The sequence below is a fragment of the Variovorax sp. GW822-FHT04A09 genome (assembly GCF_058801005.1).
In genome coordinates, this window is sequence record NZ_JBXAMV010000007.1 from 280,511 (window position 1) to 336,229 (window position 55,719).

50 protein-coding genes (2 of these 50 only partly in view) are annotated in these 55,719 nt (G+C 68.4%); 18 read left to right on the forward strand and 32 right to left on the reverse strand.

All coding sequences use genetic code 11. The features are described from left to right. Positions 1-1,153, forward strand: partial view of a tetratricopeptide repeat protein gene (locus AC1RLW_RS28635; protein WP_493195939.1) — the 3' portion only. Its footprint begins 932 nt before the window's first position; the window shows 1,153 of its 2,085 coding nt (coding positions 933-2,085); the start codon falls outside the window, past its left edge; its stop codon occupies positions 1,151-1,153. Positions 1,154-1,172: 19 nt separating this feature from the next. On the opposite strand, the gene AC1RLW_RS28640 is transcribed toward AC1RLW_RS28635, so the two are convergent. Continuing rightward, positions 1,173-2,162 (reverse strand): phosphatidate cytidylyltransferase, encoded by a 990-nt coding sequence (locus tag AC1RLW_RS28640; RefSeq protein ID WP_095948182.1) that lies wholly within the window; start codon positions 2,160-2,162, stop codon positions 1,173-1,175. A 4-nt stretch (positions 2,163-2,166) separates the two neighbouring features. Beyond that, positions 2,167-3,036, reverse strand: a complete 870-nt coding sequence (locus AC1RLW_RS28645; protein ID WP_493195940.1) for a lysophospholipid acyltransferase family protein — start codon at positions 3,034-3,036, stop codon at positions 2,167-2,169. A gap of 9 nt (positions 3,037-3,045) precedes the next feature. Between AC1RLW_RS28645 and AC1RLW_RS28650 the strand changes: the two genes are divergently transcribed. Beyond that, complete coding sequence (locus AC1RLW_RS28650) at positions 3,046-3,483, forward strand: ribosomal maturation YjgA family protein (protein ID WP_493195941.1); 438 nt, start codon at positions 3,046-3,048, stop codon at positions 3,481-3,483. On the opposite strand, the gene mtgA is transcribed toward AC1RLW_RS28650, so the two are convergent. Genes mtgA through AC1RLW_RS28675 form a run of 5 tightly spaced genes read right to left on the reverse strand, consistent with a single transcriptional unit; the run spans position 3,428 to position 8,676 of the window. Beyond that, entirely contained in the window at positions 3,428-4,171 is a 744-nt protein-coding gene (gene mtgA / locus AC1RLW_RS28655; RefSeq protein ID WP_070060122.1) for a monofunctional biosynthetic peptidoglycan transglycosylase, read from the reverse strand. The genes AC1RLW_RS28650 and mtgA overlap by 56 nt on opposite strands. After that, positions 4,168-5,025 (reverse strand): shikimate dehydrogenase, encoded by an 858-nt coding sequence (gene aroE, locus AC1RLW_RS28660; protein ID WP_139703010.1) that lies wholly within the window; start codon positions 5,023-5,025, stop codon positions 4,168-4,170. Before aroE ends, mtgA begins: the two co-directional genes overlap by 4 nt. A gap of 34 nt (positions 5,026-5,059) precedes the next feature. Beyond that, positions 5,060-5,911: an energy transducer TonB gene (locus AC1RLW_RS28665; RefSeq protein WP_493195942.1), complete on the reverse strand. Its 852-nt coding sequence runs from the start codon at positions 5,909-5,911 to the stop codon at positions 5,060-5,062. 49 nt (positions 5,912-5,960) lie between these two features. Beyond that, positions 5,961-8,030 carry a ribonuclease catalytic domain-containing protein gene (locus AC1RLW_RS28670; protein ID WP_493195943.1) on the reverse strand — a complete coding sequence of 690 codons (2,070 nt, stop codon included), beginning with the start codon at positions 8,028-8,030 and terminating at the stop codon, positions 5,961-5,963. 52 nt (positions 8,031-8,082) lie between these two features. Beyond that, entirely contained in the window at positions 8,083-8,676 is a 594-nt protein-coding gene (locus AC1RLW_RS28675) for a YqiA/YcfP family alpha/beta fold hydrolase (RefSeq protein ID WP_159273879.1), read from the reverse strand. 290 nt (positions 8,677-8,966) lie between these two features. Between AC1RLW_RS28675 and AC1RLW_RS28680 the strand changes: the two genes are divergently transcribed. The 6 genes from AC1RLW_RS28680 to AC1RLW_RS28705 all read left to right on the forward strand — a co-directional run bounded on the left by AC1RLW_RS28680 (position 8,967) and on the right by AC1RLW_RS28705 (position 16,226). Continuing rightward, a complete protein-coding gene (locus AC1RLW_RS28680) occupies positions 8,967-9,710 on the forward strand; it encodes a response regulator (protein ID WP_493195944.1) in 744 nt (247 codons plus the stop codon). Positions 9,711-9,716: 6 nt separating this feature from the next. After that, on the forward strand, positions 9,717-11,552 hold the full coding sequence (locus tag AC1RLW_RS28685) for a sensor histidine kinase (RefSeq protein ID WP_493195945.1): 1,836 nt from the start codon (positions 9,717-9,719) through the stop codon (positions 11,550-11,552). A gap of 35 nt (positions 11,553-11,587) precedes the next feature. Continuing rightward, on the forward strand, positions 11,588-12,742 hold the full coding sequence (gene rodA, locus AC1RLW_RS28690; RefSeq protein WP_062481224.1) for a rod shape-determining protein RodA: 1,155 nt from the start codon (positions 11,588-11,590) through the stop codon (positions 12,740-12,742). Positions 12,743-12,790: 48 nt separating this feature from the next. After that, positions 12,791-14,251 carry a metalloprotease TldD gene (gene tldD, locus AC1RLW_RS28695; RefSeq protein ID WP_095743620.1) on the forward strand — a complete coding sequence of 487 codons (1,461 nt, stop codon included), beginning with the start codon at positions 12,791-12,793 and terminating at the stop codon, positions 14,249-14,251. A gap of 81 nt (positions 14,252-14,332) precedes the next feature. Continuing rightward, positions 14,333-14,872 carry a hypothetical protein gene (locus tag AC1RLW_RS28700; RefSeq protein ID WP_062481228.1) on the forward strand — a complete coding sequence of 180 codons (540 nt, stop codon included), beginning with the start codon at positions 14,333-14,335 and terminating at the stop codon, positions 14,870-14,872. A gap of 235 nt (positions 14,873-15,107) precedes the next feature. Further along, positions 15,108-16,226 (forward strand): 3-deoxy-7-phosphoheptulonate synthase, encoded by a 1,119-nt coding sequence (locus tag AC1RLW_RS28705; RefSeq protein ID WP_062481230.1) that lies wholly within the window; start codon positions 15,108-15,110, stop codon positions 16,224-16,226. Between the two features lie 14 nt (positions 16,227-16,240). On the opposite strand, the gene AC1RLW_RS28710 is transcribed toward AC1RLW_RS28705, so the two are convergent. Further along, on the reverse strand, positions 16,241-16,750 hold the full coding sequence (locus AC1RLW_RS28710; protein WP_493195947.1) for a cupin domain-containing protein: 510 nt from the start codon (positions 16,748-16,750) through the stop codon (positions 16,241-16,243). Then, positions 16,747-18,159, reverse strand: a complete 1,413-nt coding sequence (mpl, locus tag AC1RLW_RS28715; protein ID WP_493195948.1) for a UDP-N-acetylmuramate:L-alanyl-gamma-D-glutamyl-meso-diaminopimelate ligase — start codon at positions 18,157-18,159, stop codon at positions 16,747-16,749. The genes AC1RLW_RS28710 and mpl overlap by 4 nt, the downstream gene beginning before the upstream one ends. Positions 18,160-18,260: 101 nt before the next feature. Here mpl and AC1RLW_RS28720 point away from each other — a divergent pair, with 101 nt between their 5' ends. From AC1RLW_RS28720 to AC1RLW_RS28750, 7 genes are all read left to right on the forward strand, one after another. Continuing rightward, positions 18,261-18,857, forward strand: coding sequence for a hypothetical protein (locus AC1RLW_RS28720; protein WP_062481235.1), 597 nt, complete (start codon positions 18,261-18,263; stop codon positions 18,855-18,857). After that, positions 18,857-19,417 carry a TlpA family protein disulfide reductase gene (locus AC1RLW_RS28725; RefSeq protein ID WP_062481237.1) on the forward strand — a complete coding sequence of 187 codons (561 nt, stop codon included), beginning with the start codon at positions 18,857-18,859 and terminating at the stop codon, positions 19,415-19,417. The genes AC1RLW_RS28720 and AC1RLW_RS28725 overlap by 1 nt, the downstream gene beginning before the upstream one ends. A gap of 101 nt (positions 19,418-19,518) precedes the next feature. Continuing rightward, positions 19,519-19,980: an acetyl-CoA carboxylase biotin carboxyl carrier protein gene (accB, locus tag AC1RLW_RS28730; protein ID WP_070060113.1), complete on the forward strand. Its 462-nt coding sequence runs from the start codon at positions 19,519-19,521 to the stop codon at positions 19,978-19,980. 2 nt (positions 19,981-19,982) lie between these two features. Beyond that, complete coding sequence (gene accC, locus AC1RLW_RS28735) at positions 19,983-21,332, forward strand: acetyl-CoA carboxylase biotin carboxylase subunit (protein WP_062480332.1); 1,350 nt, start codon at positions 19,983-19,985, stop codon at positions 21,330-21,332. A 20-nt stretch (positions 21,333-21,352) separates the two neighbouring features. Continuing rightward, a complete protein-coding gene (gene prmA, locus AC1RLW_RS28740; protein ID WP_062480334.1) occupies positions 21,353-22,243 on the forward strand; it encodes a 50S ribosomal protein L11 methyltransferase in 891 nt (296 codons plus the stop codon). A gap of 82 nt (positions 22,244-22,325) precedes the next feature. Beyond that, the gene (locus AC1RLW_RS28745; protein ID WP_493195949.1) at positions 22,326-23,714 is read left to right on the forward strand and encodes a zinc-ribbon and DUF3426 domain-containing protein; all 1,389 of its coding nucleotides are present in this window, start codon (positions 22,326-22,328) and stop codon (positions 23,712-23,714) included. Between the two features lie 58 nt (positions 23,715-23,772). Continuing rightward, positions 23,773-24,675, forward strand: a complete 903-nt coding sequence (locus tag AC1RLW_RS28750) for a carbohydrate kinase family protein (protein WP_493195950.1) — start codon at positions 23,773-23,775, stop codon at positions 24,673-24,675. A gap of 117 nt (positions 24,676-24,792) precedes the next feature. Here the strand turns inward: AC1RLW_RS28750 and AC1RLW_RS28755 are convergent, their stop codons facing one another. The 8 genes from AC1RLW_RS28755 to AC1RLW_RS28790 all read right to left on the reverse strand — a co-directional run bounded on the left by AC1RLW_RS28755 (position 24,793) and on the right by AC1RLW_RS28790 (position 35,138). Continuing rightward, positions 24,793-25,353, reverse strand: a complete 561-nt coding sequence (locus tag AC1RLW_RS28755) for a histone H1-like DNA-binding protein (protein ID WP_056575601.1) — start codon at positions 25,351-25,353, stop codon at positions 24,793-24,795. Positions 25,354-25,552: 199 nt separating this feature from the next. Continuing rightward, positions 25,553-26,743 (reverse strand): ribonucleotide-diphosphate reductase subunit beta, encoded by a 1,191-nt coding sequence (locus tag AC1RLW_RS28760; RefSeq protein ID WP_493195951.1) that lies wholly within the window; start codon positions 26,741-26,743, stop codon positions 25,553-25,555. Positions 26,744-26,955: 212 nt separating this feature from the next. After that, entirely contained in the window at positions 26,956-29,868 is a 2,913-nt protein-coding gene (locus tag AC1RLW_RS28765; protein ID WP_062480342.1) for a ribonucleoside-diphosphate reductase subunit alpha, read from the reverse strand. 349 nt (positions 29,869-30,217) lie between these two features. Continuing rightward, positions 30,218-30,835: a 1,6-anhydro-N-acetylmuramyl-L-alanine amidase AmpD gene (gene ampD, locus AC1RLW_RS28770; RefSeq protein WP_493195952.1), complete on the reverse strand. Its 618-nt coding sequence runs from the start codon at positions 30,833-30,835 to the stop codon at positions 30,218-30,220. After that, on the reverse strand, positions 30,822-32,372 hold the full coding sequence (locus AC1RLW_RS28775) for a sigma-54-dependent transcriptional regulator (protein WP_492698036.1): 1,551 nt from the start codon (positions 32,370-32,372) through the stop codon (positions 30,822-30,824). The genes ampD and AC1RLW_RS28775 overlap by 14 nt, the downstream gene beginning before the upstream one ends. A 5-nt stretch (positions 32,373-32,377) precedes the next feature. Beyond that, positions 32,378-34,075 (reverse strand): two-component system sensor histidine kinase NtrB, encoded by a 1,698-nt coding sequence (locus AC1RLW_RS28780; RefSeq protein WP_493195953.1) that lies wholly within the window; start codon positions 34,073-34,075, stop codon positions 32,378-32,380. After that, positions 34,072-34,329: a PP0621 family protein gene (locus tag AC1RLW_RS28785; RefSeq protein WP_307695581.1), complete on the reverse strand. Its 258-nt coding sequence runs from the start codon at positions 34,327-34,329 to the stop codon at positions 34,072-34,074. The genes AC1RLW_RS28780 and AC1RLW_RS28785 overlap by 4 nt, the downstream gene beginning before the upstream one ends. Next, positions 34,326-35,138: a cytochrome C assembly family protein gene (locus AC1RLW_RS28790; protein ID WP_056575582.1), complete on the reverse strand. Its 813-nt coding sequence runs from the start codon at positions 35,136-35,138 to the stop codon at positions 34,326-34,328. The genes AC1RLW_RS28785 and AC1RLW_RS28790 overlap by 4 nt, the downstream gene beginning before the upstream one ends. Before the next feature lie 160 nt (positions 35,139-35,298). On the opposite strand from AC1RLW_RS28790, the gene ffh reads away from it, so the two are divergent. After that, positions 35,299-36,687, forward strand: coding sequence for a signal recognition particle protein (gene ffh / locus AC1RLW_RS28795; protein WP_487848071.1), 1,389 nt, complete (start codon positions 35,299-35,301; stop codon positions 36,685-36,687). Positions 36,688-36,761: 74 nt separating this feature from the next. Here ffh and AC1RLW_RS28800 read toward each other — a convergent pair whose 3' ends face one another. The 9 genes from AC1RLW_RS28800 to AC1RLW_RS28840 form a co-directional block, all read right to left on the reverse strand. After that, positions 36,762-37,901, reverse strand: coding sequence for an AAA family ATPase (locus AC1RLW_RS28800; RefSeq protein ID WP_493195954.1), 1,140 nt, complete (start codon positions 37,899-37,901; stop codon positions 36,762-36,764). After that, positions 37,898-38,803 (reverse strand): RNA ligase family protein, encoded by a 906-nt coding sequence (locus AC1RLW_RS28805; protein WP_493195955.1) that lies wholly within the window; start codon positions 38,801-38,803, stop codon positions 37,898-37,900. Before AC1RLW_RS28805 ends, AC1RLW_RS28800 begins: the two co-directional genes overlap by 4 nt. Positions 38,804-39,107: 304 nt before the next feature. Further along, a complete protein-coding gene (mdoH, locus tag AC1RLW_RS28810; protein ID WP_493195956.1) occupies positions 39,108-41,123 on the reverse strand; it encodes a glucans biosynthesis glucosyltransferase MdoH in 2,016 nt (671 codons plus the stop codon). An 8-nt stretch (positions 41,124-41,131) separates the two neighbouring features. Beyond that, positions 41,132-41,332: a hypothetical protein gene (locus tag AC1RLW_RS28815; protein ID WP_082818265.1), complete on the reverse strand. Its 201-nt coding sequence runs from the start codon at positions 41,330-41,332 to the stop codon at positions 41,132-41,134. 193 nt (positions 41,333-41,525) lie between these two features. Beyond that, the gene (locus tag AC1RLW_RS28820) at positions 41,526-42,914 is read right to left on the reverse strand and encodes a sigma 54-interacting transcriptional regulator (protein WP_159278538.1); all 1,389 of its coding nucleotides are present in this window, start codon (positions 42,912-42,914) and stop codon (positions 41,526-41,528) included. Then, positions 42,911-43,522 carry a hypothetical protein gene (locus AC1RLW_RS28825; RefSeq protein ID WP_493195957.1) on the reverse strand — a complete coding sequence of 204 codons (612 nt, stop codon included), beginning with the start codon at positions 43,520-43,522 and terminating at the stop codon, positions 42,911-42,913. The genes AC1RLW_RS28820 and AC1RLW_RS28825 overlap by 4 nt, the downstream gene beginning before the upstream one ends. A gap of 84 nt (positions 43,523-43,606) precedes the next feature. Next, positions 43,607-45,034 (reverse strand): sensor histidine kinase, encoded by a 1,428-nt coding sequence (locus AC1RLW_RS28830; protein ID WP_307695573.1) that lies wholly within the window; start codon positions 45,032-45,034, stop codon positions 43,607-43,609. Continuing rightward, positions 45,034-46,392: a tRNA (N6-isopentenyl adenosine(37)-C2)-methylthiotransferase MiaB gene (miaB, locus tag AC1RLW_RS28835; RefSeq protein WP_493195958.1), complete on the reverse strand. Its 1,359-nt coding sequence runs from the start codon at positions 46,390-46,392 to the stop codon at positions 45,034-45,036. Before miaB ends, AC1RLW_RS28830 begins: the two co-directional genes overlap by 1 nt. A gap of 89 nt (positions 46,393-46,481) precedes the next feature. Further along, positions 46,482-46,940, reverse strand: a complete 459-nt coding sequence (locus AC1RLW_RS28840) for a hypothetical protein (protein ID WP_493195959.1) — start codon at positions 46,938-46,940, stop codon at positions 46,482-46,484. A gap of 253 nt (positions 46,941-47,193) precedes the next feature. Between AC1RLW_RS28840 and AC1RLW_RS28845 the strand changes: the two genes are divergently transcribed. Together AC1RLW_RS28845 and AC1RLW_RS28850 are read left to right on the forward strand one after the other, a co-directional pair. Then, positions 47,194-48,339, forward strand: coding sequence for an efflux RND transporter periplasmic adaptor subunit (locus tag AC1RLW_RS28845; protein ID WP_493195973.1), 1,146 nt, complete (start codon positions 47,194-47,196; stop codon positions 48,337-48,339). Then, positions 48,336-51,497 carry an efflux RND transporter permease subunit gene (locus AC1RLW_RS28850; protein ID WP_493195961.1) on the forward strand — a complete coding sequence of 1,054 codons (3,162 nt, stop codon included), beginning with the start codon at positions 48,336-48,338 and terminating at the stop codon, positions 51,495-51,497. The genes AC1RLW_RS28845 and AC1RLW_RS28850 overlap by 4 nt, the downstream gene beginning before the upstream one ends. A 264-nt stretch (positions 51,498-51,761) precedes the next feature. Here the strand turns inward: AC1RLW_RS28850 and AC1RLW_RS28855 are convergent, their stop codons facing one another. The 6 genes from AC1RLW_RS28855 to AC1RLW_RS28880 all read right to left on the reverse strand — a co-directional run. Beyond that, complete coding sequence (locus AC1RLW_RS28855) at positions 51,762-52,454, reverse strand: Crp/Fnr family transcriptional regulator (RefSeq protein ID WP_493195962.1); 693 nt, start codon at positions 52,452-52,454, stop codon at positions 51,762-51,764. Positions 52,455-52,499: 45 nt separating this feature from the next. Beyond that, on the reverse strand, positions 52,500-53,150 hold the full coding sequence (locus tag AC1RLW_RS28860) for a histidine phosphatase family protein (protein ID WP_492731874.1): 651 nt from the start codon (positions 53,148-53,150) through the stop codon (positions 52,500-52,502). A gap of 22 nt (positions 53,151-53,172) precedes the next feature. Beyond that, complete coding sequence (locus tag AC1RLW_RS28865) at positions 53,173-53,769, reverse strand: DUF4136 domain-containing protein (protein WP_390346616.1); 597 nt, start codon at positions 53,767-53,769, stop codon at positions 53,173-53,175. Between the two features lie 74 nt (positions 53,770-53,843). Next, positions 53,844-54,773, reverse strand: coding sequence for a tRNA 2-thiocytidine(32) synthetase TtcA (ttcA, locus tag AC1RLW_RS28870; RefSeq protein ID WP_487848062.1), 930 nt, complete (start codon positions 54,771-54,773; stop codon positions 53,844-53,846). A gap of 51 nt (positions 54,774-54,824) precedes the next feature. Continuing rightward, on the reverse strand, positions 54,825-55,202 hold the full coding sequence (locus AC1RLW_RS28875) for a dihydroneopterin aldolase (RefSeq protein ID WP_056576172.1): 378 nt from the start codon (positions 55,200-55,202) through the stop codon (positions 54,825-54,827). A 14-nt stretch (positions 55,203-55,216) separates the two neighbouring features. Next, a protein-coding gene (locus AC1RLW_RS28880; protein ID WP_139703037.1) for an SDR family oxidoreductase crosses the window boundary here: on the reverse strand, positions 55,217-55,719 show its 3' portion. The gene runs 283 nt beyond the window's last position; 503 of the gene's 786 nt are visible here — the last part of the coding sequence; the start codon falls outside the window, past its right edge; it ends in the stop codon at positions 55,217-55,219.

Genomic DNA, 55,719 nt, shown 5'->3' on the forward strand with positions numbered 1-55,719 from the left:
CGCCTGCGAGCGCCTGCTCGGCACCTTCGCCCGCGACGGCGACGCCGTGGTGCAGCGCACCGTGGCCACCACCTTGCTGCACAAGGGCTTCGTGCTGCTCGACCTGCTGGGCCGGCCCGAGGCGGCGCTTGCGGTGTACGAGCCGCTCGTGGCGGCGTCGCGCGAGGGCACCACGCCTGAACTGCGCGAGCTGCGCGTGAAGGCGACGGCCGGGCGCGAGGCTTGCCTGAAGCGCCTGCGCAAGACCGGCGGGCTCGACGCCGGCGAGTTGCCGGCCGAGCTCTTCGATGCGGCATGCGACACCGTCCGCGAAGGCCGCAAGCTCGGCGACGCGGGCGCATCGCGCGAGGCCATTGCGCTGTTCGACGAGGTGCTCGCGGCGCATGCCGCCTCGCCGCACCCGCTGATGCGCCGCCAGTGCGCGCGCGCCTTGTCGCACAAGACCTTCTGCCTGCTGGCGCTCGAGCACTTCGCCGAGGTCGTCGAGGCGGCCGACGCGATGGACGCGCGCTACGGCGCCGATGCCTCCACCGAGATGCAGTCGCAGGTGGCGCTGTGCCTGCAATACAAGAGCACCGCGCTCGATCGCCTCGCGCGGCCCGCGGACGAGATGCGCGTGCACGACGAGATCGTTGCGCGCTGGGGCAACTCCGAGCTGCCCGACCTGCGCGCGCGCGTGGCCGGCGCGCTGTTTCGCAAGGGCGCCGTGTTGCGCCGCGCGGGCCGCTTCGCCGAGGCCGTGGCCAGCTACGACGAGGTGATCGCGCGCACGGCGATGGCACGGGACAGCGCCCTGCAGCTGTGGGCCGCCAAGTCGATGATCAACAAGGCCAAGGCCTTCGACAAGATGGACGACCTGGCCGGCCAGGCCAAGGCCTACCGCGTGCTCATCGCGCGCTTCGGCGAGTCGGGCGACGCGGCCTTGCGCGAGCGCGTCGCCAATGCCTGCGAGTGGCTGGCCGAGGCCGAAGGGCGGCAGGGGCGGGTGGCGGCGCAGCGCGAGGCGCTGGAACAGGCGCTGGGGCGTTTCGGCACGGCGCTGTCGGCCGAGCAGCGCACGCGGCTCAAGCGCGAGCTTCAGGCGCTGAAGACGAGGGCTCTAGGACGGCGCGCGAAGCAGGCCTTCGATCGGGTGGTGCGGCGCAAGGCCTGATCGCCCGCCGTCCGGTGCTTCAGACGTTGAAGTACCAGCGGATCGAATGGAAGAAGATCGGCGCCGCGAAGCACAGCGCATCGACGCGGTCGAGCAGGCCGTTGGCGCCGGTCACGCCCACGCCCTTCTGGCCCCAGTTCGGAATGCCGCGGTCGCGCTTGAGTGCCTTCATCACGAGGTGGCCCATCGAGCCCGCGACGCAGGCAATGATCGATACCGCGAGCGCCTGCCCGAACTTGAACGGCGTGATGAACGAGAACAGCGCGCCCACCAGGCTGGCCACGACGATGCCGACGCCCCAGCTGGTCCAGTTGAAGCTGCGGCTCACGTTCGGCGCGAACGGCGTGCGCTGCATGCGCCGCGAGATCAGGTGCTGCACCAGCACCGAGGTCTGCACCACGAAAACCAGGAAGAACACGAGGAACGCGCTCTTGCCTTCGTAGCCCGGGAAGGTCAGCAGCAGCAGCGCGGGCACGTGGCTCATGCCGTAGACGCAGACCATGATGCCCCACTGCAGCTTGGCGTTGCGCTCGAGGAAATGGCTCGGGTCGTTCGCCAGCGCGCTCGCCACCGGGATGGCGAGGAACACGTAGACCGGGATGAACACCGTGAACAGGTCGAAGCGCGCGGTGGCCACCAGCCAGAACTGGATCGGCAGCACCACGAAGAACGCGAGGATCAGGCTGCGGTGGTCGCCGCGCCGCGTCGGCGAGAGCGTGATGAACTCGCGCAGCGCAAAGAACGCGATCAGCGCGAACAGCACGGTGGCCACCGTTTCGCCCAGCGCCCAGCCGATCCAGAACACGATCACCATGAACCAGGTGGTGCCCAGCAGCGCGCGGAAATGCGCCAGCTCGGCCTGCCACGACTCGTCGTGCACCGGGTTGCGCCGCTCCTTGAAGCTCAGGAAGAAGACGGCGGTGCTCACGATGAAGAGCAGGCCGAAGACGATCAGGAAAAGGGCCGCGACCTGCTGGGTCGGGCTGAGGCTGCGCAGGAACTGGTTCATACCTTCAGACGTCGCGCAATGCGATCACGGCGGCACGCGCACGGTCGAGGAAAGGGCGGCGCTCTTCGCCTGCTTCGACGCGGATCGGCGCGCCGAAGGTGACGGAGCACAGGATGGGCACGGGCACGATCTCGCCCTTGGGCATCACGCGCTGCACGTTGTCGATCCAGGCCGGTACGAGCACCACGTCGGGGAACATCGTCGCCAGCGCGTACAGGCCCGACTTGAATTTCTGCGGCTCGCCGGTGTGGCCGCGCGTGCCTTCGGGAAAGATGATGATCGAGTCGCCGCTGCGCAGCGCGTCGATGAGCGGGGCGAGTGGGTCGGCGGCGGGCGGCTCGGGCGCGGCGGCTGGCACTTCGGGTTCGATGACCGGCGGCGGTGCGACCGGTGGTGGGGGCGGAGGGGGTGCGGGAAGGTCGAGCTGTCCCTGAATCTCCTGCGGACCTTCGGCAGCCGATGCGTGAGACACAGTTTCGATCGGCAGCAGCGGCTCCATCGACGGCTCGATGCGCTCGGCCGGGGCGATGGGCGCCGCGGGTGGCGGTGCCTGAGGCGGTGCTTCCGGTGGCGGGGCCACCGGTGCAGCCCCCGTGGCCGCCCGCTCCACATACACCGCGTTGAACACCTCCGTCGTGATCCAGCGCTTGACCGGCGTGTTGGCCCAGTAGTCGCGTGCCGCGATGGGCCGCGTGATGCTGCGCAACTCTTCGGGCAGCGCGGCCCAGATCATCACGAGGTCCGCGTGGCTCTGGTGATTCGCGAAGTAGATGCGCTGCTCGGCCTTCGGTGGACAGCCGTACCAGCGCGCCTGCGCGCCGGTGAGCAATCGGACGATTCCCAGCAGCAACCAACCTGTGAGCTTTGCCAGCATATGGAGGCGATGATACGGGCCATGCGATGGCGATTCGATCTTCTTTCCCTGGCGTGGGCGGTGGCCCTCTTCGTGTTGCTCGTGCTGCTGGCCACCGTCGGCGCGCGCTGGGGCTGGGTGCGAAGCTTCTTCGGTGACGTGCTGGCCGTGGCGTGGGTGTACGTGGTGTTCAAGACCTTCGTCGCCGCGCGCGTGCTGCCGCTCGCGCTGGCGGCCTTCGGCGTGGGGTTGCTGGTGGAGCTGGGGCAGTTCCTCGCGTCGACCTGGCACCTGCACATTCCGAACCGCGCGCTGCGCATCGTGCTCGGCGCCACCGCCGACTGGTGGGACGTGCTGGCCTACGCGATCGGCTTCGTCGCCGTGCTGGTGGTGGAAGGCGCGGTGCGCAAGCTCAGGGCAGGTCGACCGCCGGCATCCGCGCCACGATCGTCGATGCCCGTCCGTTGATGTACGAGGAGTTGGGCCGCCGCTCGAAGAACTTCGGGCTCGGCAGCATCACGGCCAGGCGCGCGGCCTCGTATGAAGTCAAGCGTGCGGCTGGTTTCCTGAAGTAGTACTGCGCGGCGGCCTCGGCGCCGAACACGCCTTCGCCCCATTCGACGTTGTTCAGGTAGATCTCGAGGATGCGCCGCTTGTCGAGCAGCACCTCGAGCAGCGTGGCGAGCACCAGCTCCTGGCCCTTGCGCAACATGGTGCGCTCGCCCGACAGCAGCAGGTTCTTCGCGAGCTGCTGCGTGATGGTGGAGCCGCCGCGCAGCGGGGCCGGCTGCGCCGGCTTGCCGCGTGCCGCCGCGCGCGCCATGCGCTTGGCGGCCAGCTGTTCGGCGCGGGCGTTGCGCTGGCGCGCACGCTCGATGGCTTCCCACTCGACGCCGTTGTGGTCGACGAAGCCGGCGTCTTCGCTGGCGATCACGGCGCGCTTGAGGGTGTCGTTGATCTGCGTGTACGGCACCCAGTCCTGACGCCATCCGCCTTCGCGGCCCTGCGAGAGGGCGACGCGCCAGGCCTCGGAGCGCTGGAAGGCCGTGCTCTGCGGATCGATCACCGCCATGGCCGCGATGCGCACCACGAAGAACAGTTCGAGCGCCAGGCCCGCCACCACGAGGCAGGCGATCAGGCGCAGCAGGCCCTTCATGCGCCGGCGGCGAGCGAGGCGCGCAGCTCGGCCAGCACCTGGGCCGACGGCGGGCGCACGCCGCGCCAGAATTCGAAGGCTTCGGCGGCCTGTTCCACCAGCATGCCGAGGCCGTCGCGTGCGACCGCGCCGTGCGCTTCGGCCCAGGCCATGAAGCCTGCGGCGGCGGGGCCGTACATCATGTCGACGGCCAGCGCGCCGGGACGCAGCACCTGCGCGCGCACGGGCACCGCGTCGCCCGCGAGGCTGGAGGCGGTGGCGTTGACCACCACGTCGAAGTCGCCCGGCACGTCGTCGAGCGCCCAGGCCTCGAGCGTGGCGCCGTGGCGCAGCGCGAGCGCGGCATGGCGCTGCACCAGCGCGATGGCCTTGTCGAGCGTGCGGTTGGCCACCACGACGTGCGCGGCACCCGCGTCGAGCAGCGGCCCGAGCACGCCAGCCGCCGCGCCGCCGGCGCCGATCAGCAGCAGCGACCGGCCCGCCAGCGGCACGCCGGCGTTGCGCACGATGTCGTTGACCAGGCCGATGCCATCGGTGTTGTCGGCGTGGATGCTGCCGTCGGCCTCGAAGCGCAGCGTGTTCACCGCCTGCGCCAGCGTGGCGCGCTCGCTGGTGTGCTGCGCGAGCGCGGCGGCGTCGAACTTGAAGGGCACGGTGACGTTGCAGCCGCGTGCCGCATCGCCCTGCGCGGCCGCTTCACTGCGGAAGGCGGCGATGCCTTCGGCGAAGGCACCGATCGGCACCAGGCGCCGGCCGTAGGCCATGGGCTGGCCGCAGAGTTCGGCAAAGCGCGCGTGGATGCGGGGCGAGCGGCTGTGCTCGACGGGGTTGCCCATGACGCAGTACTGATCCATGGCCGATGCTCCGTGTTCTGCTGGGGTGCTGTTGCTATTGGGACGACAGCTCGATGGTCTCGTCGCGCGTGAACTTGAAGCGCGACTGCAGCACGATCTGGTCGGTCTGCTTGCGCATGGCATCGGTGAACTTGCCGAAGTTGCCGACGCTGCGCACGATGGCCTGGGCACGGCGGTCGAGTGTGGTGTTGCCCGAGCTCTCGTCGACCACGGCGTCGAGCACGCGCCCGTCGTGGTTGATGGTGACGGTCATCTTGAGTTCGCCGTAGAGCTTCTTGCCGGCCGCGGTCGGGAAGTTCTCGGTGCCCTTGACCTCGATGCGCCGGCGCAGCGTGTCGACGTACAGCGCGTAGGCCGCCTCGCGCGTGGCCGGGCTCAGGTAGCGTTTCTTGGGGCGCGCGTTTTCCTCGTTCACGCGGCGCTCGATCTCGGCGAGCAGCGCGACCATCTGGCGGCGCTTTTCCTCGCGCGCGGCGGCCTCGGTCAGGTCGCCGGCCTGGCGCGGATCGGGCACGGGCATGGCGGCCAGCTCGCGCTTGAGCTGCGCCAGCATCTGCATCTGCTGGGCCTGCATGGCCTCGACCTGGCGGCGCGATTCCTCGAACGAGTCGCCCATGGTGGTGAAGCTCGACGGCGGCAGCGGGCTGGTGGCGCGGCCCTTGTCGAGGTCGCCGCCGCCCGCGAGCGTGGTCTGCGCCATCACGCGGGCCGCGGGGTCGGGCTTGTCGTTGGTCTTGCTGTTGACCAGGATCACCTCAAGCGGGGTTTCGCTGAAGACCCGGTTGAACGATTCGGGATCGACGAAGCGCACCGCGAGCAACGCGGCATGCGCGATGACCGACACGCCCAGAGCGATCTGCAGCGTGCTGAGGTCCTTGAGATTCATTCTCGAAACTCCTCCAGGGGTCGCGTGTCTCCGGTCGTTCGACCGGGGGTCATGCAGGCGTGGTCGTCGCCGGGTCGGGTGCGGCCTCGGTGTCGCTCAGGTCGACCGCGATGGCGATCGGGCCGGCGACTTCTTCCTCGTCGTCCTCGCCGCCGTCAGCGGCTGCGGCATCGGCCTGCGGCACGTCGAAGCGTTCGAGCACGGTGCCGCTCACGTCGAGTGCGATCTCGTCGATCTCGCCGAGCTTCACGCGCACGCGCGCGCCGCGCTCCTGCTGGCCGGCCACCGGGAACACCAGCGGCAGCGTGTCGGCGCGCACCAGCGCGCCGTTGGGAATGTCCTTGATGACCGTGGCCTCGAGCTCGGTGATGCCCTGCTGCTGCAGGTACTTCAGCGTCCAGAAGCGCTCCATGCCGCCCTGGTAGGCGTTGTACGTAGCGTAGGCCGCATCGAAGCCCGACAGGATCGAGAACAGGTCGGCGTCTTTCGGCTTGAACGGCGCGGCCAGTGCGGCGGTCTTGCCGTGGCGCGCGGCCGCGATGATCTGCCACTGGTTCACGAGGTCGGTGTAGCGGCGCAGCGGCGAGGTGCTCCAGGCGTAGCTCTTCACGCCCAGGCCCGCGTGCGGCAGCGCGCGCGTGCCCATGCGCACCTTGATGCCGGGCGCCAGGCTGGCCTGGCTGCGGTACAGGCCCGGCACGCCGAGCTCGCCGAGCCAGCCGCCCCAGCTGCTGTTGGCCAGGATCATGGCCTCGGACACGATCAGGTCGAGCGGCGCGCCGCGCTGGCGCGTGCTGATCTGAACCTGCTCGTTGCCCGTGGGCTCGGCGCCGTCGTTGCCGACGAGGCGGAAGTTGTAGTCGGGCCGGCTGAAGTTCTCGGGCTTGCCGCGCACCACTTCGCGCTGCGCCTTCAGGTGCTTGGCCAGGCGGAACAGGAAGGACAGCGGCGCGCGCAGCTTCGCGGCGGCGTCGGGGGTGTTGTCGGAGTTGAAGGTGGCGTCTTCGAGCCAGGGCTGCGTGACGACGGCGTCGAGCTGGTCGTGGCGCAGGTTGGCGACGATCGGCACGCGTTCGAGTTTCGTCTCGGTGCCCTGCAGCTCCAGCGTGGCTTCGTCGAAGCGCGCATAGAGCGACACGGCCGGGCGGTCGCCGCCTTCGAGCAGCGTGTAGGTGTCGACCACCTCGTCGGGCAGCATGGTGATCTTGTAGCCCGGCATGTACACGGTGGACATGCGCGCACGCGCCACGGCGTCGATGGCGCTGCCCGGCGTCAGCGCCAGGCCCGGTGCGGCGATGTGGATGCCGACCGTGATGGTGCCGCTGCCCATGCCCTGCACCGACAGCGCGTCGTCGATTTCGGTGGTCTGCGAGTCGTCGATCGAGAAGGCCCGCACGCCTTCGGCCAGCGGCAGGTCGTCGGCGACGGCCGGCGCCGCGAGCGCGGGGAAGCCGGTGCCCTTGGGGAAGTTCTCGAACAGGAAGCGCCGCCAGTGGAACTGGTAGGGCGAATCGATGGCGCCGGCGCGCTCCAGCAGGTCGAGCGGCGGGCGCTGCGTGGCGCGCGCGGCGTCGACCACGGCCTTGTATTCGGGCGCGTTCTTGTCGGGCTTGAACAGGATCTTGTAGAGCTGCTCGCGGATCGCCGGCGGGCACACGCCCTCGGCCAGCTGGCCGGCCCATCCGACGATCTGCGCCTGGATGGCTTTCTTCTTCTCGATGGCGGCCAGCGCCTGCTGCACGATCTCGGCCGGCGCCTTCTTGAAGCGCCCCTTGCCCGCGCGGCGGAAGTAGTGCGGCGCCTCGAACAGCGCGAACAGCGCAGCGGCCTGTTGCGCGAGCGTGGGCTTCTCGCTGAAATAGTCGGCGGCCAGGTCGGCAAAGCCGAACTCGCCTTCGGCTGCGAATTCCCAGGCGAGGTCGAGGTCCATGGCGGCGGCGAGCGTGCGCGCCTCGGCCATCAGCTCGGCCGGGGCCGGTTTCTCGAAACGCAGAACGATGTTGGCGCCCTTGACCTTGACGCGCTTGCCGGTCTCGAGCTCGACCTGTGCCGAGGCTTCGGCTTCCGACAGGATGCGGCCGCCGAGGTATTTGCCGGCTTCTTCAAACAATACAAACATCCGGCGATTCTCCCACGCGGGATCGGGCGCGCTTCCGGGCCCGGGGCGGACGCTAGACGGGGTTGATGAACGCCATCACGTCGTCGAGGTGCGCTTTTTCGAAATCGGACAGCGCATGGTCGCCGCCCTCGAGCAACTTGATGCGGCTGTCGGGGTAGCGCGCCGACATCTCGTGCCAGTCGAGCGCCTCGTCGCCCTTGGCGATGATCGCGAACAGGCGCTCGGGCCGCGTGAGCGCACCGATTTCCATCGCGCGCAGCTCCTGGATGAATTCGGGCTGGAAGTAGAAGTGCTCGGACGGGTCGTGCCAGGCGGTCTGGCTGCCGATGTAGCGCGTGAGGTCGCGCGCCGGATGCACCGCGGGGTTGAGCAGCACGGCGCGGCAGCGCGTCATGCCGGCGACGTAGGTGGCGTAGAAACCGCCCAGCGACGAACCGATCACCGCCATCGATTTGCGCGGCCAGTGCGCGATGCCCTTCATCACCATGTCGATCGCATCGTGCGGCGACGGCGGCAGCTGCGGGCACCACCACTCCAGGTTCGGGTGCTCGCGCGCCACGTGCTTCGCCACCAGCCGCGCCTTGGTCGAGCGGGGCGACGAGCGGAAGCCGTGCAGATACAACAGATGGGTGGTTTGCGGTTCCATGGGAGGAGGTGACTGGGGTGCGCTGGTCGCGCCCCGTGGCCGGATTCAGACAATTTTGCATGAGGTCCGCGCCGCCCACGGCGCGGTGACCCCACAAATCCCTGCGAATCGGCCCCTGAGCAGGCCGCGAGGGCGTGGCTGGAATTCGAAAGTATTCACGGTGCGGCCGCGCAGGGGGCGGCGGTGCGGCGCAAGGGGAGAAAGAAGAGACAAGTTTCGTGACGCATCTGGCAGGGGGCATCCCATGAACGAGGGAGGCAGGCCCCGCGTGGCGGTGGGTGCCCAGGCTTATGCTCCATCCCATGAATACCGAGGTACAGGATGACGGGATGCCACGCCGCTGGGGCGTGCTCGTGGTCGAGGACGACAGCCGCGCACGCGCCTTCTTCGAGGCCAGCGTGCAGCGCAGCCCGCGCCTGTTCTGGCTCGGCAGCGCCGGTACGGTGCAGGAAGCGCGCAGCTGGCTGGCCGCAACCGCGACCATCCCCGACGTGCTGCTGGTCGACCTCGGCATGCCCGACGGCACCGGCCTGGACGTGATCCGCGATGCCGTCGCGCGCTTTCCCGGCTGCGAGCCGCTGGTGGTGTCGGTCTTCGGCGACGAGGAGAACGTGCTGGCCAGCATCGAGGCCGGCGCCGTCGGCTACATCCACAAGGACGCCGCACCGGAAGACATCGCGCAGACCATCGTCGAGATGAAGGCCGGCGCCTCGCCGATCTCGCCCATGATCGCGCGCCGCGTGCTCGCCAAGTACCGCAGCCTGCAGGCGGCCGTGCCGGGCACAGCCGGCGCGGCGCCGGCGGAGACGACGCTCGACGAGACCGACCGCGGCCTGCTCTCGGCACGCGAGCACGAGGTGCTGACGCTGATCGCGCGCGGCTTCTCGTACGCCGAGATCGCGCGCCTCAAGGGCCTGAGCGTGCACACGGTGCAGACGCACATCAAGAACCTCTACGGCAAGCTCGCGGTGCATTCCAAGAGCGAAGCGGTGTTCGAGGCCACGCGCCTCGGCCTGCTGTCCCATCCGGGCTGAGGGCGGATGCTGCGGCGGCTGGCGTTCCTGTGCCTGCTCGGGCTGGCGGCGCTGCTTGCCGCGGGGGGCGCCGCCGCAGGGGAGACGCAGGGGCCGATCGAGCTGCGCCACGCCAGGGTGACCACCACCATCGACGGTGTCGTGCAGACCGAAGCGGTCGACCTGTCCTACCACTGGGACCGCCGGCACCGCGGCCGCACCGGCTTCGCGAGCTTCGAGCTGCCGTTCCGGGTCGAGGCCCTGCCCGAGGTGCCCTGGGGCGTCTTCATTCCCCGCGCCGGCAGCGTCTTCGAGGTACAGCTCAATGGCGCGCTGCTGCAGTCCTATGGTGACCTCGGCCAGGGCAACCGCGCCGACTACGCCAAGGCGCCCGTCTACGTGCCGGTGCCCGGGCGGTTGCTGAAAGAGGGCGAGAACCTGCTGCAGATCCGCATCCGCGCCGACAGCGAACGGCGCGCCGGCCTGTCGCGCGTCACCATCGGGCCGGCGACGCCGGTGCGCACCGCGTTGTTCGACGGCGCCTACGCCTGGCGCTTCACGGGGTCGGTGCTGTTGACCGCGTTCAGCCTCATCGTCGGCAGCATCGCGCTGGCGCTGTGGTTCACCCAGGTCGACACCGGCGCGACCGGTCGCCGCCAGCGCGACGCTCTCTACTTCTGGGCCGCGGTCGCCGAGTTCTGCTGGGCGCTGCGGGTGGCCGACGCCATGATTCCCGAGCCGCCGCTGCCGTGGCAGCTATGGGGCGTGCTGATGGCCGGTTGCTACGCGGGCTGGGCCGCGTCCGCCATGATGTTCTGCTACCACCTTGCGGACTGGGCGCAGAGCCCGCGCACGCGCTGGGTGCGCTGGCCGACGGCGGCCGTGGTGGTCGGCACCGTGGTGTTCACCTGGCTGGCGCTGAACCGCGAGGAGCCGCGCTGGCTCACGGCCTGGCTGGCGGTCGAGATCACGATCGTCCTCGGCTTCGTGATCGCCTTTGCGGTCGCCACGGTGCGCCGGCCCAGCGTCGAGCGGCTGCTGGTGGCCGGCGCCGCGCTGGTCACGGTGGCCTTCGGCACGCGCGACTGGCTCGTGATCCGCCTGAGCGACGCCTATGGCGAGACCACCTGGGTGCGCTATTCCTCGGTGATGTTCGGCGTGGCGCTGCTGCTGATCGTGCTGCGGCGCTTCCACTTCGCGAGCGTGCAGGCGCGCGGCTGGGTCAAGACGCTGGCCGACCGGGTGGCGCAGCGCGAACGCGAACTGGCTTCCACCTACGCCGAGCTGGAGGAGGTGGCCCGCGACCAGGCGCGCACCCACGAGCGCGAGCGCATCCTGCGCGACATGCACGACGGCGTGGGCTCGCACATCAGCTCGGCGATCCGCCAGTTGCAGTCGGGCCAGACCAGCCCCGAGGAACTGCTGCGCACCCTGCGCGACTCGCTCGACCAGCTCAAGCTGTCGATCGACTCCATCCACCTGCCGCCCGGCGACATCGGCGCGCTGCTGGCGGCGCTGCGCTACCGGCTGGAACCCCGGCTGGCCGCTGCGGACATCGCCTTCGAATGGGGCGTGGACGAACTGCCCCCGGTGACGCAGCTCGACGCCCACGCCACGCGGCAGCTGCAGTTCCTGCTGTTCGAGGCCATCTCGAACGTGCTGCAGCACGCCCACGCGAGCGCGCTGCGCATCGAGGCCGACGCGCGCGACGGCGCCGTGCGCCTGCGGGTGATCGACAACGGCGTGGGCTTCGACGCCACCGAGGTGCCGGAGGCGCTGTCCAAGCGCGCCGCCGCCATCGGAGCCCGGCTGGCGATCGAAAGCCGACCGGGGCGCACGGTCGTTCAGCTCGTTTTCGACTGACGGGGCGGGCGGGGCGGGGATAATCCGCCCCCATCATGTCTGCCGTGTTCAACCAGCCCTCCCTGGCGCGTCGCATTGCGCCCATCTTCCAGGGCTTCGACGGCTTCCTGGCCTTTGCCGTGATGCTGCTCGCCTTCGCCGGGCTGCTCACCATGTATTCCTCCGGCTACGACCATGGCACGCGCTTTCTCGACCATGGCCGCAACATGCTGCTGGCCGGCGGCATCATGTTCGTGGTGGCGCAGGTGCCGCCGCAGCGGCTCATGGCCTTCGCCGTGCCGCTGTATGCGGCCGGGGTGGCGTTGCTGATCGCGGTGGCGCTGTTCGGCATCACCAAGAAGGGCGCCCAGCGCTGGATCAACGTGGGCGTGGTGATCCAGCCCAGCGAAATCCTCAAGATCGCCATGCCGCTGATGCTGGCCTGGTGGTTCCAGCGCCGCGAAGGCCAGTTGCGCCCGCTCGACTTCGTGGTGGCGACGCTGCTGCTGGCGGTGCCCGTCGGGCTCATCATGAAGCAGCCCGACCTGGGCACCTCGCTGCTGGTGCTGGCGGCCGGGCTGGCGGTGATCTTCTTTGCCGGGCTGCCGTGGAAGCTGATCGTGCCGCCAGTGGTGCTCGGCGCGGTGGCCATCACGCTGATCGTGGGTTTCGAGTCGCAGCTGTGCGTCGACGGCGTCGACTGGCGCGTGCTGCACGACTACCAGAAGCAGCGCGTGTGCACGCTGCTCGACCCCAGCAAGGACCCGCTGGGCAAGGGCTTCCACATCATCCAGGGGATGATCGCCATCGGCTCGGGCGGCGTGGGGGGCAAGGGCTTCATGCAGGGCACGCAGACGCACCTCGAATTCATTCCCGAGCGCACCACCGACTTCATCTTCGCGGCGTACTCCGAGGAATTCGGCCTGATCGGCAACCTGGCGCTGATCGCGGCCTTCATCCTGCTGATCTTCCGCGGGCTGACCATCGCGCTGAACGCGCCCACGCTGTTCTCGCGCCTGCTGGCCGGGGCGGTGACCATGATCTTCTTCACTTACGCCTTCGTGAACATGGGCATGGTCAGCGGCATCCTGCCGGTGGTGGGCGTGCCGCTGCCGTTCATCAGCTACGGCGGCACCGCCATGGTCACGCTGGGGCTGGGGCTGGGCATCCTGATGTCGATCGCGCGGGCCCGCAAACTCGCCCAGAACTAGAGTCCCCCGGGGCGGCACGGACGGGGGCGGCTGCCTAGAATGGCAGCCATGATCTCCCGCGAACCCACCATCGAGCGCCTCGCCACGGCGCAACAGCTCCTGCTCACGCCGTTCGGCCTGGACGAATCGCACCTGAGCAAGGCCCTGGCCGAGATCACCGCGCACCGCGTGGACGATGCCGACCTGTACTTCCAGTACACCCGCAGCGAGGGCTGGAGCCTCGAGGAGGGCATCGTCAAGACGGGCAGCTTCAGCATCGACCAGGGCGTCGGCGTGCGCGCCGTGAGCGGCGAGAAAACCGCCTTTGCCTATTCGGACGACATCTCCGAGGCCTCGCTGCTCGACGCGGCGCGCACGGTGCGCTCCATTTCCTCCGCCGGTCGCACCGCGCGTGTGAAGACCGTGCCGCGCAAGATCGCCTCCAGCCGCTCGCTCTACGGCGGCATCGACCCCATCGCCACGCTCGACAGCACGGCCAAGGTGAAGCTGCTCGAGAAGGTCGAGCAGCTCGCCCGCTCGCGCGACCCGCGCGTGGCGCAGGTCATGGCCGGCCTGGCCAGCGAGTACGACGTGGTGATGGTGGCGCGCGCCGACGGCACGCTGGCCGCCGACGTGCGACCGCTGGTGCGGCTGTCGGTCACCGTGATCGCCGAACAGAACGGGCGCCGCGAGGTCGGCTCGGGCGGCGGCGGCGGGCGTTTCGGCCTGGCCTACTTCACCGACGCGCAGATCGCCGAGTACGTCGACCACGCCGTGAAGGCCGCGCTGACCAACCTCGACGCCCGTCCGGCCCCGGCTGGCGAGATGACCGTGGTGCTCGGCTCGGGCTGGCCCGGCATCCTGCTGCACGAAGCCATCGGCCACGGCCTGGAGGGCGACTTCAACCGCAAGGGCTCGAGCGCGTTCTCGGGCCGCATCGGCCAGCGCGTGGCGGCCAAGGGCGTCACGGTGCTCGACGACGGCACCATCGCCGACCGCCGCGGCTCGCTCAACGTGGACGACGAAGGCCACGCCAGCCAGCGCAACGTGCTGATCGAGGACGGCATCCTCAAGGGCTACATCCAGGACTCGATGAACGCCCGCCTCATGAAGGTCAAGCCCACCGGCAACGGCCGCCGCGAGAGCTACGCCCACGTGCCGATGCCGCGCATGACCAACACCTACATGCTCGGCGGCGACAAGGATCCGCAGGAAATCGTCGCCAGCATCAAGAAGGGCCTGTACGCCACCAACTTCGGCGGCGGGCAGGTCGACATCACGAGCGGCAAGTTCGTGTTCTCGGCCAGCGAGGCCTTCTGGGTCGAGAACGGCAAGATCCAGTACCCGGTGAAGGGCGCGACCATCGTGGGCAACGGCCCCGACGCGCTCACCCGCGTGACCATGATCGGCAACGACATGGCGCTCGATTCGGGCGTCGGCACCTGCGGCAAAGAGGGCCAGAGCGTGCCCGTGGGCGTCGGCCAGCCGACCCTTCGCATCGACGGCCTGACGGTAGGTGGAACGGCTTAGGACTTTCGGCACTTGCCGGCTGTTTCATTCGGTTGCTAAGCTGCGCTCCTTTTTGCGAACGACGAATCAAGGAGCATTTCAATGGGGAACAGGATCAATTCGCCCGCCGTGCTGTGGGCCGCGACCGCCGTGGTCGCGCTGGCCACAGCCGGTTGCGCATCGCGCGGCGGTTCGGGCAGCCAGCCCGCCGCCGCACCGGCACCCGCCCCGGCCGCCGCCGCGCCTGCGGCGCCCAGCGGTTCGAAGGCCGGCATGGACGCACGCGGCAACGTGGTCGATTCTTCCAAGGTCGAGGCCGGCAGCGGCCGCACCGTCAAGGGCCTGAACGGTTTCGAAGGCGAGATCACCGGCAACCCGGCGCGCAACAGCAAGTTCACGCGCCTGCAGATCGGCATGAGCACCAAGCAGGTCACCGACCTCGCCGGCCAGCCCACCGACCAGGGCGCCTACATCACCGGCAAGGCCTGGATTCCCTTCTACTTCGGCAGCGACCGCCATCGCTTCGAGATGACCTACAAGGGCCAGGGCCGCCTGATCTTCGCAGGCGGCGGCATGGGCGATTTCAGCAGCGGCAACCTGATCTGGATCATCCACAACGCCAACGAATCGGGCTACAGGTAAAAACAACACCGACCCGGCCGCCTGGCCGGTTTTTTGTTTTCCGTGCTACATTCCGCCCACATGTCCGCCCTCCGCGCTTACTTTTTTGCCTACTTTTGGTTCCCGGTTTCCGGCGGACGAGAGGCGAGCGCGTAAAGCAAACGAACACCCTCCCAGAACCGCCGGTGGCTTCCAGCCCCCGGCGGTTTTTTTATGCCCTGACGATTTTTCATTCACACCAACAAGGAAGAGAACCATGAGCACGAACACCCCTCCCGCCGGCGACAGCTGGTATGCGAGCGTCGAAAAAACCAGCAAGACCGACGACGAACGCATCAAGGACATCAACGTGCTCCCCCCTCCCGAACATCTGATCCGCTTCTTCCCGATCCGCGGCACGCCGATCGAAACGCTGATCACCGGCACCCGCCGCGGCATCCACAACATCATGGCCGGCAAGGACGACCGGCTGCTGGTGATCATGGGCCCGTGTTCGATCCACGACCCGGCCGCGGCCCTCGAATACGCCCGCCGCCTCAAGGCCGAGCGCGACAAGTACGCCGGCACGCTGGAGATCGTGATGCGCGTGTACTTCGAGAAGCCGCGCACCACGGTCGGCTGGAAGGGGCTCATCAATGACCCGTACCTGGACGAGAGCTACCGCATCGACGAAGGCCTGCGCATTGCGCGCCAACTCTTGATCGACATCAACCGCCTGGGCCTGCCGGCGGGCAGCGAATTCCTCGACGTGATCTCGCCGCAGTACATCGGCGACCTGATCGCCTGGGGCGCCATCGGTGCGCGCACCACCGAAAGCCAGGTGCACCGCGAGCTGGCCTCGGGCCTGTCGGCACCCATCGGCTTCAAGAACGGCACCGACGGCAACATCCGCATCGCCACCGACGCCATCCAGGCGGCGGCGCGCGGCCACCACTTCCTGTCGGTGCACAAGAACGGCCAGGTCGCGATCGTGCAGACCAACGGCAACCGCGACTGCCACGTGATCCTGCGCGGCGGCAAGACGCCGAACTACGACGCCGCCAGCGTCGAAGCGGCCTGCAAGGACCTCGAAGCCGCCAAGCTGCCGCCCACACTGATGGTCGACTGCAGCCACGCCAACAGCTCCAAGCAGCACCAGAAGCAGATCGACGTGGCCAAGGACATCGCCGGCCAGATCGCCGGCGGTTCGAAGCGCGTGTTCGGCGTGATGATCGAAAGCCACCTGCAGGCGGGCGCCCAGAAGTTCACGCCGGGCAAGGACCAGCTGTCGGGCCTGGAGTACGGCAAGAGCATCACCGATGCGTGCATCGGCTGGGACGATTCGGTGCAGGTGCTCGAGACGCTGTCCCAAGCCGTCAAACAGCGCCGCGGCTGAAGCGCACTAGTTAGTTAGAGCATGCTGGCCAGGTCGGGCCAGTGGTGCCGCATCGACGCCGCCTCGTCGCTGCCCTGCGGCACCAGCGAGAAATCCGCGAAGTCGAAGCCCGGCCCGACCATGCAGGCGACCAGCGTGTAGTCGCCGGCCGCGTGGCCCTGGATCGGGCGTGCGGCCTGCCACTGGCCGGCAGGCACCACGTGCTGCGGCCGGGTGCCGTGCACATCGACCGGGCCCAGCTTCACGTGGGCCGGCGCGGTCCGCATCGCAGCGTCGCAGGTCCACAGCGCCAGCGGCACGCCTTCCAGGTGCACCCAGACTTCGTCCGACAGCACCCGGTGCCAGCGCGAATGCTGGTGGACTTCGAGCAGGAAATAGATGCTGGTCAGCGCGCTGCGCGGCGCGCGGCCGTCGGCGGGCGTCACGCTCGCGGCCGACCGGAACACCTCGGCATACCAGCCGCCCTCGGGGTGGGGCTGGAGCTTCAGGGTGTCAATCAGCTCACGCGCGCGCATGCCGCTCATGATCCGTGGGCGGCGCGCAGGGCGTCCAGCAGTTTCTCGTGCACGCCGCCGAAGCCGCCGTTGCTCATGCAGACGATGTGATCGCCGGGCCGCGCCGCGGCCACGACCTGTTGCACCAGCGGCTCGATGGCGCCGGCCACCTGGGCGCGTGCGCCCATCGGCGCCAGCGCGGCGGCCGCGTCCCAGTCGAGGCCGGCCGTGTGGCAGAACGACAGGTCGGCCGATTCCAGGCTCCACGGCAGTTGGGCGGCCATCACGCCCAGCTTCATCGTGTTGCTGCGCGGCTCGAAGGCCGCGAGGATGCGCTCACTTTGCTTGCCAGCGTCGTCGAGCTTCTTGCGCAGCCCGTCGAGCGTGGTGCGGATCGCGGTGGGGTGGTGGGCGAAATCGTCGTAGACGGTGATCGCGCCGCCCTGGCCCTCGACCGTGCCGCGCAGCTCCATGCGCCGGCGCACGTTGCGAAAGCGCCCGAGTGCGCGGGCCGCTTCGGCCGGCGGCACGCCCACGTGGTCGGCCGCCGCGATGGCGGCCAGCGCGTTCATCTGGTTGTGCAGACCTGAGAGTTCCCACTCGACCCGGCCGACCACCTCGCCGCGGTGCAGCACGTCGAAGGCGTCGTGCGTGCCGCGCGCCTGCCATTCCGTGGCCGGGCCGCCGTCGCCGAAACGGGCGAGTTCGCTCCAGCAGCCCTGGGCCAGCACGCGCTGCAGGCTCTCTTCGGTGGCGTTCACCACCAGGCGCCCGGTGCCGGGCACGGTGCGCACGAGGTGATGGAACTGGCGCTCGATGGCGGCCAGATCGTCGAAGATGTCGGCGTGATCGAACTCCAGGTTGTTCAGCACCGCGGTGCGCGGCCGGTAGTGAACGAACTTGCTGCGCTTGTCGAAGAAGGCGGTGTCGTACTCGTCGGCCTCGATCACGAAGGCCGGGCCGTCGCCGAGGCGGGCCGAAACGCCGAAGTCCAGCGGCACGCCGCCGACCAGGAAGCCGGGTGCCTTGCCGCCCTGTTCGAGCACCCAGGCGAGCATCGAGGTGGTGGTCGTCTTGCCGTGCGTGCCGGCCACCGCCAGCACATGGCGGCCCTGCAGCACGTGCTCGGCCAGCCACTGCGGGCCGCTGGTGTAGGGCTTGCCGGCGTCGAGGATGGCTTCCATCAGCGGGAACTTGGGGCTGCCGTCGGGCAGCCGGGCCCGCGAGACCACGTTGCCGACCACGAACATGTCAGGTGATAGGGCCAGCTGGTCGGCGCCGAAGCCTTCGATCAGGTCGATGCCGAGCGCGCGCAGCTGGTCGCTCATCGGGGGGTACACGCCGGCGTCGCAGCCCGTGACCCGGTGGCCTGCTTCGCGTGCGAGGGCGGCCACACCACCCATGAACGTGCCGCAGATACCCAGAATATGAATGTGCATCGGCCAATTCTAGGGAGGCGCTGCGGGTGCCCCGGCCGCTTCGCCCCGGGCGCCGTACTGATGTTCATGTGAGGGACGCTCGCAGCGGGCAAAATGCCCCGATGGACACGTCCAAGCGTGAGATCGCCGCCGTTGCCGCCCGACTCGTCGTCGAGGAGGGGCTCGAGTACGGCCCGGCCAAGCGCCGGGCACTGCGTGAACTCGGCCTCCCGACGCGCACCGCGCTGCCCAACAACGACGAGGTCGAGGCCGAGGTGCGCGACTACATCGCGGTCTTCTGCGCCGACACCCAGCCCCAGGAACTGCACGCACTGCGCCTGCTCGCGCTCGAGTGGATGGAGCGCATGGCCGTGTTCCGGCCGCATGTGGGCGGCGCCGTCTGGCACGGCACGGCCACACGTTTGTCAGACATTTATATTCAATTGTTCTGCGATGATTCCAAGTCGGCCGAAATCGCCCTGATCGATCACCACGTGGACTACGAGCCGCGCATGGTGACCGGCTTCCATGGCGAGCAGGTCGAAGCCCTCAGCGTCCACGCGCCGAGCCGGGCGCTGGGCGAGGAAATCGGGGTGCATCTGCTGGTGTACGACCTCGACGACCTGCGCGGCGCCCTCAAGCCCGACGCCCAGGGGCGCGCGCCGCGCGGCGACCTGAACGCGCTGCGCCGACGCATTGAACAAGAAAAGGACCAGTAATGACTTCAACGCCCACACGACGCGGCATGCTGTATGCCGGCGTGGCGGCAGTCGCTGCCGCGGCCGGCATTGCCGGCGCTTGGTGGCGGGAGCGCAATGACAGCGGCGTCGCGGCCACCGGCGGCGAAAAGCTCGATGCCGCCATGTTCTGGGACCAGCGCTTCGAGCGTCCCGAGGGCGGCGAGCTGGCCCTGTCGAGCCTGCGCGGCAAGCCCGTGCTGCTCAACTTCTGGGCCACGTGGTGCCCGCCCTGTGTCGAAGAAATGCCGATGATCGACGCCTTTTTCCGCGAACATGGCGCCAACGGCTGGCAAGTGGTGGGATTGGCCATCGACCAGCCCAGCGCCGTGCGCAAGTTCCTGCAGCGCACGCCGGTCACCTACCCAACCGCGTTGGCCGGCTTGCAGGGCATGGAACTGGTGAAGAATCTGGGCAATACGGGGGGCGGCCTGCCGTTCACCTTGGTGCTCCATGCCGATGGTTCGGTGCTGGCTCGTAAAATGGGCAAGCTTGAAACGACCGACCTGGACGCTTGGCGACGCCAACTTGTTCACGGTTAGAATTTAAATACACAAGCTGGCGTTAGACGCCAAACGCCGAAAATCGACGGTTTTCGGTCAAGTTCTTTCCTAAAGACCGGCAAAGCTGGCACTGGAGTCCCATGGATCTGCGCAAACTCAAGACACTGATCGATCTGGTGTCCGAATCGAATATTTCCGAACTGGAAATCACCGAGACCGAAGGCAAGGTCCGCATCGTCAAGGGTGGCGGTGCCGCCCCCGTCCAGTACGTGCAGACCCTGGCCGCCGCGCCCGCCGTGGCAGCGCCCGCCGTGGCCGGTGCTGCCGCTCCGGCTGCCGCGGCCCCCGCCGTCGAAGCCGCACCGAGCGGCCATGCCGTGAAGTCGCCGATGGTCGGCACCTTCTACCGTTCGTCCAGCCCGGGCGCGGCGGCTTTCGTCGAAGTCGGCAGCAAGGTGAACGAGGGTGACACGCTCTGCATCATCGAGGCGATGAAGATCCTCAACGAAATCGAGGCCGACAAGGCCGGCACGGTCACGCAGATCCTCGGCGAAAACGGCCAGGCGGTCGAATACGGCCAGCCGCTGTTCATCATCGAGTAAGCATGTTCAAGAAGATTCTGGTTGCAAACCGGGGGGAGATCGCCCTTCGGATCCAGCGCGCTTGCAGCGAAATGGGCATCAAGGCCGTGATGGTCTATTCCGAAGCCGATCGCGAAGCCAAGTACGTCAAGCTGGCGCAGGAAGCCGTGTGCATCGGCCCGGCCCCTTCGGGCCTGAGCTACCTCAACATGCCGGCCATCATCTCGGCCGCCGAGGTGACGGACGCCGAAGCCATCCACCCCGGCTATGGTTTCCTGAGCGAGAACGCCAATTTCGCCGAACGCGTGGAGCAAAGCGGCTTCCAGTTCATCGGCCCGACGCCCGACAACATCCGCACGATGGGTGACAAGGTCTCGGCCAAGCAGGCCATGATCAAGGCTGGCGTGCCCTGCGTGCCCGGCTCGGAAGGCGAACTGTCGGACGATGCCGCCACCAACAAGCGCATCGCCCGCGCGATCGGCTACCCGGTGATCATCAAGGCGGCAGGCGGCGGCGGTGGCCGCGGCATGCGCGTGGTGCACACCGAGGCGGCGCTGGTCAACGCGATCCAGATGACGAAGGCGGAAGCCGCTGCGGCCTTCAACAATCCGGCCGTGTACATGGAGAAGTTTCTCCAGAACCCGCGCCACATCGAAATCCAGATCCTCGCGGACAAGCACAAGAACGCGGTCTACCTGGGCGAGCGCGACTGCTCCATGCAGCGCCGCCACCAGAAGGTGATCGAGGAATCGCCGGCTCCCGGCATTCCGCGCAAGCTGATCGAGAAGATCGGCGAGCGCTGCGCCACTGCCTGCAAGAAGATCGGCTACCGCGGCGCCGGCACCTTCGAGTTCCTGTACGAGAACGGCGAGTTCTACTTCATCGAGATGAACACGCGCGTGCAGGTGGAGCATCCGGTCACGGAGTTCACCACCGGCATCGACATCGTGAAGACGCAGATCATGGTCGCCGCCGGCGAGAAGCTGCCGTTCACGCAGCGCCAGATCGAGATGCGCGGCCACGCCATCGAGGTGCGCATCAACGCCGAAGACCCGTGGAAGTTCACGCCGTCGCCAGGCCGCATCACCATGTGGCACCCGCCGGGCGGCCCGGGCGTTCGCGTCGACTCGCACGTGTACACCAACTACTTCGTGCCCCCGAACTACGACTCGATGATCGGCAAGATCATCGTGTACGGCGATACCCGCGAACAGGCCATGGCGCGCATGCGCACGGCCCTGAACGAGACGGTGATCGAAGGCATCCAGACCAACATGCCGCTGCACCGCGAGCTGATGGTCGACGCCAAGTTCATGAGCGGCGGCACGAACATTCATTACCTCGAAGAGTGGCTCGCAGCGCACAAGCGCTGAGTCCACGCGCAACGCCCTGTATGTTTGAACTCCGCCTCATGGCGCCGGAAGACCGGGTCGAAATGCTCGGCGATGCGCTCGACGCACTCGATGCGCTGAGCGTGTCGGTCGAAGACGCCGATGCGCAGACCGATGCCGAGCAGGCCCTGTTCGGCGAGCCCGGCATGCCGCCGCCCAAGGAGGGCTGGCAGCGTTCGCGCGTGATCGCGCTGTTCCCCGACGAAGCGGCCGCCCACGAGGCGGCCTCGGTGCTCGCGCTGCAGGACTTCTTCGAAGGCTGCGCGGTGCTCGGCGTGGCGCCGGTGCCTGATCAGGACTGGGTGCGGCTCACGCAATCGCAGTTCGCGCCGGTCGAGATCACGCCCGAGTTCTGGATCGTGCCCACCTGGCACGAGCCGCCCGCGCAGGCCAAGCAGGTGATCCGGCTCGACCCGGGCCTGGCTTTCGGCACGGGCACGCACCCGACCACGCGCATGTGCCTGCGCTGGATCGCGACGCAAGGCGAGGGCGCTTTTGCCGACCAGCGCGTGCTCGACTACGGCTGCGGCTCCGGCATCCTGGCCATCGGCGCGGCCAAGTTCGGTGCGCGCAACATCGACGCCGTCGACATCGACGAAGCCGCAGTCTCCTCGACCCGGCTCAACGCCGAGGCCAACGGCGTGCAGCTGAACGCGGGCCTGCCCGAAGCAGCGAAGGGCGAGTACCAGACGGTGCTTGCCAACATCCTCGCGACGCCGCTCAAGGTGCTGGCGCCGCTGCTGCGCAGCCATGTGGCTGCCGGCGGCTCGCTGGTGCTGGCCGGCATCCTCGAGCGCCAGGCCGACGAGCTCAAGGCGGCCTATGCGCCGTACGCCGCGCTCGAAGTCAGCGACACCGAGGACGGCTGGATCCTCATGACCGCACGCTGCTGAAGCGCGCGGCGGGGCGCTCGCACCGCGGGCGCCCCGGGCACCTGCCTGCACGGCGAGGGCCCAACCCTACAATCGCCCGGTCATGAGCCTCGTCACGCGTTGCCCCGCCTGCACCACCACCTTCAAGGTGGTGCGCGACCAGCTTCGCATCTCGGACGGCTGGGTGCGCTGCGGCCGCTGCAGCCATGTGTTCGATGCCACGCTCGACCTGCAGGAGGCGCCCGACGGTGCGGTTTCCGCGCCTGCCGCGCCGGCACCCGCGCCCACACCGGCACCTTCGCCGATGTCTTCGATGGCCGCACTGGTGGCGTCTTTCGAGGATGCGCGCATCGACCTGGCGGCCGCACGGCCGGCGGTCGAGGAGGCGGACTTTCTCGATGACGAATCCGAGCCGCAGGCGCCATCGTCTGCTTCGCAAGAAGAGGCCGGACTGTCGACCGCCGCCACCAACGTCGCGCCGGCTGCGTCCCCGCTGCCCTTCGAACTGACGCTGCCCGCGCACGGCCTCGCCGCGGACGAGCCCTGGTCCGACCTCGATGCCACCGAACCCGCATGGCGTCCGCCCGCGAGTTCGCTGCCGCCGTTTCCGAACATCGACCTGAACCTCGGCGCACCGCCGCCCGCATCGCCGCCGCCTGCGCCGCCCTTGCCCGACCTGCCGCGCAGCTCAGCGCTGCGCGGGCTGGTTGCAGCGACCGGTGAGAACGACGACGGCGCGGCTGCGGAGCGCGAGCAGGAAGAGAAGGACCACGACCAGCTCCTGATCCAGAAGGCGCTGCGCCGTGCGCGCGCCAAGTCGGCCAAGATCGCGAACGCCAAGGCCCGCGACGCGCAACACGAAGAGGCCGCCGCGCCGCTGCCGGGCCCCGGCATCCGTGCTGAAGGTGAGCCCGACTTCTCGCTCTCTGCGACCTTCGAGGCGCCTGAAGACCATCCCTTTGCCGAAGAAGACGAGCCGGCCGAAAAGGCCGCCGGCTTCTGGCAGCGCAAGGGCGTGCGCCGTCTGCTGGTGGTGCTGGCCGTGCTTGCGGCGTTGGTCCTTATCGTGCAGGTCGTTCGCCATGAGCGCGACGGCATCGTGGCGCGCCAGCCGAACTTGCGGCCCGCGCTGTCGGCGCTGTGCCAGTACACCGGCTGCGAGCTCGCGGCGCTGCGCCAGATCGGCGACATCGTGATCGAAGGCGCGGCCTTCGCGCGCGAGAAGAGCGGCGGCAACGACTACCGTCTGAGCTTCACCTTGCGCAACGCGGCGACCGTGCCGCTCGCCATGCCGGCCATCGAGCTGTCGCTGCTCGACACGCAGGAACAAGCCGTCGTGCGGCGCGTGCTGACGCCCACCGACTACGGCGCGCCGGGCGTGCTGGCGGCGCGTGCCGACCGCGCGGCCTCGCTGCCGCTGACCCTGTCGGCCAGCGAGGCGGCGGCACTGCCACCGATCGCGGGCTACCGCGTCGAAGCTTTCTATCCCTGAGCGGAGCGCCGACACGCGCGCCGCTCGTTCCCTTTCTCATCCAACCTACGGTCCACCCATGGCAGCAGTGATTTGCGGTTCCCTCGCGTTCGACACCATCATGACTTTCGAAGGCCGGTTCGCCGACCAGATCCTGCCGGACCAGCTGCACATCCTGAATGTGTCGTTCCTGGTGCCGGGCCTGCGCCGTGACTTCGGCGGCTGCGCCGGCAACATCGCCTACAGCCTCAACGCCCTGGGCGGCACGGCGCTGCCGATGGCCACGCTGGGCAGCGACGGTGCCGACTACGCCGAGCGCATGCGCACGCTGGGCATCAGCACGGAGTTCGTGCGTCAGCTCGACGACACCTTCACCGCGCAGGCGATGATCATGAACGACACGGACAACAACCAGATCACGGCGTTCCATCCCGGCGCGATGCAGCAGGCGCACATCACGAAGGTGATGGCGCGCGAGGACATCAAGCTCGGCATCATCGCGCCCGACGGCCGCGAGGCGATGCTGCAGCACGCCGAGCAGTTCGCCGCCGCCGGCATTCCCTTCGTGTTCGATCCGGGCCAGGGCCTGCCGATGTTCGACGGCGACGCGTTGCGCCACTTCATCGAGCTCGCGAGCTGGGTCGTCGTCAACGACTACGAAGGCAAGATGCTGTCGCAGCGCACCGGCTGGAGCCTGGCCGAGATCTCGCAACGCGTGCGCGGCCTCGTGGTCACGCTGGCGGCCGAGGGCTGCGAGGTGTGGACCGGCGGCGAGCGCGAGCACGTGCCCGGCGTGACGCCCACGGCCGTGGTCGAGCCCACGGGTTGCGGCGATGCATGGCGCGGCGGCCTGCTGTACGGCCTGGAAAAGGAATGGCCGCTGGCGCGCTGCGCAGCGCTCGGCAACCGCATCGGCGCGCTCAAGATCGCGCAGCGTGGACCGCAGAACTACCAGATCGACCGCGCGACGCTCGACCTGTGATTCGCTGACGACCTGCCCGCATCGCTTCGGCGATTCGGCGACAGCGGGCGCCCATGAAAAAAGCCCGGCACCTTGCGGTGCCGGGCTTCGTGCCTTTCAAGGCCGCTGAGAATTCACTCAGGGCTTGCTGGCCGTCGGAAACGGCCAGGCTGCCTGGGGATTCAGCGTCGTTTGCGCCGCAGGGGCAGGCGCTACGGCAGCCTTCGCAGGCGCGGCGGCCTTCTTGGCAGCAGGCTTCTTGGCAGCAGCGGCAGGCTTGGCAGCGGGCTTTTTCGCGGCTTTCTTGGCCGCGGCCTTCTTGGCAGGGGCCTTCTTGGCGGCAGCCTTCTTCGCAGGGGCCTTCTTGGCAGCAGCCTTCTTGGCAGGCGCCTTCTTCGCTACGGCCTTCTTGGCAGGCGCCTTCTTGGCGGCGGCCTTCTTTGCCGGAGCCTTCTTGGCAGCGGCCTTCTTCGCCGGTGCAGCCTTCTTCGCTACGACCTTCTTGGCTGCAACCTTCTTGGCAGCGACCTTCTTTGCCGGAGCCTTCTTCGCTACGACCTTCTTGGCGACAGCCTTCTTAGCCGGAGCCTTCTTGGCAGCGACCTTCTTTGCCGGAGCCTTCTTCGCGGCGACAGCCTTCTTAGCCGGAGCCTTCTTTGCAGCGGCCTTCTTGGCCGGCGCTTTCTTTGCAGTTGCCATTTCTATTTCTCCTTGATCAAGTTGAAAAAATCAACCTATTGAAGCACTCCACGCGCGTTGGGAGCGTGAAGCGATTCATGGCGTTGGAATCTGAGCCCCAGCACCATGAACACCTGAGCCCTCGTCCATGCCGCGCTCTTTGGCGCAGTCGGTGGCAAGGGCAATTCTTGAATTCATGAATTGTTGTGTATCGAAAAATTCAATCCCAGGAGAGCGCACCACCCGACTGGTACTCGATCACGCGGGTTTCGAAAAAGTTGCGCTCTTTCTTCAGGTCAATCATTTCGCTCATCCAGGGGAACGGGTTTTCCTCGTTCGGGAAGAGCGTTTCGAGGCCGATCTGCTGCGCGCGCCGGTTGGCGATGTAGCGCAGGTAGCCCTTGAACATGGAGGCGTTCATGCCGAGCACGCCACGCGGCATGGTGTCTTCGGCGTATTTGTATTCGAGCTCGACGGCCTTCATGAAGAGGTCCTTGATCTCGGCCTTGAACTCTGCGGTCCACAGGCCAGGATTCTCAAGCTTGAGCTGGTTGATCAGGTCGATGCCGAAATTGCAGTGCATCGACTCGTCGCGCAGGATGTACTGGTACTGCTCGGCAGCACCGGTCATCTTGTTCTGGCGGCCCAGCGCAAGGATCTGCGTGAAGCCGACGTAGAAGAAGAGGCCTTCCATCAGGCAGGCGAACACGATGAGCGACTTGAGCAGCGTCTGGTCGGTCTCGTGCGTGCCGGTCTTGAAGTTCGGGTCGCTGATGGCGTCGATGAACGGGATCAGGAACTGGTCCTTCTCGCGGATCGACGGCACTTCGTTGTAGGCGTTGAAGATCTCGCTCTCATCCAGGCCGAGCGACTCGACGATGTACTGGTACGCGTGCGTGTGGATCGCTTCCTCGAAGGCCTGGCGCAGCAGGAACTGGCGGCACTCGGGGGCCGTGATGTGGCGGTAGGTGCCCAGCACGATGTTGTTGGCGGCCAGCGAGTCGGCGGTCACGAAGAAGCCGAGGTTGCGCTTGACGATGCGGCGCTCGTCTTCGGTCAGGCCGTTCGGGTCTTTCCACAACGCGATGTCGCGCGTCATGTTCACCTCTTGCGGCATCCAGTGGTTGGCGCAGGTGGCGAGGTACTTTTCCCAGGCCCACTTGTACTTGAACGGCACCAGCTGGTTGACGTCGGTCTGGCCGTTGATGATCCGCTTGTCGGAAGCCTTGACGCGCTGGCCTGCAGCGGCGGCCACCGGGGCGGTGGCAGTGGCGGGTTGTGCAAGCGACGAAGTCGGAGCGGCGACCGCGCGACCTGCGGAAGAACCGCTGGTCGATGCGTGGTGCTGCTGCAATCCTTGTTGCATATCCTTTGGTAAGGAGGGCTTGACTTCTTCGTCCCAGGTCAACATAGAAAAATCCAATGCGCAATTATCGGAGCAACGATGTGAGTTGCAAAGTGCTCGTTCACATCGTGCGCCATTTATGGGGTTGTTATGTTGCTCGCATGCATCGCGCGACGTCAGTCAATGCCTTGATTGATTGAACGTCGCGCGCTTTTCACTTGTGCGAGCACCTCGCTGATCGATCGAAGCGTCTTGTGTGTTGACGCTTCACTTGCACATCACTGGCAGGCTTCGCAGGTCGGATCGTCGACACCGCAGAACGCGATGTCGGTGGCGGGCATCGCGCTCATCTGTGCCTTCGCTGCAGCAGCGGCGGCTTCGAGTGCGCTCATACCCGAGGGTGCGTCGTTGCCCGACGACACCGCGTTGAGACGGCCCGATTGCACCGTCGACTTTTCAGCGTGCGTCGCGCTCTGCGTGCGCAGGTAGTAGGTGGTCTTCAGGCCGCGCAGCCAGGCGAGCTTGTAGGTGTCGTCGAGCTTCTTGCCCGAGGCGCCGGCCATGTAGATGTTCAGCGACTGCGCCTGGTCGATCCACTTCTGGCGACGCGCGGCGGCTTCCACCAGCCACGTCGTCTCGACTTCGAACGCGGTGGCGTACAGCGCCTTCACGTCCTGCGGCACGCGGTCGATGGGACGCAGCGAACCGTCGAAGTGCTTCAGGTCCATGACCATCACGTCGTCCCACAGGCCCAGGCGCTTCAGGTCGCGCACCAGGTAGTGGTTGATCACGGTGAACTCGCCCGACAGGTTCGACTTGACCGACAGGTTGCCGAAGCAGGGTTCGATCGAGGCGTCCACGCCGATGATGTTCGAGATGGTCGCCGTGGGGGCGATGGCCACGCAGTTCGAATTGCGCATGCCGTCGGCCTTGATCTTGGCGCGCAGCGAATCCCAGTCGAGGGTGGCCGAGCGGTCCACTTCGACGTAGCCGCCGCGGGCCTTCTCGAGCAGGTCGAGCGAGTCGATCGGCAGGATGCCCTTGTCCCACAGCGAGCCCTTGTAGCTGGAGTACTTGCCGCGTTCCTTGGCCAGCTCGGTCGAGGCCCAATAGGCGTGGTAGCAGATGGCTTCCATCGACTCGTCGGCGAACTGCACGGCTTCTTGCGAGGCGTAGGGAATGCGCAGTTCGTACAGCGCGTCCTGGAAGCCCATCAGGCCCAGGCCGACCGGACGGTGGCGCAGGTTCGAGTCGCGCGCCTTCTTCACGGCGTAGTAGTTGATGTCGATCACGTTGTCGAGCATGCGCATCGCGGTCGAGATGGTGCGCTTGAGCTTTTCCTGGTCGACCTTGCCGTCCTTCAGGTGCTGCAGCAGGTTCACGGAACCCAGGTTGCACACGGCGGTTTCGGTGTCGCTGGTGTTCAGCGTGATCTCGGTGCACAGGTTCGACGAGTGCACCACGCCGGCGTGCTGCTGCGGCGAGCGCACGTTGCAGGCGTCCTTGAACGTGATCCAGGGGTGGCCGGTCTCGAACAGCATCGTGAGCATCTTGCGCCACAGGTCCGAGGCCTGGAGGGTGCGCGCGGGCTTGATCTCGCCGCGGGCGGCCTTCTCTTCGTAGGCGACGTAGGCCTTCTCGAAGTCGGCGCCGAACAGGTCGTGCAGGTCAGGCACGTTGGAGGGCGAGAACAGCGTCCAGGTGCCCTTTTCCATCACGCGGCGCATGAACAGGTCGGGGATCCAGTTGGCGGTGTTCATGTCGTGCGTGCGGCGGCGGTCGTCGCCGGTGTTCTTGCGCAGCTCCAGGAACTCCTCGATGTCGAGGTGCCAGGTTTCCAGGTACGTGCAGACGGCGCCCTTGCGCTTGCCGCCCTGGTTCACGGCCACGGCCGTGTCGTTCACCACCTTCAGGAACGGCACCACGCCTTGCGATTCGCCGTTGGTGCCCTTGATGTGGCTGCCCAGTGCGCGCACGCGGGTCCAGTCGTTGCCCAGGCCGCCGGCGAACTTCGACAGCAGCGCGTTTTCCTTGATCGACTCGTAGATGCCGTCCAGGTCGTCGGGCACGGTGGTCAGGTAGCAGCTGGACAGCTGCGAGCGCAGCGTGCCGGCGTTGAACAGGGTGGGCGTGCTCGACATGAAGTCGAACGACGACAGCACTTCGTAGAACTCGATGGCGCGGGCTTCGCGGTCGATTTCGTTCAGCGACAGGCCCATGGCCACGCGCATGAAGAACGCCTGCGGCAGCTCGATGCGGGTCTTGCGCACGTGCAGGAAGTAGCGGTCGTACAGCGTCTGCAGGCCCAGGTAGTCGAACTGGTTGTCGCGCTCGGCCTTCAGGGCGGCGCCCAGGCGGGGCAGGTCGTACTGCAGCAGCTTCTCGTCGAGCAGCTCGTTCTCGACGCCCTTCTTGATGAACTGAGGGAAGTAGTCGGCGTAGGCGGTGGCGCGCTCGACCGGCATCACTTCGCGGCCGATGATTTCCTTGAAGATCGTGTGCAGCAGCAGGCGCGCGGTGGCGAAGGTGTAGTCGGGGTCCTTCTCGATCAGCGTGCGGGCGGCCAGGATGGAGGCCTTGTAGACCTCGTCCAGCGGCACGCCGTCGTACAGGTTGCGCATCGTCTCGGCAACGATGGGGGCGGCGGTGATGCTGTCGCCCAGGCCCTGGCAGGCCGATTCGATCAGGCCCTTGAGCTCGTTCAGGTCCAGCGCCACGCGCTCGCCGTTGTCGAGCACGTGCAGCGCCGGCGCGGCGGGCACGTCCTGCTCGCCCTGCTTCGAACGTTCCTGGGTGCGGCGTTCGCGGTACAGCACGTAGGCGCGCGCGATTTCATGGTGGCCGCCGCGCATCAGGCCGAGCTCGACCTGGTCCTGCACGTCTTCGATGTGGAAGGTGCCGCCGCCCGGACGCGAGCGCACCATGGCGCGGATCACGCCTTGCGTCAGCGTGTCGACGGTCTCGCGCACGCTGGCGGAAGCCGCGCCCTGGGTGCCGTGCACCGCCAGGAAGGCCTTCATCATCGCGATGGCGATCTTGTTCGGCTCGAAGGGAACGACGGCGCCGTTGCGGCGGATGATCTGGTAGTGCGCGAGGTTCTGACCGGTGGGCGAGCCCGCAGTGTCTTGTTGCTGCTGCGGCGTCGCGGGGACGGCGCGGGGGGTCGACGGGGTGTTCAGTGCAGTTTGCATTCGCTTCCTCTCGGTTGTGCAATTCTTGTTGGTTGGCAAGGCCTCGCGGGCCTTGCGTCGGCGTTGTTGCCGAACGGGAAGACACTATATCTAGGGTGTCTGTGCCCTACAAGCCACTACAGGTAGTGTTTTCCTATGGACGCAACCCTGACGGGAATTGCGCCGCACTCAGCGCATCGCCAGCGATGCCGCGTGAATACTGGCCCATGGTGGCGCAACCCGCATGGGGCGCGGCTTGCAAGGCGATTTGGGCCTGCAGCCCGCATGGTTGCTACGTCGCGTGCCTGCGCTTGCGAGATTGCTGCGCTGCGAGAGCGGCGCATCGCGGGCCACGGAGCGATTGAAAAAATTAGCGCGCGACCACCTGCTCGGGAAACATCTGTGGATTCCAGCCGAGCTGTTCGCGCAGCAGGCGCCAGTCGAAACCGGCGCCGGGGTCCTGCTTGCGGCCGGGCGCGATGTGCTCGTGGCCGGCGATGTGGGCGATGGCGTAGTGCTGCGCGAGCGCGGCGCACAGGCTGGCCAGCGTCTCGTACTGCGCCTCCTCGAAGCGTTCGCCCTCGAGGCCTTCGAGCTCGATGCCGACGGAGTCGTCGTTGCAGTTGGTGCGTCCGCGCCACGACGACACGCCGGCATGCCAGGCACGGTCCTCGCAGCTCACGAACTGCCAGAGCTCGCCGTTGCGTCGCACATAGAAATGCGAGGACACCTCGAGCCCGCGGATCGACTGGAAGTACGGGTGCGCGTCCCAGTCGAGCTGGTTGGTGAAGAGCTGCTGCACCGCGTCGCCGCCGTATTCGCCTGGCGGCAGGCTGATCGAGTGCAGCACGATCAGGTCGGTCTGCGCGCCGGCGGGGCGCGGGCCGAAGTTCGGCGAGGGCAGGGCCTTGGCGAAGCGGTACCAGCCAGCGCGCCAGAGTCCGTCGTCGCCGGCCGGTGTCGTGGCGAGGTCGTCAGTCGTCGGCATGTGCGGTGGCACCGTCGTCGCCGTTGGGCGTGGAGATGCCCAGGCGCGCGATGCGGTAGCGGATCTGGCGCAGGCTCATGCCCAGCCGCGCGGCGGCGGCCGTGCGGTTGAAGCCGCTCTCGTGCAGCGCGCGCACGAGGATCTCGCGCTCCTGCTGGTCGAGCCAGGCTTGCAGGTCGGAGGGCAGCGGCGGCGGCGCGGGCTTGGGCTCGGCCGCCGGCGCGGGGGCCGCAGCCACCGCAACGGCGGCTGGCGCTTCAGCGGATTCGCTGCGCGGCGCGGCCGGCATCGGCGTCATCGCGCCCATCAGGTCGATGTGCAGCTCGTCGCCGTCGTTCAGCGCCACGGCGCGGTGCAGCAGGTTCTCGAGCTCGCGCACGTTGCCGTCGAGCGGGTGCTGGGCCAGGCGCTGTAGCAGCGCGTCGGACAGGCGCGGCACGGGCAGGCCGCCGTCCTGCGCGATGCGCGCGAGCAGCGCGGTGCACAGCGCGGGCAGGTCTTCGCGGCGCTCGCGCAGCGCGGGCACGGCGATCTCGATCACGTTGAGCCGGTAGAACAGGTCCTGTCGGAAGCGGCCGGCCAGCACCTCGGCGTGCAGGTCTTTATGGGTGGCGCTCACGATGCGCACGTCGACCGCGTCTTCCTGCGTCGAGCCGATGGCGCGCACGCTGCGTTCCTGGATGGCGCGCAGCAGCTTCGACTGCATGGCCAGCGGCAGGTCGCCGATTTCGTCCAGGAACAGCGTGCCGTCGCGCGCCGCCTGGAAGTAGCCGTCGCGGTCTTGCGAGGAGCCCGTGTACGAGCCCTTCTTGGCGCCGAAGAACTCGGCCTCGAGCAGGTTCTCGGGGATCGCGCCGCAGTTCACCGCGACGAAGGGGCCTTCACTGCGTTGGCTGCAGCCGTGCACGGCGCGCGCGACCAGCTCCTTGCCGGTGCCCGACTCGCCGCGCACCAGCACCGGCGCCATGCCGCGCGCCACCTTGGCGATGCGCGACTTGACGAGGCGCATCGGGTCGGAGTCGCCGACCAGCCGGTCGAGCGCGGTGGCGCCGCTGCGCGTCACGGCCAGTGCGTCGGGGCGTTCGCCGCCCTGGCCGGCGGCCTGCGGCGGCGCCTTCTGCGGCACGACCACCGCGGCGCGGTTGGCCTGCACCGCCGACGCCACCACGGCGCGGAACTGCTTCAGATCGACCGGCTTCGTGAGGTAGTCGAAGGCGCCGGCCTTCAATGCCTCGACCGCGTTCTCGGCCGAGCCGTAGGCGGTCATGACCACGCAACGCTCGCTGCGCTGGTCTTTCTGGATGCGGTGGATGATCTCCATGCCTTCGCCGTCGGGCAGCCGCATGTCGGTGATCACGGCGTCGAAGCGGCCGGCCTCCAGGTGCTGCCAGGCTTCGGACACGCTGCCCGCCGCTTCCACCCGGTAGCCTTCGCGCAGCAGCGTGAGTTCGTAGAGCGTGCGCAGGTCGGGTTCGTCGTCGATGACGAGGATCTGCGCGGGGCGCGGGGCGGCGGCGGAAGGCGGGAGGGAGCTCACGGCCGCTATTGTGTCAGCCGGTTTTCGCTCGGTGCGAAGCTGACGAAGAATTCGTTGCCCTCAGGGCCGCCCGGCACCAGCGCGCGCCGTTCGTAGCCGATGGTGGCGCCGTGGCGCCGGCACAGCTCGCGGCACAGGAACAGGCCCAGGCCGCTGGAGCGGCTCTCGGACGAGAAGAAGGGTTCGAACAGGTGGCGCTGCACCGCCGGCTCCAGCGGCGCGCCGTCGCTCCACACCAGCAACGCGGCGCGCTGCACGCCGGCGCGCTGCAAGGTGGTGATGACCTGGATCGCGCCCTCGCGCTGGCTCGCGTAGCGGGCCGCGTTGTCCAGCAGGTTCACCAGCAGGCGGCGCAGGTGCTCGGCCTCGAAGCGGACCTCGCTGCCCGGCGCCTCGAGCGCCACGCGCACGCCCTTGCGCTGCGTCTGGCGCACCCATTCCTCGGCCAGGATCTGCGCGGCCGGGTCGAGCACCAGCTGCTCGCCCAGCGAGAGCACGCGCTGCTGGCGCGCGCGAGAAACGTCGAGCACGTCGTCCACGATGCGCGCCAGGCGCTGCGCGTTGTGCTGGACCATGTCGGTCAGCTTGCGGTGCGCCGGGTCGGTCAGGTCTTCGCTGAGCAGCGCGCTGGCCTGCGCGATGGCGGCCAGCGGGTTGCGGATTTCATGCGCCACCGCGGCCGACATGCGGCCCATGGCGGCGAGCTTTTCGGTGCGGATGCGGGCTTCGAGCTCGCGCAGGTCCTGCAGGAACATCACGCACAGGCTGTCGGCGCGGCGGTCGTCGGTGGGCGTGAGCCGGGTGCGCACGCGCACCTCGCGCGCCGCGCCGCGCGCCTGCGCCACCGGGATTTCTTCGGTCTGCGGCGCGCGCCGCGCGAAGGTCTGGCGCGCCAGCGCGGCCAGCGCATGCCAGGCCGGCTGGGTGTGCAGTGGGAACGGCATTGGCAACTGCGCCAGGCCCTGGCCGAGGATCGCGTCGGCCGCCGGGTTGGCGGTGTGCACCAGGCCCTCGGCGTCAATCACCAGCACGCCTTCGGTGAGCGTTTCGATCACCAGGTCGTTGACCTGTGCCTGCATCTGCGCATGGGTGCGGCTGCGTTGCGCCACCGCCTCTTCGCGTGCCAGCCGGCGCGCCAGCTCGTGCGCGAGCAGCGCCACCACGAACAGGCCGGTGCCGGTGAGGGCTGCCTGCACGAAGCGCGCCGAAGGATCGCCGGGTTGCTGCAGCCAGTGCCAGCCGGCGTCGGCCAGCAGCAGCAGCGTCACGGTCGCTGTGGTGCCCAGGCCCACGAGCAGCGTGCCGAGCACCGCACTCATCAGCACGGGCAGCGCGAACAGCGGTGTGTAGTTGACGCTGCCGCCCTGCAGCACCTGCAGGGCGCTGAAGATGCCCAGGTCGACCCCGATGGTCAGCAGCCAGAGCGTGGAGAAGCCGCGGATCGGCGGCTCGAAGTGCGCGTAGCGCATCTCCAGCCAGGCCAGCACGAGGTAGCCGCCCGACAGCACGATCGGCAGCGGTTGCACGGCCTGCCCGATGGCGAAGGCCACGCCCTGCAGCAGCACCAGCACCACCGCCACGAAGCAGCGCGCCGCCATGAAGCCGCGCCACAGCCGCAGCAGCGCGGTGCTGTCGCCGGCGCCCAGGTCGAGCACGTCCCAGTCGGTGGCCGGCTCGCCGCGCGACCGGCGCAATGAACTCATGCGGAGGTGCCGGCCTGGCGGTGCGCGGCGCTGCAGAACACCGCGCCGTCCGGCCCGGGGAGTGCGTCGGCCGCGGGCAGGTGCAGCCCGCAGTGGGCGCAGCGCACCATCGCCTGCGGTGGGCCGACGGCCGGCGTGCGCTGTTGCGCCTTCCTGGCGCGTTCCTGCTGCGCATCGCGCATCTCTTCGCGCCGGTTCTTGCGCCAGAGCCAGATCGCGACCCACACCACCGCGAGGACGAGCAGGTACTTCATGCGGGCAGGCGCGTCAGCACGACTTCGAGCACGAAGCGCGAGCCCACGTAGGCCAGCAGCAGCAGCGCCGCGCCCGCGTAGAGCACGCGCCGCGCGGTGCGTCCGCGCCAGCCGAAGCGCGCGCGGCCGGTCAGCAGGACGGCGAAGCTGAGCCAGGCGAGCACCGAGAAGATGGTCTTGTGGTCCCACTTCCAGGCGCGGCCGGCGGCGCCGTAGAGCTGTTCGCTGAACAGCAGGCCGGCCAGCAGCGTGGCCGACAGCAGCACGAAGCCCGCCGTGACGAAGCGGAAGGTGAGCCGTTCCAATGTGAGCAGCGGCACGCCGGCCTGTGCGTCGGCGCTGGCGAGGCGGATCTGCTTTTCGGCCCGCGTGATCAGCCAGGCGTGCACCACGGCGGCGCCGAACAGGCCGTACGAGGCGATGCCCAGTGCGAGGTGCAGCGGCAGCCAGGGCGAGGCGCTGACATGCAGCGGCGTGCCCGGGAACAGCAGCGCCAGCAGCACGGCCGCCGCGCCCAGCCAGGCCAGCGCGCGGCGTGCCTTCAGTTGCGGGTACAGGCGGCTTTCGACCGCGTAGACCGTGAGCACCAGCCACGCCGTGACCGACAGCGCCGGCGCAAAACCGAAGCGAGGGTCGCCGCCGATCAGCCCGTGGCCGAGCACCGCAGCGTGCAGCAGCCATGCGATGCCGAGCGCCCATTGGGTGGTCTGGCGGCTGAGCCGCGCACCGGCGGCAGCGGCAAAACCGTAGGCTGCCGCGGTGGCGATGCCCAGCGCCACGCCGAGTGGGGAGGGGATCGCTAAAATCATCGGTGGAGTGTATAGGCTCGCCCCCCGGCTTCGCGCACGTCGCGTCGCTTCGCCCACCCCCCGCCGGGGCACCCCCGCGAGAGAGCGGGCCCACATACCGCTTCCAGGTTTTCACGACTTTCCATCGGTCCGCTGCCGCGGACAACAAGGTATTTCCTTCATGGCCACCGCCCTCACCGAAAAGTTCTCCCGCCTCGTCAAGACGATGAGCGGCCAGGCGCGCATCACCGAAAGCAACGTGCAGGACATGCTGCGCGAGGTGCGCATGGCGCTGCTGGAGGCCGACGTGGCGCTGCCCGTGGTGCGCGACTTCGTCGCGCGCGTGAAGGAGAAGGCGCTCGGCCAGGAAGTGCTGGGCTCGCTCAAGCCGGGCCAGGCGCTGGTGGGCATCGTCAACCGCGAACTCGCCGCCACCATGGGCGAGGGCGTGTCGGACATCAACCTCGCGGCCCAGCCGCCCGCGGTGATCCTCATGGCCGGCCTGCAGGGCGCCGGCAAGACCACCACCACCGCCAAGCTGGCCAAGCACTTGATCGAGAAGCGCAAGAAGAAGGTGCTCACGGTGTCGGGCGACGTGTACCGCCCGGCCGCCATCGAGCAGCTCAAGACCGTCACCAAGCAGGCCGGCGCCGAGTGGTTCCCGAGCACGCCCGACCAGAAGCCGCTGGACATCGCGCGCGCCGCGCTCGACCACGCCAGGCGCCACTACTTCGACGTGCTGCTGGTCGACACGGCCGGCCGCCTCGCGATCGACGAAGTGCTGATGACCGAAATCAAGCAGCTGCACGCCGAGCTCGACCCGGTTGAAACCCTGTTCGTGGTCGATGCCATGCAGGGCCAGGACGCGATCAACACCGCCAAGGCCTTCAAGGAAGCGCTGCCCCTCACCGGCATCATCCTGACCAAGACCGACGGCGATTCGCGCGGCGGCGCGGCGCTGTCGGTGCGCCAAGTGACGGGCGTGCCGATCAAGTTCGCCGGCGTGAGCGAGAAGATCGACGGCCTCGAGGTGTTCGACGCCGAGCGCCACGCGGGCCGCATCCTGGGCATGGGCGACATCGTCGCGCTGGTCGAGCAGGTCACGGCCGGCGTCGACGTGGCGGCGGCGCAGAAGCTGGCCGCCAAGGTCAAGAGCGGCGCGGGCTTCGACCTGAACGACTTCCTCGGCCAGCTGCAGCAGATGAAGCAGATGGGCGGCCTCTCCAGCCTGATGGACAAGCTGCCGCAGCAGATGGCCGCCAAGGCCACCGAGGCCGACATGACGCGCGCCGAACGCGACATCCGCCGCAAGGAAGGCATCATCCAGAGCATGACGCCGCTGGAGCGCCGCAAGCCCGAGCTGCTCAAGGCCACGCGCAAGCGCCGCATCGCGGCCGGCGCGGGCGTGCAGGTTCAGGAAGTGAACCGCCTGCTCAACGAGTTCGAGCAGATGCAGGGCATGATGAAGAAGATGAAGGGCGGCGGCCTCATGAAGATGATGAAGAAGATGGGCGGCATGAAGGGCATGGGCGGGATGGGTGGGGCCGGCGGGCCGAAGCTGCCGTTCTGAGCCGCACACACATATATATAGACACATGGACAGAAGCCCGCCGGGGGATGCCCCGGCGGGCTTCGTCGTTTTCTTCAGGTCTGCACGTCGTAGACCGTGTCGTGTGCTTCGACGGGCGCCGGCAGCTCCCAGCGGTGCAGCATCTTCTCGATGCCCGCGTTCGACAGCGTCGTGTCGCGCTCGCGGTTGCGGCGCATCAGCTCGGCATGCGGCACTTCCAGGTACACGAGCTCGGTCTGCGCGTGGTACGCCCAGAGCAGGTCCAGTGTCTTGGTGCGCATCTGCTGGCTCAGATGCGTGGCGTTCCAGACGAAGCGCTCCCGCTTGCGCAGCAGCGCCTTCGCCTGGTCGACCGCGTGGTGCGCGGCCAGGCCATCGTTCTCGCCGTGCCTGAGGCCCAGCTCGGCGCGCGCGTCGTCGAAGGAAACCACCGGCCAGCCCTTGCGGTGCTGCGCCACCCAGTGGTTCTTGCCGCTCGCGGGCAGGCCGCACATCACCGTGACCCGCGATCCCGGCGTCTGGAACAGCGGGTAGTCGGGGCTGGTGTCGGCGCCGCGGAAGTAGGCCAGGCGCGTGTGCGCGTCGGCCATCTGGCGCGGGCCCTCCCAGCAGCCTTCTTCCTGTGCCAGCTGCTCGAAGAGCGCGATGTCGGCCAGGCTGTCGGCGCGCTTCTCGTAGTGGCGCCCCCGCATGTCGCAGCGCGCCACGCAGCACAGGTCGGGCAGGCTCAGCTCCCACGAGAGCTTGTGCACCAGCCACTCGGGCCGCACGCCCTTGCGCGAGGCGAAGGCATGGAACGGCACCTGGTGCACGGCGATGATCCGGCACACGGCCTCGCGCAACGCGAAGGGCGCGCGGGCCTTCCACATCAGCACGCGCACGTCGACCGAGCCGCGGCGTGAATGGCCGGGCTGGCCGATGCGGCCGCTGGCTTCGTCGATCACGGTGGTGTCGGGCTTGGCGATGTCATGCAGCAGGCAGGCCATGAACAGCACGAAGCGACCTTCGGCGTCGGCGCGCTGGAAGTGCGCGTCGGCCAGGAGCGCGTCGAGCACCATGCGCGTGTGGAGGCCGACGTTGCCTTCGGCGTGGTAGTACGGGTCTTGCGGCGTCTCTTCGAGGCGCAACAGGGCCGGCAGCAGGTCGCAGCACTGCGCCCAGTCGCAGCCCTGCGAGGGCTTTGGCACCAGTGCGCGCAAATCGTCATAGGTCATCGCGGCCTCCTTGCGTTGGTTGCCAGGTCGGTGGGGTCGCGCAGCGTGCGCAGCCCCAGGTCGTGCCAGTTCACTGGCGGCGTCGGTGCGTAGAGGTCCACGCCCGGCGCCAGCTGGTTGGGCAGCACCGGCCGGCGGCTGTGGTGCGAGCCCGAGTCGAGGATGGTCTGCACGAAGTCCGGTCGCACCCACTTGTAGCGGCCCGTCACCTGGCCACCCGACTCGGTCTTGAGGTACAGGCCCTCGGCGAGGTCGGACAGGTCGGTTTGCTGGCGCACCAGGTCGAGCGGCTGGCCCTCGTGCCGCACGGCCTGCTCGAAGGCGGGCTTCCAGTCGGTGCTGCGTGCGAGCGACGGCTGCACGAGCGAACGCAATGCCTTCGCGCTGCGCGGCATCTCGCCCTCGTACAGCACGGGCACCGACAGCACCGGCCCCCCGGCCAGCAGCGCATGCCGCGCGTAGGTCGACAGGAAGCACTGCGCCTGCCGGTCGTAGAGGTCGAACTCCAGGAAGAAGGCCGGCAGCCGGTCGTACCAGCAGCTGTGCTTGGCAAAGCACCACTCGCCGTACATCACGTAGCGGTCTTCGAGCTGTTCGAGCAGCGCCGCTTCATGGGCGGCGGCCCAGTGCTTGAACAGGTTGAACTGCCGCTCGCCGGCACCGCCTGCGAGGTAGTGGCCACGCGATTGCAGCAGCAATTCGCCTGCCGAGGTGAACGACACGGCGGCATTCGCGCCATCGAGCTTTTCCTCGATGACCACATGCAAGCCGTGCAGCGCAGACAACGGTGTCTGGCCGTCGTCGGTATCGCCGGCCTGCAGCCGCGAGCCTTCCAGGTGCGCCGTACGTGGGTACTTGAGCAGCGGGATCGACGAAAGAGAAAGAGAAGAAGGGGGAAACACGTTGGTTCTCCAGATGCAAATCAGGAAAGACCGACAACGTGCGGGAGCGAAGCTGGAAGAGAGATCGACTCGGCAGCCGCGGTGGGCCGTGCCTGGTCAGTGTGGGAACGCAGCTTGGCGCCCGACATGACCAGCGAGTGGTGTTGTCGGCGTCAGAGGGTGATGACGGCGAATCGGGGCACTTGGCGCTCCAGGGGATCGATGAGATCCGTAGGTTGAAAAAAGAAGGCGCGATTCTAGCCACGCGCCATGAAAAAAGCCGACCCTGAGGTCGGCTTCTTGTGAGTGCTGTGTCTTCAGCGCATCAGGCGGCTGCCAATGCCGGGCGCGCCAGGCGCAGCGCATGCATCCAGGCGCGGCGCAGCACGGCGGGCGAGCGCGATTCCTCGGGAATCAGCAGGAAGCCGCGGTCGCGCAGCGTGGTGCCCAGCGCGATCTGGCTGGTCAGCACGGTCAGCGGAATGGCCAGCAGCAGCGGCAGGCCGACGGGCATGAGCCAGATCAGCGCGCTCGGGTCGATCATGGCGACGCCGACGGCCAGCATGGCGATCACCAGCGTCATGGGGGCCAGCTGCGAGGCAGCGACCTTCCACGGCACGGCGGCGGCTTCACGCGGGGGCGACTTCCAGTCGAGCTTGATGCCGGTGAGGGCGACCAGCACGAACAGCGAGTGGGCCAGCATGCGCACCGGGGCCTGCACGATGGCCAGGCCGGCTTCGAGCACCGAGCTCTTCACCAGGCCCCACACACCGCCGTACTGGCGTTGCTCGCCGCGCATCAGCACGGCGGCGATGCCCAGCACGCGCGGCAGGAACAGCAGGCACAGGGTCCAGACCCACAGGCCGGCCAGCTCGGCGGGCAGCACGTTCCAGCTCGACACGAGGCTCGAGCCGCTCAGCCACAGGGCAGTGCCCAGCGTCAGGAAGGCGAGCCACAGCGGGGCCGAGACATACGCCATGGTGCCGGTCACGAACATCGCGCGGTGCACCGGGTGGATGCCGGGCTCGGCCATCAGGCGGGCGTTCTGCAGGTTGCCCTGGCACCAGCGGCGGTCACGTTGCAGCTCGGCCAGCAGGTCCGGCGGTTGCTGTTCGTAGCTGCCGACCAGGTCGGACACCAGCCACACGTGGTAGCCGGCGCGGCGCATCAGCGCGGCTTCGACGAAGTCGTGCGACATGATGCCGCCCGACATGCCGCCGGTGCCCTTGATCGGGGCCAGCGCGCAGTGCTTCATGAAGGCTTCGACGCGGATGATCGCGTTGTGGCCCCAATAGTGCGACTCGCCGAGCTGCCAGAACTGCATGCCCAGCGTGAACAGGCGACCCGTCACGCGCGAAGCGAACTGCTGGGCGCGGGCGTGCAGCGTGACGTGGCCGATGGCCTGCGTCGCGGTCTGGATGATGCCGGCGGTGGGGTTGGCTTCCATCAGCTTGACCATCGAGGCCAGGCAGTCGCCGCTCATCACGGAGTCGGCGTCGAGCACGACCATGTAGCGGTAGTCCTTGCCCCAGCGGCGGCAGAAGTCGGCCACGTTGCCGGCCTTGCGGTGCGTGCGGCGGGTGCGAAGGCGGTAGTACACCTCGACCTGCGGCTGGTTCGGGCTCTCGGCCAGCGCGGCGCGCAGGTCTTCCCAGGCGGCGCGCTCGGCGGCAGCGGTCTCGGGGTTGTAGCTGTCGGACAGCACGAACACGTCGAACTGCTTGGCGTGGCCGGTGGAGGCGACCGATTCGCAGGTGGCGCGCAGGCCCGCGAACACCGTGGCAACGTCTTCGTTGCAGATCGGCATGATGATCGCGGTGCGTGCCTCGGGGTTCATCGGGTGGTGGGCCACCTGTTTCGCCGAGAGGGCGTGCTTGTCACCGCGCACGGAGACATAGAAGCCCATGAGCGCGGTCACGAAACCGGTCACGACCCAGCCCGAGAGCAGGCCGTACAGGCCGATCTGGCCGTATTCGAGCCAGACGTTGTCGTAGTCGGGTTGCACGCTGGCGAACAGCGACGACGCGATCACGGTGCTCAGCAGCGTGAGCAGCATGAAGGCGAGGCGGCGCTGGCCGGCGGCGCGTTCCCAGGCCTGCGGGGCCGGGGTGGCTTGCTTGGCGGCGGGGGCGCTGTCGGCGTTGCGGCCGGCGCCCAGGCGCACGAGCAGCGTGGTGCCGAGGCTGTTCCAGAAACCACGCCAGGGGCGCGGTGCCATGGAACCGCGGTTCAGCGGCGGTGCGGTGACGGCGTTGGGGTGGCGTTCCTCGCGCAGCGCGCTGCGGCGTGCGAAATCGGATTCGGCGAGGACGTTGAGGTGGGAGAAGTCGTTCGGCTTCATCGGTTCATTCACCAACGTTGCTTGTCGAGGGGGGTGTCGCCAATGGCCGGAAGGCGCTTGAAGACGCAATCCGTGGCGGCGCCGCCGACGCCGGAGAGCGCGGTCAGCGAATGGCCCGCGGCACGGGGCCGCGAGGAGGAAAACTGCTTTTGACGCAGGCCGTCGCGCTGCGGACGCAGTGCGAAAGATGGGCTGGTAAGTGCTGTCATGCCAGTACAGGGGCAAACCCTGTGCCAGCCTGGAAAAACGCTTTCAAATCAACGACTTGGCGCGTTCCGAAACCGTTTTCCGTGGGGGAGGGGCCTGCCGGGCCCCCGAAACCCCCGTTTTTGTCGCCGAATCCCGACAAGCCGGGGAGGCCCTCGGGAAACAGCCTTTCAAATCAACGACTTAGGCCTGTCGCTACTCGGCGACAGGGTCGCCACCGGGAGCGACAACGTCGGCCTTGAAGTTGCCCGGGGTGAGTTCGTGCTTCTGCAGCAGGCGGTAGAACTCGGTGCGGTTGCGGTCGGCCAGGCGGGCCGCGTCGGCCACGTTGCCGTCGGTCAGCTTGAGCAGGCCGACGAGGTAGTCGCGCTCGAAACGCTGCTTGGCCTCGGCGTAGGTGAGCACCTCCACGCTCGGCACGCGCAGCGCGCGCTGCACCAGCGCCAGCGGGATCAGCGGCGAGCCCGACAGCGCGCAGACCTGCTCCACCACGTTGTAGAGCTGGCGCACGTTGCCCGGCCACGCGGCGGTAGTGAGCGCCTTCAGCGCCTCGGGCGCGAAGCCCGACAGCCGCTTGCCGTACTTGGTCGACAGCTTCTGCAGGAAGTGGTTGGCCAACAGCGGAATGTCCTCGCGCCGCGCCGACAGCGGCGGCAGCGTGAGCGTCACCACGTTCAGGCGGTAATAGAGGTCTTCGCGGAACTGGCCGGCTTCCATCGCGGCGTCGAGGTCGCGGTGGGTGGCCGAGACGATGCGCACGTCGACCTCGATCGACTGGCTCGCGCCCAGCGGGCGCACCGCGCGCTCCTGTAGCACGCGCAGCAGCTTGACCTGCAGCGCGGGCGGCATGTCCCCGATTTCGTCGAGCAGCAGCGTGCCGCCGTCGGCCTGCTGGAACAGGCCCTTGTGGTTCGCGTGGGCGTCGGTGAAGGCGCCCTTCATGTGGCCGAACAGCTCGGATTCGAGCAACGCTTCGGGAATGGCGCCGCAATTGACCGCCACGAAGGGCTTGTCGGCGCGCGCGCTGGCCTTGTGGATGGCGCGCGCCAGCAGTTCCTTGCCGGCGCCGGAGTCGCCGCGCAGCAGCACGGAGGCGTCCGACTTGGCGACCATGCGCGCCTCGGCCAGCAGCTCGGCCATGCGGTTGCTGCGGCTCACGATTTCCGAGCGCCAGCTGTCGTCGCCGGTCTTGCTGGGCGTGGTGGTGGGCGCACCGAGCGCCAGCGCCTGCGAGATCTTCTCGAGCAGTTCGCGCGCGTCGTAGGGCTTGGTGAGGTAGGTGAACACGCCGCGCGCCGTGGCCTCGACCGCGTCGGGAATGGTGCCGTGCGCCGTCAGCAGGATCACCGGCAGCGTCGGGTGGCGCTTGCGGATCTCGTCGAACAGCTGCAGGCCGTCGCGCCCGGGCAGGCGCACGTCGCTGAGCACCAGCTGCGGGTGCTCGATCTCGAGCTGGGTGAGCGCGGTCTCGGCCGAGGTGACGGCCGTGACCTGGTAGCCCGCCGACACCAGCCGCATCGAGAGCAGCCGCAGCATGTCCGGGTCGTCGTCGACCACGAGGAGGCGGGCACCAGCTGTACTCATGGGTTGGATCTGCTTCCGTTGGAGGATGGCGTGGGGGCCGGCGTGTTCGGCCGGGCGAAGCTGCGCTCGATGGCGCGCAGCGCCTCGATGCGCTCGTTGAGCTGGTCGATGCGGCGCTGGCTGTCGCGCAGCTGCTGCACCTGCTTGTCGCGGTCGTCCTCGACGCGGCGCTGCTCGACATAGCGCGCCGCCAGCGCCCGTGCGAGCGGATGCAGCGGCTGCGCCTCGGGCGCGGGGTTGGCGATCACACGCTGCAGCAGGCCCAGTGCGCGCGCCAGGTCGGCGGGCACGCGGGTCTGCGCGAGCAGGAGCGCGAGCTGCATCTGCGCCGCGGGCGTTTCGCCCTGTTCGCTGACGCGCGCAATTTCGGCGCTCAGGTCGGCGCCGCCCAGCGGGCGCACCTTGTCGGCATAGGCCAGCATGGTTGCGACGGGGCCCTGCGTGAGCTGCGTGAAGAGCGAGGCCGGCTGCGTGGCCGGCGCGCGGGGCTCGGCCTCGACCGGCACGACGCGCGGCGCGGCCACGGGCGGCGGCAGCGCGTCGGCTTCGGCCGGCGGCTTGGGCTGGGAGGCGCAGGCCGCCAGCAGCAGGGCGCATGGCACGGCCATGGCCCCGGCGAAGGTGGATCTGCGGACGAACGAAAGGAACATGGGTCGAAAAGGCGCGGGGCGGTGTGGGTGGGGTGTCCGGGGTCAGGTCGTGCGCGGCAGTTCGATGCGAAAGCGTGCACCGGGGCCGTCCGGCAGCAGGGCGATGCGGCCCCCATGGGCTGCAATGTACTCCTGCACGATGGAAAGTCCGATGCCGGTGCCTTTCACCGTGTGCTCGGGCTGGCGCTCGCCGCGGAAGAAGGGTTCGAAGATGCGGTCGCGGTCGTTCACGGCGATGCCGGGGCCGGCGTCGCACACGTCGATGTGCACCGCCTCGGGCGTGCCCGACACGGCCAGCGTGATGACGCCGCCGGCGGCCGAGAAGCGGATCGCGTTCGACAGCAGGTTGGCGATGGCGGTGCCGAGCTTGGTGCGATCGACCGTGAGGGCGATCGGCTCGCCCTCGGCGCGCACGCGCAGGCCGTGCGCCTGCCACTGCAGGCGCTGGGCCTCGATCTGCTCCTCGATCAGCGGCAGCAGCTCGGTGCGCTCGCGGCGCAGCTCGCGCGCCTCGAAGGCGGCGGCGTTGAAGCGCAGCAGCGCCTCGATCTGGTTCTGCAGCGACACGGTGTTCTGCTGCAGGATCTGCGCGACCTCGAGCTGGGCCGGGTTCAGCGGGCCGGTCACGCCGTCCTCGAGCAGCGACACGCCTTCGCGCAGCGCCGCCAGCGGCGTCTTCAGCTCGTGCGACACATGGCGCAGAAAGCGCGCCTTGTCGGCGTCGAGCTCGGTCAGGCGCAGGCGCAGCCATTCGAGCTGCTGCGACACGCGCCGCACGTCGGCCGGGCCGCGGATGTCGATCGGCTCGTCGAGCCGGTTCTGGCCCAGCCCGACGATGGCATTCTCGAGCCGCTTGAAGGGGCGCGCCAGCCAGATGCCGAAGGCCAGCGCCAGCGACACGGCCAGCACGCTGGCGGCCACCACCTCGCGCATCAGCCGGCGGCGCGCGTTCTCGATGCGCTTGGCCAGCGCGTCGTTCTGCGTTTCGATCAGGAACTGCGCCTGCTGGGCGAGGTTGGTGTTCAGGGCGTCGAGTTCGCGGAACTGCATCGCCATCGTGCTTTCGCGCGCCAGGGCGCTGTCGGGGCTGCCGCCGAGCAGGCCTTCGATCACGCCGAGTTGGCTGCGCCACATGTCGATGCCGGCGGCCGGCAGGCCGTTGCGTTCCAGGCGCTCCAGCACCTGGTGGGCTTCGCGCGCTGCTTCGTCGAAGCGGCGGCGCAGCACGGCGTCGTTGAGCACCAGCGACTGGCGTCCCGCGCGTTCCATGGCCGCGCTGCGCTCGGCCAGCGACTGCGAGGCGCCCGACAGGCGCAGCGCGCGCGCGGCGGCGTCGCGGCTTTGCGTGACGAGCGCGTCGTACTGCAGCACCGAGCGCAGCGCCACGCCCACCAGCAGCGCGGTGATCAGCAAGAAGGCAAACAGCAGGAGCTGCTGGAACGAGCCCCGGACGGATGGACGTTTCGCCATCAGTGGGCGAGCGCCGTGGCGGCAGCCAGGCCCGATTCGCGCGTGACCACCTCGCCGCGCAGCGTGTACGCCAGCGAGCGGGTGATGCGCAGGTCGGCCATCTGGCCCACGAGGCGGGCGTCGCCTTCGAAGTTGACGACGCGGTTGCAGGCGGTGCGGCCCATGAGTTCGTTCGCGTCCTTGCGCGAGGCGCCCTCGACCAGCACGCGCTGCGTGCTGCCCACGAGTGCATCGCCGAAGCGGCGCACGTTGCCGTCGATCACGCGCTGCAGCGTCTGCAGGCGCGCCAGCTTCACTTCGTGCGGCGTGTCGTCCTGTAGCGCGGCGGCGGGCGTGCCGGGGCGCGGGCTGAAGATGAAGCTGAAGCTGTTGTCGAACTGGCAGTCGTCGATGAGCTTCATCATCTTGTCGAAGTCGGCGTCGGTCTCGCCGGGGAAGCCGACGATGAAGTCGCTGGAAAGCGCGAGCTCGGGGCGGATGGCGCGCAGCTTGCGCACCGTGCTCTTGTATTCCATGGCCGTGTAGCCGCGCTTCATGGCCATGAGGATGCGATCGCTGCCGTGCTGCACCGGCAGGTGCAAATGCGAGACGAGCTGCGGCACCTTGGCGTAGGCCTCGATGAGCCGGGGCGTGAACTCGTTCGGGTGGCTGGTGGTGTAGCGGATGCGCTCGATGCCGGGGATCTCGGCGACGTATTCGATCAGCAGCGCGAAGTCGGCGATTTCGGCCGTGTCGCCCATCTTGCCGCGGTAGGCGTTCACGTTCTGGCCCAGCAGCGTGATCTCGCGCACGCCCTGGTCGGCCAGGCCGGCAATTTCGACCAGCACGTCGTCCAGCGGGCGGTTCACTTCCTCGCCGCGGGTGTAGGGCACCACGCAGTAGCTGCAGTACTTGGAGCAGCCTTCCATGATCGACACGAAGGCCGTGGCGCCTTCGACGCGCGCGGGCGGCAGGTGGTCGAACTTCTCGATCTCGGGGAAGCTGATGTCCACCTGCGGGCGGTCCAGGCGCTCGCGGTCGTTCAGCATCTCGGGCAGGCGGTGCAGCGTCTGCGGGCCGAACACGATGTCGACGTAGGGTGCGCGCGCGATGATGGCCTGGCCTTCCTGGCTCGCCACGCAGCCGCCCACGCCGATCTTCACGCCCTTGGCCTTCAGGTGCTTCACGCGGCCGAGGTCGGAGAACACCTTCTCCTGCGCCTTCTCGCGCACCGAGCAGGTGTTGAACAGGATGAGGTCGGCCTCGTCCACGTTCTGCGTGGGTTCGTAGCCCTGTGCGGCGTGGAGCACGTCGGCCATCTTGTCCGAGTCGTACTCGTTCATCTGGCAGCCGAAGGTCTTGATGAATACTTTTTTCATGGGGAGCTCTCTGTGCCCTTCGCAAAGAGGAAGGGCTGCGAGGCGCGCGTGGCGCCCGCGGATTTTTGCTTGCTTGCGGCCCTGCCGCGTTACTGCGTGTTCAGCGTGTCGTTCGAGGTGAACGGCCAGATGTTCAGGAACGGCTTGTTCAGCGATTCGCGGCTGGCCATGGCCTCGTCGGGCGTCAGGATCCAGACCTCGCGCAGCAGCCCGGCGGCGTCGCGCGTGTAGTTCACGAGGTACTTCTGGCCGACGATCGCGCCGGGCATCACCAGCATGTTCTGCGGGCTGCGGATGCGCGCGCCGGCGCCCAGGCGGTCGGCCCGGCCGTCGAGTTCGACGTCGGGGGCGCTGGTCACCATGAACTTGCCGCGCAGCGTGCCGATCGGGAAGTTGCGCCCGCCATTGAGCGACTCGTTCTGGGTCTGCGGACGGGGCACTTCGTCCTGGGCGCTGGCGTGGAGGGAGAAAAGACCTGCGGCGCCGGCAAGGGCTGCGCAAAGGGCGAGGGAGGTGAGTGTTTTCGTGGGTGTCTTGCAGCGGTTCATGGGGTATATCCAGAGGCTGTGGACCGGCGATTTTAGCGAGGGGGTGTTTTCCCTCATACCGGGTGCAGCGGGTGGTGCGGGGGCTTTGCGTCGGCCTGCTTTACATTTCTTTACGGCGCCCGTGAACACCGTGCGTCGGCCACTGCTCCAATAGCTGCTGTCAGCCCAAAGTGCACAAGAACCCATGAAGAAATCTGCCGCCTTCGCCCTCGCGGGCGTGTTGATCGTAGCCGTCGCAGGCGGCTGGTGGCGCATGTCGGGCGATCGGCCGGCCGCAAAAGATGCCAAGTCCGCGAACGCCGGGCCTCCCGCTGCGCTGGTCACGCTGGCCACGGCCGAGAAGCAGGACGTTCCGGTCACGGTGCAGGTCAACGGCAGCGTGGTTTCGCTCAACAGCGTCGACCTGCGCCCGCAGGTCACCAACACCGTGAGCGCGGTGCACGTCAAGGAAGGCCAGTTCGTGAAAGCGGGGCAGCTGCTCTTCACGCTGGACGACCGCAACGACCAGGCCAACCTGGCCCGTGCCCGGGCCCAGCAGCAGAAGGACGAGGCCACCATGGCCGACCTGGAGCGCCAGTACAAGCGCAGCCAGGACCTGGTGGCACAGAACTTCATTGCCAAGAGCGCGGCCGACGCCACGCTGTCGCAGCTCCAGGCGCAGCGCGCCGCCGTCGCGGCCGACCGCGCCGCCGTGCAGTCGGCGCAGGTGGCGCTGGGCTACGCCACGCTGCGCGCGCCCATCGCGGGGCGCATCGGCGCCGTCAACATCTACCCGGGCACGCTGGTGCAGCCCACGCTGTCGCTGGTCACCATCACCCAGCTCGACCCCATCGCCGTGAGCTTCCCGGTGCCCGAAGGCAACCTGCAGGACCTGCTGGCCGCGGCGCGCACGCGCGCCAAGGTCGAGGCGCTGGTCACGGGCCGCCGCGAGCCGCTGTTCGGCACGCTCGACTTCGTCGACAACACGGTCGACCCGCAGATCGGCACCGTGCGCGCCAAGGCCGTGTTCGCCAACGCCGACCAGAGCCTGTGGCCCGGCCAGTTCGTCAACACGCGCATCAAGGTGCGCATGCTCAACGGCGTCTCCGTGGTGCCGGCCGCGGCGCTCATGATGCTGTCCGACGGCGCCACGCTGTACGTGGTCGATGCCGAGCGCAACGCGGCACGTCGCCAGGTCAAGGTGCTCCACACCTTCGGCACCAAGGTGGCCGTGAGCGGCGTGACGCCTGGCGAGCAGGTCGTGATCGAAGGCAGCCAGAACGTGCGCCCGGGTGGCAAGGTGCGCATCGACGTGAAGGCGCCGGCCGGACCGGGCGGGGCACCCGCCAACGGCACCACGGGCGTCACGCCCGGCAGCGCCGCTTCGTCGGATGTTCAGCCGGCACGAGAACGCGCATGAACATTTCAGAGCTCTGCATCCGCCGTCCGGCGATGACGGTGCTGCTGTCGGCGGCCGTCGTGGTCATCGGCATCTTTGCGTACTTCAGCATCCCGGTGGCGGCGCTGCCCAGCTACAACACGCCGGTCATCAACGTCAACGCGCAGCTGCCGGGCGCCAGCCCCGACACCATGGCGAGTTCGGTCGCGCTGCCGCTCGAAAAGCAGTTCTCGACCATCCCCGGCCTGCAGACCATCAGCTCGGTGAACACGCAGGGCGTGACCTCGCTCACGCTCGAATTCGTCAGCAGCCGCGACATCGACGCCGCCGCGGTCGACGTGCAGGCCGCGCTGCTGCGCGCCCAGCGCCAGCTGCCGCAAGAACTGACGCAGCTGCCTTCGTACCGCAAGGTGAACCCGGCCGACGCGCCGGTGCTGTTCATCGCGCTGATCTCGCCGTCGATGAACCCCTCGGAGCTCAACGACTACGCCGAGAACCTCATTTCGCCCACGCTCTCGACCATCGACGGCGTGGCGCAGGTGGGCGTGTACGGGCGCAAGGCCTTCGCGGTGCGCATCAAGGCCAACGCCGACCTGCTCAACGCGCGCAACATCACGCTCGACGAGCTGGCCAAGGCGGTGAACTCGGCCAACGCCAACACCCCGGTCGGCACGCTCGACGGCCCGCGCCAGACGCTCACCATCCAGGCCAACCGCCAGCTCATGAAGGCGGCCGACTTCGCCAAGCTGATCATCGCGCAGCGCAACGGCGCGCCGGTGCGGCTGGACGAAGTGGCCACGCTCGAAGACAGCTTCGAGTCGGTCAAGACCGCCAGCAGCTTCAACGGGCAAGACTCCATCTCGCTGGCCGTGCAGCGCCAGCCCAACGCCAACACCGTGCAGGTGGTGGACGCGGTGCGCGCGCTCATCCCGCGCTTCAAGGCCGAGCTGCCGCAGTCGGTCGAGATCCACATGGTCAACGACCGCTCGCTCTCGATCCGCGAGGCGGTGCACGACGTGCAGCTCACCTTGCTGGGCACCATCGCGCTGGTGGTGCTGGTGATCTTCCTGTTCTTGCACCGGTTGGTGGCCACGCTGATCCCGGCGGCCACCATCCCGATCTCGCTGATCGGCGCCGTGGCGCTGCTGTACGCCTTCGGCTACAGCCTGGATAACGTGTCGTTGCTGGGCATCACGCTGGCCGTGGGCCTGGTGGTGGACGACGCCATCGTGGTGCTCGAGAACATCATGCGCTACGTCGAGAAGGGCATGGAGCCGATGGCCGCCGCGCTGCGCGGTGCGCGCGAGGTGGGCTTCACCATCGTGTCGATCTCGATCTCGCTGGTGGCCGTGTTCATCCCGATCTTCTTCATGCCGGGCGTGATCGGCCTGCTGTTCCACGAGTTCGCCGTGGTGGTGGCGCTGGCCGTGCTGGTGTCGGCCGTGGTGTCGCTCACGCTCGTGCCCATGCTCGCGAGCCGGCTGCTCAAGCACGTGCCGCGCAAGGCCGGCGCGCTGGACCACGAAGAAGAGCACCCCGAGCCCGGCACCGCCATCGGCCGTGCCTTCGAGCGCGGCTACCGCGCGGTGCACGGCGGCTACATGCGCACGCTCGACTGGACGCTCGGGCACCGCGCGCTGATGCTGGTCATGGCGGGGCTGACCTTCGTGGTCACGGCCTGGCTCTTCATCAGCATTCCCAAGGGCTTCTTCCCCGAGGAAGACATCGGCCAGATCCAGATCACCACCGAGGCGGCTGAGGACATTTCGTTCACCGCCATGAAGGCGCTGCAGGACCGCGTGGCCGCCGCGCTCAAGGCCGACCCGAGCGTGGACTACGTGAGCTCCTTCGTCGGCGTGGGCGGCCCGACCGCCACGCAGAACTCGGGCCGGCTGTTCGCGGTGCTCAAACCGCGCAGCGAGCGCCCCAAGATGGCCAAGGTGCTCGAGTCGCTGCGCCAGCGCTTCCGCGAGATCCCTGGCATTGCCGTGTACATGCAGCCGGTGCAGAACCTGCGCCTGGGCGGGCGCCAGAGCAAGGCGCGCTTCCAGTACACGCTGCAGAGCGTCAACGCCGGCGAGATGGTGCCGTGGTCGACCAGGCTCATGGAGCGCATGCGCGCCGACCCCGACTTCCGCGACGTGACCAGCGACTCGCAGAACCGCGGCCTGCAGGCCACGCTGGAGATCGACCGCGACAAGGCCGGCGTGCTCGGCGTGGCCGTGGGCGACCTGCGCACCGCGCTGTACAACGCGTACGGCGACCGCCAGATCGGCAGCATCTACGGCGCCAGCAACACCTACCAGGTGATCCTGTCGGCGGCCGACAGCGACCGCCAGTTCGAGGAAGACGTGGCGCGCCTGTCGGTGCGCAGCACCACCGGCAAGCTGGTGCCGCTGTCGGCCTTCTCGACCGTCAAGCGCACCGTGGGGCCGACCTCGGTCAACCACCAGGGCCAGCTGCAGGCGGTGACGGTGTCGTTCAACCTCGGCCCCGACGTGCCGCTGGGCAACGCGACCGCGAAGATCGACCGCTTCAAGGACGAGCTGAAGATGCCGCAGTCGATCATCACGACCTACGGCGGCGATGCGGCGGTGTTCCAGAGTTCGCAGGGCAGCCAGGCCGTGCTGCTGGTGCTCGCGGTGCTGGTCATCTACGTGCTGCTGGGCGTGCTGTACGAGAGCTACATCCACCCCCTCACCATCCTGGCGGGCCTGCCTTCGGCGGCGGTGGGGGCGCTCATCTCGCTGAAGCTCTTCGGCTTCGACCTCACGCTGATCGCGACCATCGGCATCCTGCTGCTGATCGGCATCGTGAAGAAGAACGCGATCATGATGATCGACTTCGCGCTCGACGCGCAGCGCACCGAAGGCATGAAGCCGGTCGACGCGATCCGCGAGGCCTGCCGGCTGCGCTTCCGCCCGATCCTCATGACCACGCTGGCCGCGCTGATGGGCGCGCTGCCGCTCGCGCTGGGCCTGGGTGCCGGCGCCGAGCTGCGTCAGCCGCTGGGCGTGGCGGTGGTGGGCGGGTTGATCTTCTCGCAGGTGATCACGCTGTACATCACGCCCGCGATCTACCTCGCGCTCGACCGCTACAGCGGCAGCGGGCCGATGGTGGAGCTGCCGGGCGAGGCGAAGGCCGAGGCTGCGGCGGGGCACGCGGCCTCGCACGCTTGACGGCGGTTCAAATCACACGCCTGACGGCGATTCAAAAGATGCCGGATGGCCATGAGCGTGAGCCACCCGGCCAGGAAGGACTTGTGCAGTCCCGCGTTGCGCCACACCCGGACCATCGCCCATTGAAGGCGCTCCGGCCTCTCTCCTCAGCGGCTCTCTCCATTCCCTCCGCCGCTGCTCTTCCCATGTGTGTGACGGGATGAATGATCGCGAGGGGGAGAGGGTGTCGACGGTATCCAGCGATACAGGAAGCGGGCTTTTTCCTTACGGTGTCGCGTCGCGGAAACGATGCAGGGCCGGCGCATTCGGAATGCTGACCTGCCGCGCCCGCGTTTCAATGAGCCCTTCTCTCGCCAGCGCATTCAACGTGCGCGTGACGGTGACACGGCTCAAGGCCGTCATGGCGCCGATCTGCTCGTGCGTCAGATCCACGGTGAGTTGTTTCGGTGCCTGCGCCGATGGCGGGCGTGCCACCCGCAGCAGCAAGTCGATGACCCGCTCCTTGGGCGCCGCCGAGGCCACCCCGGCCAGCTTGGCGACGATCATGTGGTTCTTGAAGCCGAGCAGCTGGATCAACGAGGTCGCGAGTTCGGGCAGCGTCGAGAACTGCTGCGCGACATCCGCCGGGCGGTAGCGGCTGAGGAGGGCCGGCGCGACCGCCCGGGTCGTCGTGGGCCGGGGGCTGTCGGCAAACGCCGGGCCTTCGCCGAAGATCGCGCCCGGCCCGAAGATCTCGAGCAGGAACTCCGCGCCGTTGCTTCGGTGGATCGTGGAATGCACGAAGCCCGATCGCAAGAGATAGAAGTAGTCGTGCCGTTCGCCTTCGCGCGCAATGGTGTCGCCGGCCTCCAGGGTGACGAAGCTTCCCAGGTGCGTGGCGTCGATCCACGGCGCAGACAGCGACTGGGAGGCGTCCCAGCTGGCGTAGGCCGAGGGCGTGGGATTCGTTCTTTTCATGGGAGCGTCTTGCCCGGGGCGAAGAAAGGCAAGCGGCTCACCCCTCTAGGTCGTGGTCTCGTCCAGCGGCGTGTCCGTCGCCAGGTGCGCGATGTCGCTCCAGCCGACGAGGCTGAAGCCCTCGGGCGTCCACAGCATGCGGTTGATGGCCGCGTTGCCGAGCTGCCAGGTGCGCGGCGCCTGCAGCTCCTGGCGCGTGGCAGCGCGGTAGAGCACGTCCATCACGCCGCCGTGGGCCACCAGCACCACCAGCTGGCCCGGGTGGCGCGCGGCGATGGCCGAGGCGGTGCCTGTCACGCGGTCGCGAAAGGTCAGCAGGCTCTCGCCGCCGCCTTCGGGCTCGAACTCGGGGTCGCGCTCGCGCCAGCGGCGGGCGTCCTCGGGCAGCGTGGCCTCGATCTCGGCGAAGCTCATGCCCTCGAAGCGGCCGAAGGCGCGCTCGCGCAGGCCCAGGTCGGGCTGCACGGCGAGGCCGTGGGGCTCGGCGATGGCCTGGGCGGTCTGCCAGGCGCGCGAGAGGTCGCTGGCGTAGACCGCCGCGATCGGCTCGTCCGCCAGCGCCTGTCCGGCGCGCTGCGCCTGCCAGAGGCCGGTGGCATTGAGGCCGATGTCGAGGTGGCCCTGGATGCGGGTGTCGACGTTCCAGGCGGTTTCGCCGTGGCGCACGGCGATCAGGCGGGTGAGATTGGCTTCCATCCGTCCGAATTCTAGAAGTGCATCATTTTTTGGCAGCCGGCGTGAGCTCGATGTTCACGCGGCGCTCGCCCGGCGGCGGGTTCGGAAAGCCCTGCAGCGCGGCCTCGAACATCACCGGCAGGATCGCCGCGCTCGAGCTGTAGGGGCCGTCGTTGCGCGCGCGGGTCTCGTACACCACGCGGTGGCTGCCGCCCGCCTCGCGCAGCACGAGGCTCACCTCGCGCTGGTACCAGGGGTTGGCCGGCGGCGTGAACATCGGGCCGCCGTACCAGCCGCTGCCATACCAGCGGTGGCCGTAGTAGCCGCCATAGCCGTAGCCCCAGGGGCCGGGCCCGTACAGCCACGGATCGGCCCAGGGCGACAGCGCCGCCGTGACGCGCGCGCCGATCTGCGCGGTGTACTGCGGCCTTGTGTCGTCGCGGCGCAGGCCGACCTTGTCGAGCGCGGCCGCGGCCATGGCCTCCAGGCCTTCCTGGCGCGCCGTGTCGGCCTGCTGCGAAGGCAGGCGCTCGAAGCGGTAGGTGGCGCCGGGTGGCACGGTCGTGCCCGGCGTGGCAAAGCTCTTGACGTTGCTGTCGACCACCCAGGAGGTGGCGCAGCCGCTCAGGGTTGCTACCAAAAATAGAGCTGAAAACGCACGATACATAAGGGTCTCCGGGCCTTAGGCCCTCAAAGTCCCCTGGGTTGCCCGAGTCAGCCCTGGACGATGCGCAGGGCGGAGGGTGCCTGGGAGAGCAGGTCGAAAGCGGGCGTGTCGAAGGCCTTGTCGCCGTTCTCGTCGGCCACGCCCGTCGCCTTCAGACCCTGGAAGTCGTGCAGCGTTCCGTCCAGCAGGTGCGAAGGCACGACGTTCTGCAGCGCGGTGAACATGTTTTCCACGCGGCCGGGGTACTTCTTGTCCCACTCGCGCAGCATCTCGCCGACCTGCTTGCGCTGCAGGTTCTCCTGGCTGCCGCACAGCGTGCAGGGAATGATCGGGAACTCGCGGTGCTGCGCCCAGCGCACCGTGTCCTTTTCGGCCACGTAGGCCAGCGGACGGATCACGATGTGCTTGCCGTCGTCGCTCACCAGCTTGGGCGGCATGCTCTTGAGCTTGCCGCCGAAGAACATGTTGAGGAAGAAGGTCTGCAGCATGTCGTCGCGGTGGTGGCCCAGCGCGACCTTGGTGGCGCCCAGCTCGTCGGCCACGCGGTACAGGATGCCGCGGCGCAGCCGGCTGCACAGGCCGCAGGTGGTCTTGCCCTCGGGGATCACGCGCTTGACGATGCTGTAGGTGTCCTGGTTCTCGATGTGGAAGTCCACGCCGAGCTCGCTCAGGTACTTGGGCAGCACCTCTTCCGGGAAGCCGGGCTGCTTCTGGTCGAGGTTGACCGCGACGATGTCGAAGTGGATGGGCGCGCGCGCCTTCATCTTGAGCAGGATGTCGAGCAGCGCGTAGCTGTCTTTTCCGCCCGAGACGCACACCATGACCTTGTCGCCCTCTTCGATCATGTTGTAGTCGACGATGGCCTGGCCGACCTGGCGGCACAGGCGCTTCTCGAGCTTGTGCGTCTCGCGTTCGATCTTCAGCGAGTTGGAGGGCGCACCGGCTTCGGGCGTATCGTCGATCCAGACGGCGTTCATTGGGGGGCTACTTCGGGCAAATCGGGGGAAAGACCCCGATTTTGCCTTGGATCACCATTCCCCGGCTTCGATGCGGATGGCGACTTCGCAGTCGTCGAAGATTTCGAGCTTGGCGATCTTCACGCGCACGCCCCGCACGCCGGGCAGTTGCAGCAGGCGCTGCGCGAGCTTGCCGATCAGGCTTTCGAGCAGGTTGACGTGCTCGGCGGTGCACTCGTCGATGATGATGCGGCGCACCTTGCGGTAGTCCAGCACGTGGAAGATGTCGTCGTCCTGCGGCAGCAGCGGCTGCGGGCCGAGGTTGAGTTCGGCGTCCACCAGGATCGGCTGCGGCGCGGTCTTTTCCTGCTCGAGGATGCCCAGGTTGGCGTCGAAGCGCAGGCCCTGGAGGGTGAGTGTCTGGTGGCCGTGCGGTGTGTTCGTGGACATGGTGGTGGTGCTCGTCACATGAGCGAGAAGTCGCGCTCGAATTTCATGAGGTGCTGGCCGCCGTCGACGAGCAGCGTGGTGCCGGTGATCGAGCTGTTTTCCAGCGCGAACTTCACGGTGGCGGCCACGTCTTCCGATGTGGACGAGCGGCCCAGCGGCGACAGCTTGTGCAGCTGCGCGAACTTGTCGTCGTCGAGCATGTGGCTCGCCAGCGTGAGGCCGGGCGCCACGCCCACCACGCGCACGCGCGGTGCCAGCGCCAGCGCCAGCATGGGGGTGGCGGCTTCGAGTGCGGCCTTGGAGAGCGTGTAGCTCAGGAAGTCGGGGTTCGGGTTCCACAGCTTCTGGTCGAGCAGGTGCACCACGGCACCGCCCTGCGCGTCGCGCCGGGCCAGGTGGTCGTGCAGCGCCTGCGCCAGCAGGATGGCCGCGCCGGTGTTGCTGCGCGCGTGGCGCTCCATGAGCGCGTAGCTGAAGCTGGCGGCGTCGTCGTGCTCGAAGAGGGCGGCGCTGTGCA

Excerpts from the sequence above, each read along its gene's own strand:
- AC1RLW_RS28725 (WP_062481237.1), top strand. The coding sequence starts at position 18,857 with ATGACTTCAACGCCCACACGACGCGGCATGCTGTATGCCGGCGTGGCG.
- mtgA (WP_070060122.1), bottom strand. The coding sequence starts at position 4,171 with ATGAAGGGCCTGCTGCGCCTGATCGCCTGCCTCGTGGTGGCGGGCCTG.
- AC1RLW_RS28645 (WP_493195940.1), bottom strand. The coding sequence starts at position 3,036 with ATGCTGGCAAAGCTCACAGGTTGGTTGCTGCTGGGAATCGTCCGATTG.
- AC1RLW_RS28705 (WP_062481230.1), top strand. The coding sequence starts at position 15,108 with ATGAGCACGAACACCCCTCCCGCCGGCGACAGCTGGTATGCGAGCGTC.
- AC1RLW_RS28760 (WP_493195951.1), bottom strand. The coding sequence starts at position 26,743 with ATGTTGACCTGGGACGAAGAAGTCAAGCCCTCCTTACCAAAGGATATG.
- AC1RLW_RS28800 (WP_493195954.1), bottom strand. The coding sequence starts at position 37,901 with ATGACCTATGACGATTTGCGCGCACTGGTGCCAAAGCCCTCGCAGGGC.
- AC1RLW_RS28820 (WP_159278538.1), bottom strand. The coding sequence starts at position 42,914 with ATGAGTACAGCTGGTGCCCGCCTCCTCGTGGTCGACGACGACCCGGAC.
- prmA (WP_062480334.1), top strand. The coding sequence starts at position 21,353 with ATGTTTGAACTCCGCCTCATGGCGCCGGAAGACCGGGTCGAAATGCTC.
- AC1RLW_RS28720 (WP_062481235.1), top strand. The coding sequence starts at position 18,261 with ATGGACACGTCCAAGCGTGAGATCGCCGCCGTTGCCGCCCGACTCGTC.
- AC1RLW_RS28700 (WP_062481228.1), top strand. The coding sequence starts at position 14,333 with ATGGGGAACAGGATCAATTCGCCCGCCGTGCTGTGGGCCGCGACCGCC.
- ampD (WP_493195952.1), bottom strand. The coding sequence starts at position 30,835 with ATGCCGACGACTGACGACCTCGCCACGACACCGGCCGGCGACGACGGA.
- mdoH (WP_493195956.1), bottom strand. The coding sequence starts at position 41,123 with ATGAAGCCGAACGACTTCTCCCACCTCAACGTCCTCGCCGAATCCGAT.
- AC1RLW_RS28855 (WP_493195962.1), bottom strand. The coding sequence starts at position 52,454 with ATGAAAAGAACGAATCCCACGCCCTCGGCCTACGCCAGCTGGGACGCC.
- aroE (WP_139703010.1), bottom strand. The coding sequence starts at position 5,025 with ATGGATCAGTACTGCGTCATGGGCAACCCCGTCGAGCACAGCCGCTCG.
- AC1RLW_RS28815 (WP_082818265.1), bottom strand. The coding sequence starts at position 41,332 with ATGACAGCACTTACCAGCCCATCTTTCGCACTGCGTCCGCAGCGCGAC.
- ttcA (WP_487848062.1), bottom strand. The coding sequence starts at position 54,773 with ATGAACGCCGTCTGGATCGACGATACGCCCGAAGCCGGTGCGCCCTCC.
- AC1RLW_RS28675 (WP_159273879.1), bottom strand. The coding sequence starts at position 8,676 with ATGGAACCGCAAACCACCCATCTGTTGTATCTGCACGGCTTCCGCTCG.
- accC (WP_062480332.1), top strand. The coding sequence starts at position 19,983 with ATGTTCAAGAAGATTCTGGTTGCAAACCGGGGGGAGATCGCCCTTCGG.
- AC1RLW_RS28850 (WP_493195961.1), top strand. The coding sequence starts at position 48,336 with ATGAACATTTCAGAGCTCTGCATCCGCCGTCCGGCGATGACGGTGCTG.
- AC1RLW_RS28685 (WP_493195945.1), top strand. The coding sequence starts at position 9,717 with ATGCTGCGGCGGCTGGCGTTCCTGTGCCTGCTCGGGCTGGCGGCGCTG.
- AC1RLW_RS28875 (WP_056576172.1), bottom strand. The coding sequence starts at position 55,202 with ATGTCCACGAACACACCGCACGGCCACCAGACACTCACCCTCCAGGGC.
- AC1RLW_RS28640 (WP_095948182.1), bottom strand. The coding sequence starts at position 2,162 with ATGAACCAGTTCCTGCGCAGCCTCAGCCCGACCCAGCAGGTCGCGGCC.
- rodA (WP_062481224.1), top strand. The coding sequence starts at position 11,588 with ATGTCTGCCGTGTTCAACCAGCCCTCCCTGGCGCGTCGCATTGCGCCC.
- AC1RLW_RS28830 (WP_307695573.1), bottom strand. The coding sequence starts at position 45,034 with ATGGCGAAACGTCCATCCGTCCGGGGCTCGTTCCAGCAGCTCCTGCTG.
- AC1RLW_RS28670 (WP_493195943.1), bottom strand. The coding sequence starts at position 8,030 with ATGTTTGTATTGTTTGAAGAAGCCGGCAAATACCTCGGCGGCCGCATC.
- accB (WP_070060113.1), top strand. The coding sequence starts at position 19,519 with ATGGATCTGCGCAAACTCAAGACACTGATCGATCTGGTGTCCGAATCG.
- AC1RLW_RS28680 (WP_493195944.1), top strand. The coding sequence starts at position 8,967 with ATGCTCCATCCCATGAATACCGAGGTACAGGATGACGGGATGCCACGC.
- AC1RLW_RS28750 (WP_493195950.1), top strand. The coding sequence starts at position 23,773 with ATGGCAGCAGTGATTTGCGGTTCCCTCGCGTTCGACACCATCATGACT.
- AC1RLW_RS28765 (WP_062480342.1), bottom strand. The coding sequence starts at position 29,868 with ATGCAAACTGCACTGAACACCCCGTCGACCCCCCGCGCCGTCCCCGCG.
- tldD (WP_095743620.1), top strand. The coding sequence starts at position 12,791 with ATGATCTCCCGCGAACCCACCATCGAGCGCCTCGCCACGGCGCAACAG.
- miaB (WP_493195958.1), bottom strand. The coding sequence starts at position 46,392 with ATGAAAAAAGTATTCATCAAGACCTTCGGCTGCCAGATGAACGAGTAC.
- AC1RLW_RS28845 (WP_493195973.1), top strand. The coding sequence starts at position 47,194 with ATGTCGGGCGATCGGCCGGCCGCAAAAGATGCCAAGTCCGCGAACGCC.
- AC1RLW_RS28665 (WP_493195942.1), bottom strand. The coding sequence starts at position 5,911 with ATGAATCTCAAGGACCTCAGCACGCTGCAGATCGCTCTGGGCGTGTCG.
- AC1RLW_RS28840 (WP_493195959.1), bottom strand. The coding sequence starts at position 46,940 with ATGAACCGCTGCAAGACACCCACGAAAACACTCACCTCCCTCGCCCTT.
- mpl (WP_493195948.1), bottom strand. The coding sequence starts at position 18,159 with ATGCACATTCATATTCTGGGTATCTGCGGCACGTTCATGGGTGGTGTG.
- AC1RLW_RS28785 (WP_307695581.1), bottom strand. The coding sequence starts at position 34,329 with ATGAAGTACCTGCTCGTCCTCGCGGTGGTGTGGGTCGCGATCTGGCTC.
- AC1RLW_RS28650 (WP_493195941.1), top strand. The coding sequence starts at position 3,046 with ATGATACGGGCCATGCGATGGCGATTCGATCTTCTTTCCCTGGCGTGG.
- AC1RLW_RS28790 (WP_056575582.1), bottom strand. The coding sequence starts at position 35,138 with ATGATTTTAGCGATCCCCTCCCCACTCGGCGTGGCGCTGGGCATCGCC.
- AC1RLW_RS28825 (WP_493195957.1), bottom strand. The coding sequence starts at position 43,522 with ATGGCCGTGCCATGCGCCCTGCTGCTGGCGGCCTGCGCCTCCCAGCCC.
- AC1RLW_RS28710 (WP_493195947.1), bottom strand. The coding sequence starts at position 16,750 with ATGAGCGGCATGCGCGCGCGTGAGCTGATTGACACCCTGAAGCTCCAG.
- AC1RLW_RS28745 (WP_493195949.1), top strand. The coding sequence starts at position 22,326 with ATGAGCCTCGTCACGCGTTGCCCCGCCTGCACCACCACCTTCAAGGTG.
- AC1RLW_RS28755 (WP_056575601.1), bottom strand. The coding sequence starts at position 25,353 with ATGGCAACTGCAAAGAAAGCGCCGGCCAAGAAGGCCGCTGCAAAGAAG.
- AC1RLW_RS28860 (WP_492731874.1), bottom strand. The coding sequence starts at position 53,150 with ATGGAAGCCAATCTCACCCGCCTGATCGCCGTGCGCCACGGCGAAACC.
- AC1RLW_RS28780 (WP_493195953.1), bottom strand. The coding sequence starts at position 34,075 with ATGAGTTCATTGCGCCGGTCGCGCGGCGAGCCGGCCACCGACTGGGAC.
- ffh (WP_487848071.1), top strand. The coding sequence starts at position 35,299 with ATGGCCACCGCCCTCACCGAAAAGTTCTCCCGCCTCGTCAAGACGATG.